General features: G+C 34.5%; 35 protein-coding genes. 25 read left to right on the top strand and 10 right to left on the bottom strand.

Annotation, left to right across the window (positions count from 1 at the left end; translation table 11 throughout):
* Positions 1-103: 103 nt before the first annotated feature.
* From DCO46_RS12130 to DCO46_RS12100, 7 genes are all read right to left on the bottom strand, one after another.
* Positions 104-1027 (bottom strand): helix-turn-helix domain-containing protein, encoded by a 924-nt coding sequence (locus DCO46_RS12130; RefSeq protein WP_116752796.1) that lies wholly within the window; start codon positions 1025-1027, stop codon positions 104-106.
* Positions 1028-1467: 440 nt separating this feature from the next.
* Positions 1468-2031 (bottom strand): 2'-5' RNA ligase family protein, encoded by a 564-nt coding sequence (locus tag DCO46_RS12125; protein WP_116752795.1) that lies wholly within the window; start codon positions 2029-2031, stop codon positions 1468-1470.
* Positions 2032-2158: 127 nt separating this feature from the next.
* The gene (locus DCO46_RS12120; protein WP_116752794.1) at positions 2159-3529 is read right to left on the bottom strand and encodes an alginate export family protein; all 1371 of its coding nucleotides are present in this window, start codon (positions 3527-3529) and stop codon (positions 2159-2161) included.
* A 6-nt stretch (positions 3530-3535) separates the two neighbouring features.
* Positions 3536-5323, bottom strand: coding sequence for an amidohydrolase (locus DCO46_RS12115; protein ID WP_116752793.1), 1788 nt, complete (start codon positions 5321-5323; stop codon positions 3536-3538).
* Between the two features lie 212 nt (positions 5324-5535).
* Positions 5536-6225 carry a hydrolase gene (locus DCO46_RS12110; protein WP_116752792.1) on the bottom strand — a complete coding sequence of 230 codons (690 nt, stop codon included), beginning with the start codon at positions 6223-6225 and terminating at the stop codon, positions 5536-5538.
* Positions 6226-6455: 230 nt separating this feature from the next.
* Positions 6456-6770, bottom strand: a complete 315-nt coding sequence (locus DCO46_RS12105; RefSeq protein WP_116752791.1) for a hypothetical protein — start codon at positions 6768-6770, stop codon at positions 6456-6458.
* A gap of 334 nt (positions 6771-7104) precedes the next feature.
* Positions 7105-8136 (bottom strand): helix-turn-helix domain-containing protein, encoded by a 1032-nt coding sequence (locus DCO46_RS12100; RefSeq protein ID WP_116752790.1) that lies wholly within the window; start codon positions 8134-8136, stop codon positions 7105-7107.
* Between the two features lie 107 nt (positions 8137-8243).
* Between DCO46_RS12100 and DCO46_RS12095 the strand changes: the two genes are divergently transcribed.
* The 3 genes from DCO46_RS12095 (at position 8244) to DCO46_RS12085 (ending at position 13371) form a co-directional block, all read left to right on the top strand.
* Positions 8244-10634, top strand: a complete 2391-nt coding sequence (locus tag DCO46_RS12095) for a TonB-dependent receptor (protein ID WP_116752789.1) — start codon at positions 8244-8246, stop codon at positions 10632-10634.
* 24 nt (positions 10635-10658) lie between these two features.
* Complete coding sequence (locus DCO46_RS12090; RefSeq protein WP_116752788.1) at positions 10659-11891, top strand: DUF4374 domain-containing protein; 1233 nt, start codon at positions 10659-10661, stop codon at positions 11889-11891.
* 70 nt (positions 11892-11961) lie between these two features.
* Positions 11962-13371: a PepSY-associated TM helix domain-containing protein gene (locus tag DCO46_RS12085; protein ID WP_116752787.1), complete on the top strand. Its 1410-nt coding sequence runs from the start codon at positions 11962-11964 to the stop codon at positions 13369-13371.
* Positions 13372-13458: 87 nt separating this feature from the next.
* On the opposite strand, the gene DCO46_RS12080 is transcribed toward DCO46_RS12085, so the two are convergent.
* The gene (locus DCO46_RS12080; protein ID WP_116752786.1) at positions 13459-14403 is read right to left on the bottom strand and encodes an alpha/beta hydrolase; all 945 of its coding nucleotides are present in this window, start codon (positions 14401-14403) and stop codon (positions 13459-13461) included.
* A gap of 419 nt (positions 14404-14822) precedes the next feature.
* Between DCO46_RS12080 and DCO46_RS12075 the strand changes: the two genes are divergently transcribed.
* The 8 genes from DCO46_RS12075 to DCO46_RS12040 all read left to right on the top strand — a co-directional run bounded on the left by DCO46_RS12075 (position 14823) and on the right by DCO46_RS12040 (position 24579).
* Positions 14823-16292 carry an MFS transporter gene (locus DCO46_RS12075; protein WP_116752785.1) on the top strand — a complete coding sequence of 490 codons (1470 nt, stop codon included), beginning with the start codon at positions 14823-14825 and terminating at the stop codon, positions 16290-16292.
* Between the two features lie 110 nt (positions 16293-16402).
* Positions 16403-17242, top strand: coding sequence for a 5-dehydro-4-deoxy-D-glucuronate isomerase (kduI, locus tag DCO46_RS12070; protein WP_116752784.1), 840 nt, complete (start codon positions 16403-16405; stop codon positions 17240-17242).
* Between the two features lie 5 nt (positions 17243-17247).
* On the top strand, positions 17248-18039 hold the full coding sequence (locus DCO46_RS12065) for a gluconate 5-dehydrogenase (RefSeq protein WP_116752783.1): 792 nt from the start codon (positions 17248-17250) through the stop codon (positions 18037-18039).
* A 23-nt stretch (positions 18040-18062) separates the two neighbouring features.
* Positions 18063-19469: a glucuronate isomerase gene (gene uxaC / locus DCO46_RS12060; RefSeq protein ID WP_116752782.1), complete on the top strand. Its 1407-nt coding sequence runs from the start codon at positions 18063-18065 to the stop codon at positions 19467-19469.
* 108 nt (positions 19470-19577) lie between these two features.
* A complete protein-coding gene (locus DCO46_RS12055) occupies positions 19578-20597 on the top strand; it encodes a sugar kinase (protein WP_116752798.1) in 1020 nt (339 codons plus the stop codon).
* 10 nt (positions 20598-20607) lie between these two features.
* Entirely contained in the window at positions 20608-21279 is a 672-nt protein-coding gene (locus tag DCO46_RS12050) for a bifunctional 4-hydroxy-2-oxoglutarate aldolase/2-dehydro-3-deoxy-phosphogluconate aldolase (protein ID WP_116752781.1), read from the top strand.
* Between the two features lie 209 nt (positions 21280-21488).
* Positions 21489-22931 (top strand): tagaturonate reductase, encoded by a 1443-nt coding sequence (locus DCO46_RS12045; RefSeq protein ID WP_116752780.1) that lies wholly within the window; start codon positions 21489-21491, stop codon positions 22929-22931.
* A 25-nt stretch (positions 22932-22956) separates the two neighbouring features.
* The gene (locus tag DCO46_RS12040; RefSeq protein ID WP_116752797.1) at positions 22957-24579 is read left to right on the top strand and encodes a UxaA family hydrolase; all 1623 of its coding nucleotides are present in this window, start codon (positions 22957-22959) and stop codon (positions 24577-24579) included.
* Between the two features lie 165 nt (positions 24580-24744).
* Here DCO46_RS12040 and DCO46_RS12035 read toward each other — a convergent pair whose 3' ends face one another.
* Positions 24745-25773: a LacI family DNA-binding transcriptional regulator gene (locus DCO46_RS12035; protein WP_116752779.1), complete on the bottom strand. Its 1029-nt coding sequence runs from the start codon at positions 25771-25773 to the stop codon at positions 24745-24747.
* A gap of 285 nt (positions 25774-26058) precedes the next feature.
* On the opposite strand from DCO46_RS12035, the gene DCO46_RS12030 reads away from it, so the two are divergent.
* The 13 genes from DCO46_RS12030 (at position 26059) to DCO46_RS11970 (ending at position 43043) form a co-directional block, all read left to right on the top strand.
* The gene (locus tag DCO46_RS12030) at positions 26059-27498 is read left to right on the top strand and encodes a glycoside hydrolase family 28 protein (RefSeq protein ID WP_116752778.1); all 1440 of its coding nucleotides are present in this window, start codon (positions 26059-26061) and stop codon (positions 27496-27498) included.
* Positions 27499-27534: 36 nt separating this feature from the next.
* The gene (locus tag DCO46_RS12025) at positions 27535-30708 is read left to right on the top strand and encodes a SusC/RagA family TonB-linked outer membrane protein (RefSeq protein WP_116752777.1); all 3174 of its coding nucleotides are present in this window, start codon (positions 27535-27537) and stop codon (positions 30706-30708) included.
* Between the two features lie 10 nt (positions 30709-30718).
* Positions 30719-32404, top strand: a complete 1686-nt coding sequence (locus DCO46_RS12020; protein WP_116752776.1) for a RagB/SusD family nutrient uptake outer membrane protein — start codon at positions 30719-30721, stop codon at positions 32402-32404.
* 175 nt (positions 32405-32579) lie between these two features.
* Positions 32580-33542 (top strand): DUF4861 family protein, encoded by a 963-nt coding sequence (locus DCO46_RS12015; protein WP_116752775.1) that lies wholly within the window; start codon positions 32580-32582, stop codon positions 33540-33542.
* Positions 33543-33562: 20 nt separating this feature from the next.
* On the top strand, positions 33563-34771 hold the full coding sequence (locus tag DCO46_RS12010) for a glycoside hydrolase family 105 protein (RefSeq protein WP_116752774.1): 1209 nt from the start codon (positions 33563-33565) through the stop codon (positions 34769-34771).
* A 23-nt stretch (positions 34772-34794) separates the two neighbouring features.
* Positions 34795-36015 (top strand): glycoside hydrolase family 105 protein, encoded by a 1221-nt coding sequence (locus tag DCO46_RS12005; protein WP_243416300.1) that lies wholly within the window; start codon positions 34795-34797, stop codon positions 36013-36015.
* A gap of 25 nt (positions 36016-36040) precedes the next feature.
* Entirely contained in the window at positions 36041-37639 is a 1599-nt protein-coding gene (locus DCO46_RS12000) for a glycoside hydrolase 43 family protein (RefSeq protein WP_116752772.1), read from the top strand.
* A gap of 15 nt (positions 37640-37654) precedes the next feature.
* Positions 37655-38701 carry a pectinesterase family protein gene (locus tag DCO46_RS11995; protein WP_243416299.1) on the top strand — a complete coding sequence of 349 codons (1047 nt, stop codon included), beginning with the start codon at positions 37655-37657 and terminating at the stop codon, positions 38699-38701.
* 219 nt (positions 38702-38920) lie between these two features.
* Positions 38921-40270: a glycoside hydrolase family 28 protein gene (locus DCO46_RS11990; protein ID WP_116752770.1), complete on the top strand. Its 1350-nt coding sequence runs from the start codon at positions 38921-38923 to the stop codon at positions 40268-40270.
* Between the two features lie 112 nt (positions 40271-40382).
* The gene (locus tag DCO46_RS11985; RefSeq protein WP_116752769.1) at positions 40383-41126 is read left to right on the top strand and encodes a rhamnogalacturonan acetylesterase; all 744 of its coding nucleotides are present in this window, start codon (positions 40383-40385) and stop codon (positions 41124-41126) included.
* A gap of 477 nt (positions 41127-41603) precedes the next feature.
* Complete coding sequence (locus DCO46_RS11980) at positions 41604-41867, top strand: hypothetical protein (RefSeq protein WP_116752768.1); 264 nt, start codon at positions 41604-41606, stop codon at positions 41865-41867.
* A gap of 54 nt (positions 41868-41921) precedes the next feature.
* Positions 41922-42371 carry a hypothetical protein gene (locus DCO46_RS11975; RefSeq protein ID WP_116752767.1) on the top strand — a complete coding sequence of 150 codons (450 nt, stop codon included), beginning with the start codon at positions 41922-41924 and terminating at the stop codon, positions 42369-42371.
* A 495-nt stretch (positions 42372-42866) separates the two neighbouring features.
* The gene (locus tag DCO46_RS11970; protein ID WP_116752766.1) at positions 42867-43043 is read left to right on the top strand and encodes a histone H1; all 177 of its coding nucleotides are present in this window, start codon (positions 42867-42869) and stop codon (positions 43041-43043) included.
* Between the two features lie 81 nt (positions 43044-43124).
* On the opposite strand, the gene DCO46_RS11965 is transcribed toward DCO46_RS11970, so the two are convergent.
* Complete coding sequence (locus DCO46_RS11965) at positions 43125-44165, bottom strand: GntR family transcriptional regulator (RefSeq protein ID WP_116752765.1); 1041 nt, start codon at positions 44163-44165, stop codon at positions 43125-43127.
* A 377-nt stretch (positions 44166-44542) separates the two neighbouring features.
* Between DCO46_RS11965 and rhaT the strand changes: the two genes are divergently transcribed.
* Complete coding sequence (gene rhaT / locus DCO46_RS11960) at positions 44543-45592, top strand: L-rhamnose/proton symporter RhaT (RefSeq protein ID WP_116752764.1); 1050 nt, start codon at positions 44543-44545, stop codon at positions 45590-45592.
* Positions 45593-45727: the final 135 nt, after the last annotated feature.

Below are 45727 nucleotides of genomic sequence, written 5' to 3'. Positions count from 1 at the left end.
CTGAAACCTGAAACCTGAAACCTGAAACCTGAAACCTGAAACCTGAAACCTGAAACCTGAAACCTGAAACCTGAAACCTGAAACCTGAAACCTGAAACCAAAACTAACTCCTAAATGCCAAAGGCGTAAGAGAAGTTTGTTTTTTAAAAAAGTTAGAAAAATGGGCTAACTCTTCAAAACCTAGTGAATAGGCAATTTCAGAGATATTCCAGTCGGTTTGTTTTAAGAGAATTTTCGCTTCGTTTGTTAATCGGCTGCTGATTAATTCTGTTGTGGTTTTTCCGGTGTTTTCCTTTAAAACCTTATTGAGATGATTGACATGAACGGCTAATCGGTCGGCGAAATCTTTTGCGGTCCTAAGCGCCAGTCGCTGATGCGGGGATTCAATAGGAAATTGTCGTTCTAATAATTCCGCAAATAAGGAAGAAACTCTTGCTGCCGAATTATGTTTGGAATAAAGTGCGGTTATAGGCTGTAGTTTTTGTCCAAAGTGAATTAACTCTGCGACATAATTCCGAATCAGGTCATATTTATAAATATAATCGGAGTTGATTTCTTTTTGTATTTTGTTGAAAATCAATTCAACTTCAGGCACTTCTTCTTCGGAAAGCTGAAAAACAGGATATCCGTCTGAAGCAAAAATAGGAAGTTCATCCAAATCAATTCCGCTTTTGTTTTTAGAAAGAAATTCGCTGGTAAACACGCAAAACTGTCCGGCCTGATTCGTGTCTTGCGGTAAATAATTATAAGGAATCTTTGGTGTGGCAAACAGCAAAGCATATTTATCGATTTCTATGATTTTATCGGCGTATTCAGCTCTGTTTTTTCCTTTTATCAAACTTATTTTATAATATGCCCGCCTGTCATAAGGCATAATCGATTTCCCCTGAAGGCGTTCTAATAGTTCTTTAATATTAAAAACATTAAAATGTCCTATTTCTTTTTGAATGTCATTTGGTAATAACGAACTTGGTTGAACTGTTGAGCCTTCGGTAATATCCTGGTAAAATGAGTCTAGGGATTTCATATGAGATGAATTGTAAAATTCAAATATACGAAAAATTAATGATTTGTTTTTTTCGTTTCAGGTTTCAGGTTGTTTTGCTTTGTGTTTATTTAAACGCAAAGGCGCAATGTTTTTTCGCAAGGTTCGCAAGTTGTTGAATTGGTAGCAAAGACGCAGAATTGCAATTTTTTACATAGCCCAAGGTTTTAACCTTGGGGATTTGTATTGTGAATATATTGCGCTCCCAAGGTTGAAACCTTGGGCTATGTTTTCTTGTTTTGTTATCCTGATGAAGGAAGGATCACACAAGAACTCCACAATCTGAATCATCAATAAGGGGATTTTATTATAGCCCAAGGTTTCAACCTTTGGATTTGTATTGTGAATATATTGCGCTCCCAAGGTTGAAACCTTGGGCTATGTTTCCTTCTTTCGGCAGGATGGCATTAATACCAAAATCATTAAAAAAGGCTTCCCTGAATAAATTCAGGCTGCGTATTTCCATTAAAAGAAAAAGTATCAATTACAAAAAACTGTTTTTTAACAGGATCAAGTTCTCTTAGAACGATTTCTTTGCAGGAGAAATCAATATCAATTGTGGTAAAAAGCTGCGATGCTATTTTAAGATTCTCAGGAGTTAGTTTTCTGCCGATAGACATATGCGGATCATCGCTCTTTTTGAGTTTTAGAGGTTTTAAAGTTTCCTGAACTTTTTTCAGGATTGGTTTTAAAAGGTTTTTCGAATCTTCATTTGGAGCAATAAAAAATGCCCCTGCATTATCATAGGCTCCAAAATGATCTAAATAAGCCTGAAAAGGAGTAAACGTGTCACAGATTTTAAAAAGCTTTTGCTTGTATTTTTCTATTTCAGATTCGTCAATGGTGAATTCACAAATCGTAATATGTGCTGTCGAATTACAACTGTTGTACCAGTCAATTTTGCTTTTTAAATAATCCTTCATTATTTTGACCGAATCAATAACTTCTGGCGAAGGATAAATGGCAACGGAATATTTTTTCTCCATTTTTTGAACTTTGGTTTACACAAATTTAAAATTTAAATTGTGCTGTCAAAGCTTTGGAAAATAATGTTTTTAATGGATGGATTAAAATCCGTCCCTACAATATGTATTGAACCTCCGGTTCTTTTTATTAAAATTTAAATTGTGCTGTCAAGGCAGCATAAAAATAATCTTTCCCAGTACCGACTTCTTTTAAAAATGAACCTGAATTAAACCAGCCGGTTTCTAATGTAAATGCCAAATAATCATTTGCGGTATAATCTAAATTCGAGATTAATTGTGAACCTATAAAACGTTTGGTTGTATTTTCTCCGGAATATAAAAGCTGCATGTTTGGTGCATATAAACCATCACTTACAGTTTGCCTCCAGAAAATATCATAATCAATCCCGAGACCCCATTTTTCGGATAAAGTTAAGCTGATTGAAGGATGAATGTCAATTAAATTTGACGGACCGATTAAAGCAACTAATCCAAAATAGGCACCTCTTGGATATAACGGATTAAAAGTCTGTAATTGATTATCACCGAAGGTTTTGTCACCGGAAATAATTTCTGTTTTAAGTCCAATCTCGGGGCTGTACTTTAAATTTTCGAAAGTATAGCAAGCAAAAGAAGAAATTGTCCAGGCAGAAATATTTTTCTCATTAATCGTTCCGAATTGGTAAACGCCTTCAAAATCATATTTCCAGTTTCCTTTATTTTTCCAGATTCGGGTTCCAACAGATTGTCTGTTTTCTTCTCCAATTGCATCATTAAAAACGGAACGGCTTTTCCATAATTCTAGATAATACAAATCTATATTCTGAATAAAAGGAACTTTATGAATTACCGTATAGCTTCCCCAAAATCGGGCATTTTCATTAAAGCTGTCATTAAAAGTTCCGGGTTTATTCGCAATGGGATGTGTGAAAAAGGCATCTGTCTGCCAGGTATTATTTTTATAAAATAGTTTTACAGCATCAAAAGCAAGTCGGCTGTTAGGGCCTTCACGTACCGCCACTAAGCGCTGCGAACCGTACATAAGTTCCTGTCTTCCGGAACGTAATGTTAATTGCTGTTTTTCGTTTCTAATAAAATCGATATCCAGAAATGCCTGATGAATGTCTAATAGGTTTTCGTCAACCGGACTTGGATCCGTTTTACTGTTGGCTAAACTGCTTTGCAATTGAAAAAACGTTCTGAAAATTCCTAAATGAACATCAGCATGAAGCAGGTAACGGGAAAGCAAATAACCATCGCCTTCATCAGATTCGTCACCCCATTTGTCATTTACCGTGTAGGTGTACTGCAGTCTCGCTTCACCGCCAACGGATGCGTAGTAATTTTCGTTTAGGCTTAATGGGATATATTTAATTTTTTCGTAAAAGTTCTTCGTCGAATCGGCTTTTAGATATTTGAAATCATCCTCATATCGCAGCTTTTGAAAAACTGGTTTTTGTTGTGCGTTTGCAGAAAAAAAGATTCCCAAAAGCAACAATAAGAAGAATGTATTTTTCATTTTGATTTAGTTTTTTTGATAACCTCCAAAGTAATTTACCGGGCTCCAGTCCGGAATTGCTTTTGGTTTTTCGTTTGCGAAAGTTCTAAAGTCATTATCGGCATAAATTACTTTTCCGTTTACAACTGTCAGTTTTGATTCGATGTTTAGGATTTTTTCTTCAGAAGTAGAAAAATAATCATCAGAAAGAATGGCAAAATCGGCTAGTTTATCTGCTGTCAGCATTCCACGATCTTTTTCAATATTGATTAATTGTGCACTTCCGTAAGTAAATAACTTTAAAGCCGTCGTTCTGTCAACGATATTTTCGTCATTCATATATTTTAAACCGCCCAATGTTTTTCCTGTTGTAAGCCAATACAAACCAACCCATGGATTGTAACTTGCTACACGGGTTCCGTCAGTTCCCATTCCGACTTTAATGCCTAATTCCAGTATTTTCTTTAAAGGAACGGTGTTTGCAGCAGCAGTTTTTCCATATCTTTTAATGAAACTTTCCCCCTGATAGGCCATTCTGTGCTGAATTGCCAATCCGCCATTCAGCGCTTTGATGCGTTTTAAATTTTCTACAGACACTGTCTCTCCGTGATCAAAGAACCATAAAAGTCCGTTTAAAGGTGTCTCTTTATTGATCTCTTCAATAACATTTAAAAATCGTGTAATGCTTTCGTTATAAGTGGCGTGAATTCTAAACGGCCATCTGTTTTTAACCAATAGAGACAAAACTTCTTTTAATTGTCCTTCCATCGCCGGGCTTAATTCGGGTCTTGGTTTATCGAAGTTTTCAAAATCTCCTGCACTCATTACTAGGTTTTCTCCTGCACCCTGAACGTGATATTCTACTTTATCCGAATGATGATCGTCGTCACAGCCTTCGCCAATTTCAACGGTCTGCATCCATTTGGTGTAATCGTTTAATTCTGTTCCTGCTTTTTGAGCAAATAAGTAATATGGCATTCTAATGGTTAAATCGCTGTCTTTGCATAAACCATTTGTTACACCGTAATCGTCTGGAAAATTTTGAAATCCGCCACCTGCATCCATAATGGCTGTTACGCCAAGACGGTTCATTTCGGTCATAAATTGTTTGGTTGAATTGAATTTTTCATCCTGAGTTAATTCCGGAAGTTTGGCAAGGGTAGAGTATAAAATAAAAGCGTTTGGTTCTGCCACTAATAATCCGGTTGGGTTTCCGTCAGGATCTTTTTCAATCAATCCCGCATTTGGATTTGGTGTATTGGCGTCGATTTTTAAAGTTTCTAAACCTGCTTTATTCAAATAAGCATGTCCGTATAAATGAAGAATAAAAGTAGGAACATTGCCGGTAGCTTCGTTGATTTCGGCTAAAGTCGGCAGTCTTTTTTCTTCAAACTGATAAGCGTTCCATCCGCCTACAACGCGAACCCATTGTCCTTTTGGAGTTCTTTCAGCCTGTTCTTTCAACATGGCCAATGCTCTTTTTAAAGAGCGAACGCCATCCCAGCGTAATTCTGTATTGTAGAATCTTCCTCCACGAATAATGTGCATGTGTGAGTCGAATATTCCGGGAATAATCACTTTTCCTTTGGCATCGATTACAGTTGTTTTTTTGTCTTTTAATTTTAAGATTTCACTGTTTTTTCCGGTTTTCAGAATTTTTCCATCAGACACCGCCATCGCTTCAACAATTGTATTTTTATCATCTAAAGTATGAATTACTGCATGATGAACGATAAGTGTGGCTTTTTTGCTTTGCCCAAAAATGGGAAGTGAAATGATTAAAAGAAAAGCCGCTATTTTAAAAGAGAGTTTCATGATTGTGGTATTTGTTTGGTTTTGGAGAAAAAAAGACTGTACGTTTTATACAGCCTTTTTGATGGACTAAATTAGACGCTGATTTTACGGATTCGCTTTGCGAAAACGCTGATTTACACAGATTTTTTTATATGCAATTGTTTAAAATAAAAACCCGTTTGTTATCCGCGTTTTAGCGATAGCGAATCCGTTTTATCTGCGTTCAGTTGGATTTAGTGTTTCAACATTTCGTGTGCATATTGAACACCTACTCCATAAGCACCACCGTATTTTTTAACTAAATCGGTTACAGGTACATAAGTTTCCTGACGAGCCCAGTCACGTTGTAATTCTAATAAATATTGTAAAGAAGTTATAGGGTGTGCGCCAGCCTGAACCATACGGGTTACGGCCATTTCGTGAGCTTCTTTAGAAACGTCACCGCTTGCATCTGTAATTACGTAAACATCATATCCTTCGTTAATTGCTGATAATGCTGGCCCAACGATACAAACGCTTGTCCATAAACCTCCAAATACCAGTTTCTTTTTACCTTTTGCTACTATAGCTTTGTAAGCTGCCGCATCTTCCCAGGTATTCATCGAAGTACGATCGATATAGTTTGAAGTTGCCTGTGGGTAAAATTCTTCGATTTCTTTAAAAACCGGTCCGCTGAATGATTTTTCGGCTACAGTGGTTACGATAGTTGGTACTTTGAATATTTTTGAAGCTCCGGCTACTAACGCTGTATTGTTGCGAAGCTGATCGATCGGAATGTTACTTACCGCAAATGCCATCTGGCTTTCATAATCAATAAGTACAAGAGTGTGGTTTGTCGGGTTTAATTGTGCCGGACTTGGTTTTTGAGCGAATCCGATAAATGTTACTACTAATAAAACTGCTGTTAAGATTAATTTTTTCATGATAATAAATTTTGAATTGTTATTAAATTGGGTTTTTGAAAAGTTTTTTTTATATTTTTTCAGTTTATCGCGTTCAAAATGAGTGCCTTATTTGTCAGGCGTTGATTTTAAAGGAAATGTTCTGAAAAGGCAATAGTTGTCTTAACGATATATCGTCGATTTGATGATCAATATTCGTTGATTAATTATTTTAAAGGCTTTTGATTATTTAAAAAGGAAAATTCTGGTACCTAAAGTTTTCCTTTTAGATGTAACCGGTGATAGATTTCAGATTGTAATAATCCGCTGCCTCCACCAAAATGTTCAATTACTTCTGTTTCCGGCTGATGTTTCAGACAAAAATGAGTAAACTCTTTTTCGACATGGTCTTCGATTCCGGAACTCAGTAAAACCATATCAATTTTGTTTTTTAGAAAATATTCCTGAGCTAAATTTTCGTCGTTAAAGGCAACAGCATTCCAATTTTCATTAGCATTTACAAGTCTAAGTAAAATGGGCAGAATTGCTTCGTTTTTTCCGAGTATTAAGAATTCAAGTATTTTCATAATCAGTAATTTATATTACAAATGTATTTCTTAAATCATAGTTTCAACTTAATCTAGAACAAGAAAGATAATTTTCTGTTTTTTCAATTTTAATTCCTGAATTAGATCATCAGCTTTTGTGAGAACCAGTAATTTATTTGACAAATGTATTTCTTAAATTATAGTTTCAACTTAATCTAGAACAAGAACGATAATTTTATGTTTTTGAATTTTATTTTCCGGAATCAGATCAACAGCTTTTGTGAGAACTTATAATTTATATGGCAAATTTATCTGTTTAAGAAAGAACAATAACTTAATCCAGGACAAGAATGAAAAATTTTTTTGGACTGTTTTAACCTAACAGAAAAATACCGGTAATCCATAACTGAATGATATCCCAGTTGATTTTAAATTTTTGAGGAGAAAACCCATAAAAAGATTTAAAAGCGGCAGAGAAATGAGAAACATCCTTATACCCGCATTTGTAAGCAACTTCACTTACTGTAATTGCCTTGTTTTGGAACAGTTCTTTTGCTCGTTCCATTCTGAGTTTGATGATATAGCTTTTTACCGTAGTACCAAAACAGGCTTTAAAACCTTTCTTAAGTTTAAATTCATTTAATGAAATAATACGCGAAAGTTCTGTCAGCGTTGGCGCATGCGCACAATCATTTTCCAGTATTTGTTTTGCCTCCTGTAGCTTGGCGTAATCATCCTGTATTATGTTTTCATTTTGTTGGGGACGATTGATAAGAGTTTCGAGCTGATGTATTAAAAGTTCCGTGATTTTGGTTTCGATATACATCTTTTTCAGGGCTCCCTGACGGGTACAGTTTTTTATTTCGGATATAATCCATTGAATGGAAGGGGTAAACGGAAGGTATTTGGAAGTTAAATAACTGGATTTTTTAAATAAGATGTTTTTTGAGAATTTCTCATGAAGTTTCCAGTCTTCATTTATAATCGTGGAATAGAATTCTTTGGATAAAATGATGGATAAATAATTAATCTGTTCGAAAGCCGGAATTTTGAAAGTCGCATTAAAATGAGAAGTGTAGAAAATATTGTGCGTATTTTCTTTGGAATATTTTTCACTTTCCAATTCATCAATATAGGTTTCAACATTATTAGAACTTATAAAATTCATAATCACAGATTCATCATCGATTTCAAATTCAATTGTCTGTGGAGTAGAAAAATACAGCTGAGTATCAAGCAGAACCATTCCGTCTGTAATTAAATGATGGCTTTTTATTTCTTCTGTTTCTTCATTTTTTATTTGAATATTTTCTTCTCTCAGAAGACTTTTTGAGTCGTATTGGTTTCCCGTTTCAATATCAATAATGAGTTCTTTGTGTGCTAAAAGTTTTGATGTGATTTTCAAAATTTAATCCGTTTTTACAAAATAATAATCCGTTTTTCCCTAACATTTTTGATGTAGTTGAGGGTACTTTTGCGCCAAAGTTATTTATAATTAGTCTAATTAAAGATATGTCAACTCATAAATTTTTATTTTTTATTTCATTTTTCTTTATTTCGTTCTTGTCATTTTCTCAGCAAAATCAAGGTTTCACAGTGTCCGGACAAGTTTCTGAAAAGTCAGGTCAAACAATTCCTTATGCTACAATTGTTGTAGAAAAAACTGACTTAAGTTTAATCTCTGATGAAAATGGGAAGTTCATTTTTAAAAATGTTCAGCCTGGAAAGTACACCTTAAAAATTACTGCGGTTGGTTTTTCTGATCATAAAAAAAATATTCAGGTTTCGGATAAGGATGTTGATTTTTCAATCCAGTTAGACAACGAATTAACCGAATTAGAAAGCGTTACCGTTCTGGGACGTACCGCAACAGAAAAAGTAAATAAACAGGCATATAGTGTTACTGCAATTGATGCCAAAAAATTACATAATACAACTTTAGACCTTTCTCATGCTTTAGACAGAGTTTCAGGAGTTCGGGTTCGTGAGCAGGGAGGTGTTGGATCTCAGTCAGAACTTTCCATTAATGGATTCTCAGGGAATCAGATCAAGGTCTTTATTGATGGAATTCCGATGGATAATTTTGGTTCTTCATTTCAGTTGAACAATATTCCGATTAATCTTGCCGATCGTGTTGAAGTTTACAAAGGTGTAGTGCCAATTTGGCTGGGAGGAGATGCTTTGGGAGGGGCGGTAAATATTGTAACAAATTCAAAACCAAGAACCTATTTTGATGCTTCTTATTCTTTTGGATCTTTTAATACACACAAGACTGCGATAAATGCCGGTTATACTTCTAAGAGCGGTTTTACAACTGAAATTAATGCTTTTCAAAATTATTCTGACAACAACTATTGGGTAAATATTGAAGCAGCAGATTTAAAAACAGGTGAATATTTTCCAAACGCAAGAGTTAGAAGATTTCATGATACATATCATAATGAAACGGTAATTATAAATATTGGTATTACAGGAAAAAAATATGCTGATAAATTATTGTTTGGTTTTACTGGGGGACAAAATAAGGCAGATATTCAGACTGGTGCAAGAATGAAAAGTGTTTTTGGAAGCCGTTATACTCAGGGAAATATTTTAATGCCCACAATTAAATATCAGGTAAAAGATTTGTTTACAAAAGGTCTTAATGTGAACGTCAACGGGAATTATAACTTTGGTGAGGAGCAGACTGTTGATACTGTTTTTAGAAAATACAATTGGTTTGGAGATTATATACAATATCCCGGACTTGGCGGAGAAAAAAACAGAACTTTAATGAAACTTCGTGACAATAATGGTATTGTGAATGCTAATGCTACTTATAATCTTGGAGAACGTCATTCCTTTATGCTGAATAACACTTTTACTACTTTTAATCGTAAGCAGGAAGACGAGTTAGTGCCTGAATCTATTTCTTATCAGCAGCCTAGAAAAACGCAAAAAAATATTTTAGGCCTTGGTTATAAATTCGATTATAATGAAAAATGGAGTACTTCTGTGTTTTTAAAAAACTATGATTTATATACCAAATACTCAAGAAGTTATAATCCGAGTGGGAACGCTGGTGACATTGCATATGAAAAGTTTGAAGATAAAACCTCTACAGTGGGATACGGAGCTGCAACCAGTTATTACCTGAGACAGAATTTACAAATCAAAGCTTCTTTTGAGAAAAGTTATCGTCTTCCCGGTTCTCGTGAACTTTTTGGAAATCCAAACGAAAATGTAGCAGCGAACATTGATTTAAAACCTGAATCTAGTTACAATTATAATTTGGGTGTAAGTTACCAGACAAGTTTTAATAAAGTAAATGCGCTTACATTCGATGTGAACTTTATGTATCGTGATGCTAGAGATTTTATCCGCAATACCTTATTTACCAATCAGGTTGACAGCTATTCGGTAAATCTTGGAAAAATGACAAATTATGGTGTTGACGGAGAGATTAGATATTCGTATCGAAAAAAATTCACAAGTGGTTTCAATATGACATATCAAAATCTTCGTAATATGACCAAATACGAGCCTGGAGAAAACTTTGTTTCCTGGTTTTACAAAGATAGAATTCCAAACATACCTTATCTTTTTGGTAATGTTGATGCCACAGTCTTTTTTAATGATTTGTTTAAAAAAGGAAATAATTTATCTGTTGGATATAATTTACTATATGTTCACACTTACTATCTGTCATGGCCTAGTATGGGAAGCAAGGATAGCAAATTAGAAATCCCGAAACAGTATAGTCATGATCTCAACGCCGTTTACACATTGGCTAACGGTAAATACAATATTGCATTAGAGTGTAAAAATTTCCTTGATAATAAGCTGTACGATAATTTTTCTTTACAAAAACCAAGTCGCGCCTTTTATATAAAATTCAGATATTTTTTCACCAAATCAAATTAATAATTTTTTTAAAACCATAATAATATGAAAAGAGGTAACAAATTAGCTTTATTCTCAGCTTTTATAGCTTTTACAGCATTCTCATGCAGTAGTGATGACAATTCCGGAAATGGAACAGGAGGAGGAATTGATACTGGTAAAACAAAATATATAATTACAGCAACTACAGGAGCTGTAGGAATTGCAGATTATTTATTAACTACAGACGATGTTTCAACAGGTACAATTAGTACAATCGGTAATGGTATCGAACAAGATGGAACTTACCGTTATTATATTACAGCCCAAAATAACTTTTTTAGTTTATTATACGGACAGGGAAATCCTGGAGCTGTGACGACTTACAACTTAACTGCTGAAGGTAAATTGCAAAAAAAATCTGATTTTCAGGCAGAAACCGTGCACGTTTTTGCAGCTGTAAATAAAGATATCTTAACTGTAAAAGTTCCAAGAAGTGGCGCTGCATCTATTGCAATGATGTACAAAATTGATGCTGAGAAATCACTAATTACAGGTGAAGCACAACAAGATACTAAAAAACTAGCCGGAAATGGAGAGAGAGCTTTCTTTACCTGGGCAACTCAGGTGGGGGATAAAGTGTTCATGCCATACATGAGTATCAAAGGTGACGGACTTGATAATTTCGGAACAGCAAATCCTGATAGTACATGGGTTGCGGTTTACAATTATCCGGAACTTAAATTAGAAAAAGTAATCAAAGATAACCGTACAAGTTATTTAGGAGCTTATTTTACAAACGGATTATTTCAGGATGAAAATGGAGATGCTTATGGTTTCTCCGGAGCAATTGCAACTAGTAATACTACTTTAGTTTCTACAAAACCATCTGCGATTGTAAAAATTAAAAAAGGAACTACAGAGTTTGATCAGTCTTATTTCTTTAATGTTGAGGAGAAATCAGGAGGATATAAAATTTCTTCAACAAGTTATATCTCAAAAGGGAAATTCTTATTGTTGATGTACGGAAATGCAGGTAAAAACAATGGAGCTGTAAAATTAGCTATTGCCGATGTTTACAACCAAACTTTTGCTTGGGTAACAAATGTTCCTGCAACATTGACTTCTGCAACGAGTCGTTACAACATTGTTACAGAAGACGGAAATTCAGCAGTACTTGGTATTAATACTCCGGAAGGAAGCTGGATTTATACTATCAATGGTACAACTGCTGTTGCTACAAGAGGTATGAAAGTAGAAGGTGGTCAGATTACGGCTATCGCTAAATTAAAATACTAAAAATTTGTTTTTTTTGAACCGTAGGCTCTTCGGGGTCTGCGGTTTTTTATTTATTTATACTCTTTAAAATATGTTTTCTTCTTCGTCAAAACCAAATAAGAAAAAAAGTAAAAAATCGCTTTTTAAGCGTGTAATGGCCTGGCTGCATTTGTGGCTCGGATTAGCTTCCGGTATTATAGTCGTCATTGTCAGTTTAACGGGTTGTATTTATGTTTTTGAAAATGAAATCAGGGATTTTACTGAAGACTGGCGTTTTGTAAAACCACAGGAACAGGCATTTTTACTGCCTTCGCAATTAGTGACCATTGCCGATAAGGAAATGAAAGGCAAGCATGCCAAAAGTGTCACTTTTGGAGCAAAAGACGAAGCTGCCATCGTAGGGTATTTTACTGAAAAAAAGGAAGGTAAAGGCAAGGGCAGAGAAGATAAAAAAGAGTTTAATAAAGATAAAAAACAAACTGAGGCCGCTAAAAATAGTGACGGAAAAAGAGAAGGAAGAGATAAAAAGAAAGGAAAGGAAGAAAAATCCAGAAAAAGAAGAGGCGGTATTTTTACCAGCGTTTATATGAATCCATACACGAGTGAAGTATTGAACGTCAAGTCTGTTTCAAGAACTGATTCTCCTGATTTTTTCAGATTTATTCTAAACGGACACCGTGCCTTATGGCTTCCTTATGATATTGGAAGACCAATTGTTGGGGTTGCAGTTCTGATTTTTGTCTTTTTACTGATTTCGGGAATCGTATTGTGGTGGCCAACAAAATGGATCAAGTCTATTCGTGATAAAAGCTTTAAAATCAAATGGTCAGCAACGTTTAAACGTCTGAATTATGATCTGCACAATGTACTGGGTTTTTACAGTATGATTTTTCTGTTGTTTATCTCTATTACGGGTCTGGTTTGGAGTTTTAACTGGTGGAGTAAATCTTTGTACTGGGTAACATCAGGAGGCAAACCATTAACAGAAAGCCGTGAATCACCAAAATCCGACACTACTCATATTGCAGCATTTAATGTAACAACAGTTGATAAACTGCTAAAAACCATTTCAAAAGAAAATCCACAGGCTTCAGGAATTATGGTAACCATACCGGAAAAACCTTCTGATGCTATAGGCGCTTTTGTATACAAACAAAAAAATACATTCTATAATATGGACCGTTATAGTTTTGACCAGCAGACACTCAAAGAAATTTCGATAAAAACTCCTTTTTCAGGAAAATATATAGAAGCCAATTTACCGGATAAAATCAGAAGAATGAATTATGATATTCATGTCGGAAGTGTACTTGGACTTACAGGAAAGTTCCTGGCTTTTTTTGCCAGTCTGATCTCGGCAAGTTTACCCATCACCGGATTTATAATTTGGTGGGGAAAACAAAAATTCGGTAAAAAATCAAATACAAAACCTAAGGTAACAGACAAAGCAAGTTCTGTTTCTAAATTAAAAGCTATAGCAGAAAAAGAAGTTGCTGTTTAAAATTTCAATTGTTCACTTCGTTTTTTTTTTTTTTGATAACGAAAAAGGCAAAACTTTATGAGTTTTGCCTTTTTTAATTTTTATGATTTAATTCTTAAATCCGTTATTTTTTAGCCATTCTTCACATTGCTTTGTCCAGAATTTGCTGGTGTCGTTTACACCTAATCCAAAACCATGTCCTCCTTTTTCATATATATGTAATTCTGCTGTAACTTTATTTTTTTTAAGCGCTAAATAATAATTAATACTATTTTCGGGAATAACCACTTCATCGTCAGTAGCATGAATCAAAAATGTTGACGGAGTTTGAGCAGTAACCTTTTTTTCATTCGAAAAAGAATCAATTAATTCCTGCGAAGGGTTGTCTCCCAATAAGTTGGTTTGTGAGCCTTTATGCGTTATTTCATTCTGCATAGAAACTACAGGATAAATTAAAAGTGAAAAATCAGGACGGGCACTTGCCTTAGAGGCAGTTTCATAAACTTTATCATCATAATGTGTAGATAGAGTAGAGGCCAGATGTCCTCCTGCAGAAAATCCCATTACACCAATTTTATTCGGATCAATATTCCATTTTGAAGCATTTTGTCTCACAATTCGAATTGATTCCTGTGCGTCCTGCAAAGGGCCAATCGTTTTGTCAATCATGATTTTATCATTTGGCAGTCTGTATTTTAAAACAAAAGCTGCAATTCCGATGCTATTAAACCATTCGGCAATTTTAGTACCTTCCTTATCAATGGCTAAATGCATGTAACCCCCGCCTGGAAAAATAATAACAGCCGTTTGATTTGGTTTCATTTCTTTTGGCAAAAACACGCTTAAAGTTGGTGTTGTAACCAAACTTGTACTTTGTACTTTTCCATCTTTTATTTCTTCTTTTTCCTTGTAATCAGCAGCTTTTAATTCTCCCGGAATTTTATTCCAAAGCGGAATCACCTGATTCTGCGCCTGAAGCTGGCTTAGGGTTCCTAAACATAAAATCAGATTTAAGAAGACTCTTTTTAAAATGGAGGTTTTTGATTTTTTCAATTTTAATAAAATTAGTTAGCAATTATTTTTGAGATACAATCAAATGTAGAAATTTCTTTCCTAATCAGATCTACCAAACAATAAAAATTGCTTCATTCTCAATGAATTTGAAATATCATTTAAAATTCAGCAAAAACTACTTATTTCAGGACAATTTTATTACCTAAAACGGATGATTTTCACATATTGGCTTTTAACAGATATATTGTTTAATATGTAATTTAGTAATGTATTTTTTGTATGATATATTTATTTATATTGATAAAATAATTTTTTATTTAATTTTTTTGGATTATACAGATTAAAAACTATATTTGTGCAATCGATTACATTATTTAATTTTTTACTTATTTTGATTTTAAATAGTACTGTCATAAGAATTAAATAGCTGCTAACTATAAATTATAATAACCACTACCATGAACCAGACAAATTCAGTCACAATGAATGACACAAGCACTAAAGTTGGAAAATATCGTTGGAGTATATGTGCCTTGTTGTTTTTTGCCACAACAATTAATTACTTAGACAGGCAGGTCCTTTCTTTAACATGGAGTGATTTTATTGCTCCTGAATTTCACTGGACCAATAACGACTATGGAAATATTACAGCTTTGTTTTCTATTTTTTACGCCGTATCATTACTGTTTGCAGGAAGATTTGTAGATTGGTTAGATACTAAAAAAGGGTTTTTATGGGCTATCGGTATTTGGTCTGTTGGTGCTTGTCTGCATGCTTTTTGCGGTATAGCCACTTCAGGAATTATCACCGGAGAATGGTTTGTAGGATTTCATGGTTCAAAAGAAATAATCAGTACAGTAAGCGATACGGCATTGGTAATCAATGTAAGTGTTGCGCTGTTTATTTTTGCACGTTTCGTTTTGGCAGTTGGAGAAGCAGGAAACTTTCCTGCAGCAATAAAAACTACAGCAGAATATTTTCCAAAAAAAGACAGGGCATTTGCAACCAGTATTTTTAATGCAGGAGCAACAGTTGGTGCTTTAGCGGCACCCATTACAATTCCGTTTATTGCAAAATCTTTTGGCTGGGAAATGTCTTTTATAATCATTGGTGCATTGGGATTTGTGTGGATGGGCTTCTGGATGTTTATGTATGATAAACCTGAAAAGCACGTAAAAGTAACAGCAGAAGAATTGGCTTATATTCAGCAAGATGATATTGCTGATAGTAAATTGGCAGGTTTCGTTCCTGAAACTACTACAAAAGTTTCACTTGCAGCTTGTTTCAAGTATAAACAAACCTGGGCTTTTGCTTTCGGGAAATTTATGACAGACGGCGTTTGGTGGTTCTTTTTATTCTGGACACCAGCATATTTAAGTTCTGTTTACGGAATGGACTCAACACAGGCAGCATTGCCGTTGTTTGTACTTTATATGATTACGTTATTGTCGATTATTGGAGGATGGTTACCAACTTATTTCGTAGAAAAAAAGGGAATGAATCCATACGAGGGAAGAATGAGAGCCATGTTGATTTTTGCGTTTTTTCCTTTATTGGCGCTAATCGCACAGCCATTGGGATATATAAGTTACTGGGTTCCGGTAATTATTATCGGAATTGCCGGTGCAGCTCACCAGTCATGGTCTGCCAATATTTTTACAACAGTTGGAGATATGTTTCCTAAAAAAGCAATCGCAACCATTACAGGAATCGGTGGTCTGGCAGGCGGAATTGGATCAACGCTGATTAATAAAGGGTCAGGGGTTTTGTTTGATCATGCCAAAGAAACAAATATGTCATTTATGGGTTTTCATGGAATTGAAGCGGGATATTTTATCATTTTTTCTATTTGTGCCATTTGTTACCTTACAGGATGGATTGTAATGAAATCATTAGTACCAAAATACAGCCCGATTACAGATCTTTAATCAGATCATACTAATTCAAACTTAAAATTGAAATAAATTATAGCTTGAATTATGGTTTTTTAAATATAAAGATATAATTTTGTGCAATCGATTACATTAAATTAAAAATTATGACAAAATATAGTTCAAGATACGCGTCAAGCCCTGAAGCAGTTAAAAAATATGATACACAGGAATTAAGAAAAGAATTCCTGATTGATGATTTGATGCAGGAGGATGAAATCGTATTGGTATATTCTCATTATGACAGATATATTGCCGGTTCTGCGGTTCCTGTAAAAGGTAATTTGACCTTGGAAACTATTGATCCGCTCAAAGCGCCATATTTTTTAGAACGAAGAGAAATCGGAATTATAAATGTTGGGGGAAGCGGTTCTGTTTTGGTTGAAGGAAAATCGTATGAACTTGGATTTAAAGATGCTTTGTATATCGGAAGCGGTAATAAAGAAGTGATTTTTAAAAGTGATGACAGCAAAAATCCGGCTAAATTTTATATCAATTCGGCACCCGCACATACTACTTATCCAACGGTAAAAGTAAGTTTGGCTGAAGCAAATAAATTAGAACTGGGTACAATGGAAACGGCCAATCACCGTACGGTTAACCAAATGATTATCGGAAGTGTGGTAACTACTTGTCAATTGCAGATGGGAATGACAGAATTAAGACCGGGAAGTGTTTGGAATACTATGCCGGCTCACGTTCACGATCGTAGAATGGAAGTATATTTCTATTTGGATATTCCGGAAAATCAGGCAGTTTGCCATTTTATGGGACAACCACAGGAAACAAGACATATCTGGATGAACAATCATCAGGCTGTTATTTCTCCGCCATGGTCAATTCACTCTGGTTCAGGAACCAGTAATTATACTTTTATCTGGGGAATGGCTGGTGAGAATTTAGATTACGGAGATATGGATGTTTGTAAAATCACAGACTTAAGATAATAATCATGACAAATTTATTTGATATAAAAGGAAAAGTTGCCCTTATCACAGGAAGTACACACGGACTGGGAATGGCAATGGCAAAAGGATTAGGTCAGGCCGGAGCTACAATTGTGGTTAACGGAAATTCATCACAACAAAAAATTGATGATGCTGTGGCATTACTTAAAAGTGAAGGAATCAATGCGGTTGGTTACAGATTTAATGTAACAGAAGAGAAAGAAGTAATTGAAGCTGTTCAGAAAATTGAAAATGAAGTCGGACCAATCGATATCTTAATCAACAATGCCGGAATTATCAAAAGAATTCCGCTGCTTGAAATGGAAGTTGCTGATTTCAGAGAAGTAATTGATATTGATCTTGTAAGCCCTTTTATCGTTTCTAAGCATGTTGCCAAAGGAATGATTGAAAGAAGGCAGGGAAAAATAATAAACATTTGTTCGATGATGAGCGAATTGGGCAGAAATACTGTTTCTGCTTATGCTGCAGCAAAAGGAGGATTGAAAATGCTGACCAAAAATATGGCGACTGAATGGGCGAAATATAATGTACAGATCAATGGAATTGGGCCAGGTTATTTTGCTACAGAACAGACAAAACCGATCAGAGTGGACGGACATCCGTTTAATGATTTTATCATCAGCAGAACGCCGGCAGCCAAATGGGGAGACCCGGGCGATTTAGCGGGAGCAGCAATATTTTTATCATCAAAAGCCAGTGATTTTGTAAACGGTCACATTTTGTATGTTGATGGCGGAATCCTTGCTACAATCGGAAAACCTTCTAACGAAGAATAATTTTCAAATTATATTTAAGAGACATGAGTTCAAATACCACTTTCATACACGATAATTTTTTATTAGAAAATAAATATGCTGAAGAGTTATATCACAATTACTCTAAAAATCAGCCGATTATTGATTATCATAATCACCTAAATCCGCAGTTTATTGCAGAAGATAAAATCTTCGATAATATTACACAGGTTTGGATTAACGGAGATCACTACAAATGGCGTGCAATGCGTACATTGGGTATCAACGAGCAGTTTGTTACAGGAAACGGATCGGATAAAGATAAATTCCTAAACTGGGCAAAAACAGTTCCGTATACGATGCGTAACCCTTTATATCACTGGACGCATTTAGAATTGGCCCGTTATTTTGATATTTATGATTTACTGAATGAAAAATCAGCTGAGAAAATTTATATTGAAACTTCAGAAAAAATAAACTCGCAGGCGTACAGCACGCAGAACCTCCTTAAGAAAGTAAACGCTGAATTGGTTTGTACTACAGAAGATCCAGTTGATAGTTTAGAATTTCACCAGAAATTCGCAAACAATTCTGCCGGAATAAAGATGAGTACCGCTTTCAGACCTGACAAAGCTATCTTAATTGCTAACGATGGCTATAATGCATATCTGGACACATTAGGGGATGTGTCCGGAATTGCAATTAATACTTATGCTGATTTACTTTCGGCATTAAGAAAAAGAATTGAATTCTTTAATGTAAATGGCTGTAAATTAAGTGATCATGGTTTAGATCAGATTTATTTCGAAAACTTTACAGAAAACGAAATCAATACCATTTTCAAAAAGAAAAGAGAAAACGGAACCTTGTCTTCAGAAGAAGCTTTAAAATTCCAAAGTGCTGTTTTAATATTTTTATGCGAAACGTATCACGAATTTGGATGGGTACAGCAGTTTCACTTAGGAGCTTTACGTAACAATAATGCACGTATGCACAGAATCTTAGGCCCTGATACAGGTTGGGATTCTATTGGGGATTATCCGCAGGCACAAAAATTATCAGGCTTTTTAAATGCTTTAGACAGCAAAGATAAACTGACTAAAACGATCATTTACAACCTAAATCCTGCTGATAATGAAGTTATGGCAACGATGATTGGAAATTTTAATGACGGAAGTGTTAGAGGAAAAGTTCAGTTCGGATCAGGATGGTGGTTTTTAGATCAGAAAGACGGAATGACGAAGCAGCTAAATGCCCTTTCAAATATGGGATTAATCAGCTGTTTTGTTGGAATGCTTACCGATTCAAGAAGCTTCTTGTCTTTTCCAAGACACGAATATTTCAGACGTATTTTATGTAATCTTTTAGGAGACGAAATCAAAAGAGGAGAACTTCCAAATGATATGGAATGGATAGGAAAACTGGTTTCTGATATTTCATATAACAATGCTAAAGAATATTTCAATTTTTAAATAGAGTTTTTCACTATTAAGACATTAAGTTTATTTAGTTCAAAACTTTATTTTCTTAATCTCTTAATGGTAAAAAAAGAAAAAAATTACTGGCAAAAAAAATACAATATGAGTAGAGTAGTTGCATTTGGAGAAATCATGCTTCGTTTATCGACAGAAAGACATTTACGTTTTTCGCAATCTACAGCATTTGGTGCTACGTACGGAGGCGGAGAGTTTAATGTATGTGTTTCTTTAGCAAATTATGGCGTAAATGCTGAATTTGTAACAAGATTACCTGAAAATGAAATTGGCAGTTCGGCATTAAAAGAAATCAGAAAAATGAATGTTGAATCCAAAAACATTCTTTACGGAGGAGAGCGTTTAGGAATTTATTTTCTGGAAACCGGAGCAGGAACCCGCGGAAGTAATGTGGTTTATGACCGTGCACACAGTGCAATGTCAACTATTCAAAAAGGTCAGGTAGACTGGGAGAAAGTTTTAGAAGGTGCAGAGTGGTTTCACTGGAGCGGAATTACTCCGGCGATTTCCCAAAGTGCAGCAGAAGCCTGTTTAGAAGCTATTAAAGTGGCACATAAAAAAGGAATAAAAATCTCCTGCGACTTAAATTACAGATCAAAATTATGGCAGTATGGCAAAACGCCAAGCGAAGTAATGCCTGAAATGCTGCAATACAGTAATGTGATTTTGGGAGATATTGATACAGCATATTTTATGTTGGGTGTTCCGAAAGTAAGTCCAAATTATCAGGAAGAGAAATCGCTTCCGGCTTTATATGATAAATTGTTTGAACTGATTCCGAATTTAAAAGTGGCTGCTACAACACTTCGTTATTCGGTAAGTGCTTCACACCAAAGAATTGGCGGTGTATTATATGATGGAAAAACAATTTATAATGCAGCTGTAAAAGAAGTAACTCCGGTTGTTGACCGTGTAGGAAGCGGAGACGCTTTTATGGGCGGATTAATTTACGGTCTGTTAGAATATAATAATCACCAAAGGGCATTAGATTTTGCAGTAGCGGCTTGTTGCTTAAAACATACTATTGCGGGTGATTATAATCTGGTAACATTGAAAGAAGTTGAGAATATGATTGATGGTGATGGTTCTGCATTAGTATCAAGATAAAAAAATAAAAATGGCAAAATATTCAAGAATTGAAGTGGCTTCACAAATGAAAGAAAACGGAATGGTTCCGCTGTTTTTTCATTCGGATATTGAATTAAGCAAAAAAGTACTAAAGGCCTGTTATGACGGTGGTGCCAGACTGATGGAGTTTACAAGCAGAGGTGATTTTGCTCATGAAGTTTTCGGAGCTTTAAACAAATATGCTTTGGCAGAATTGCCGGGAATGATTTTGGGTGTTGGTTCTGTTACAGATGCTGCTGCAGCTTCTTTGTACATGAGTTTAGGTGCTAATTTTATTGTAACACCTGTTTTTAGGGAAGATATTGCAATTGCCTGCAACCGCCGTAAAGTTCTATGGTCGCCGGGCTGCGGAACGCTTACAGAAATAGCCAGGGCAGAAGAATTAGGATGCGAAATCGTAAAATTATTTCCTGCTGATACCTACGGTCCGGAATTTATAAAAGCGATAAAAGGGCCATGTCCGTGGACAAACATAATGCCTACAGGAGGTGTTTATCCGACAGTCGAAAGTTTAAGTTCATGGCTGAATGCCGGTGCATTTTGTGTTGGTTTAGGATCACAATTAATTTCAAAAGATATACTTGATAACAATGATTTTGAAGGTTTAAAAACCAAAGTAAGTCACGTTCTTGAGATCATAAAAAATATTAAAAATAAATAAGGAATAATCATACCGATTTCTTATTTGACTTGCAGTTTTTTTTAAGTTTTAGAGATTGTAATTGAGCATTACGCTTGCAAAACAAATTTTGTCACTCCTCACAGCAAAATTTATTTACTCACTCAGGTGTAATGTTTCTTTTACAATTTAAAAAATACAAGTCAGGAGATGATTTAATGGTTGTTTTGTAATGCTTTAAAGGATTTATAATGGAAAAAATAAACAGATCAAATTCGGAGTTTTCAAATAAACTTCCAATAAAAATTGTACAATTTGGAGAAGGGAACTTTCTAAGAGCTTTCGTAGAGTATGCTTTTCAAAAATTAAATCAGGAAGCTGATTTTAATGCCGGGATTGCAGTTGTCCAGCCAATAGACAAAGGTTTGGTGAATATGATTAATGCTCAGGACGGTTTGTACACTTTGTTCATGAAAGGTGTAAAAAAAGGAAAAGAAATTCAGGAAAATGAATTGATTACCAATATTGTAAAAGCTGTTGATCCGTATGCTTCCTTTCAGGAATATCTGTCTTTGGCAAAAGAAGAAGAGCTGGCTTTTATTATTTCAAATACAACAGAAGCCGGTATTGAATATATCGCTTCAGATTTGCCTACAATGCAGCCTCCGGTATCTTTTCCTGCAAAATTAACCGTACTTTTGCATGAAAGATTTAAGCATTTCAAAGGTGCTCCTGCAAAAGGGCTAACGATTATTCCTTGTGAATTAATTAATTACAACTCAGATACTTTAAAAGAAATTATTTTAAAATATGCTACGGACTGGAAACTGGAACAAGAATTTATTTTCTGGCTTTTAAACAGTTGTTCTTTTCATAATACACTGGTTGACAGAATTGTTCCCGGTTATCCAAAAGACCAGATCGAAGAATACAACAGTCAGTTATCTTATAAAGACGATTTGATTGTAAGTGCCGAAAGTTTCTTTTTATGGGTTATTGAAGGTGATGATACATTAAAAGAAAAACTTCCGTTTGAGAAAACAGATTTAGATGTAAAAATTGTAGAAGACATGCAGCCTTATCGTACTCGTAAGGTTAGAATCCTGAATGGTGCGCATACCGCTATGGTGCCAATTTCGTTGCTTTACGGAAACGAAACGGTTAAGGAAACAGTTGATAATTCATTTACAGGAGAGTTCGTAAACAAAGCTGTTTTTGAGGAGATCAACGAAACACTGAATATGGATAAAGCAGAACTGGCAAGTTTTTCTGAAGAAATTCTGGATCGTTTTAGAAATCCATTTATCAAACATTTATTATCTTCAATTGCTTTAAATTCGATTTCTAAATTCAAAGTACGTGTTTTACCAAGTTTGACAGAATATGTTGCCATTCATAAAAAATTACCTGTACATTTAACTTTCGCATTTGCGTGTTTAATTCGCTTTTATAAAGGAACATGGAAAGGGGAAAGTTTACCGATAAATGATAGTGAAGATATTGTTGCTTTTTTTGATGAAGTTTGGAAATCAAATGATTATAATAAAGTGGCTGAATTGACTTTGCAAAATAAAAGTTTCTGGGACGAAGATTTGACTTTAGTTCCTTCATTAAAAGAATCTATTGCACTGGCATTAAAAGAAATTGATGAAAATGGTGTAGAACAAGGTTTTGCCAATTTTAAAAATAAATAATTCAAGAACCCCCGCATACGAAGTTATGGAAACGCAAAAAAAATTAATAAAAGTTAATCCTACTGATAATGTAGCAGTAGCGTTAGTAAATCTGTCAGCCGGAGAAGTGATTAACTTTGAAGGAGAAGATATTACAATTGAGTCTGATGTAAAAATGAAGCACAAAATTGCCCTGGTTCCTTTTAATGTAGGAGACAGGATTATTATGTACGGCGTTTTAGTCGGAAAATCAAGCGCCAGAATTGAAAAAGGTGGTTTGCTTTCTACTCAAAATGTAAAACATGAAAGTGATAAAGTAACCGGAAAGACGGAAACAATTGGTTGGATTCAGCCAAATGTTGACAAATGGAAAGACAGAACTTTTCAGGGCTATCACAGAGAAGACGGTCAGGTTGGTACTGAAAATGTATGGTTGTTTTTTCCATTGGTTTTTTGTGAAAACAGAAACATCGAAATCCTAAAAGATATTTTCGAGAAGGAATTAATGAAGCCTAAAGAAAATGACTATCAATTATTGTTGCGTTCTTTAGTAAAGACAGAAACAGGAGGAGCTGGTAATGAAGCAGCTTCTAATGATGCTAATTTATTCAATAATATAGAAGTAAAATTTATAACGCACCAGGGAGGCTGCGGTGGAATTCGTCAGGATTCTCACAGCTTAGCCAAATTGTTGGCTGGTTATGTAAATAATCCAAACGTTGCCGGAGCTACTGTTTTGAGTTTGGGATGTCAAAATCTTCAGATTCAGATTTTTAAAGATGCACTGGATGCTATTAATCCGAACAGTAAAAAACCTGTTTTGATTTATGATCAACAGTCTATCGGAACTATTGAAACCATGCTGAGCAGTGTTGTAAAAGATACCTTTGAAGCAATAAAAAAAGCAAACGATATAAAAAGAGAACCAGCACCATTATCTAAACTAAGAATTGGTCTGGAATGTGGTGGTTCTGATGGATTCTCCGGAATTTCTGCAAACCCAACGCTGGGCGTAACTTCAGATTTACTGGCTGCTCTGGGAGGAACAACTATTCTTTCTGAGTTTCCGGAATTATGTGGAGTAGAACAGGAATTAGTAAATCGTTGTGTTGAGGATGAAAGCGGAAAACGTTTCTTAGACTTAATGCAATGGTATGAAAAAACGGTTGTTGATGCTGGTTCAGGATTTGATATGAATCCTTCTCCGGGAAATATCAAAGACGGTTTGATTACCGATGCAATGAAATCTGCCGGAGCTGCTAAAAAAGGAGGAACGTCACCAATAACTGGTGTTTTTGATTACGGTGAATATATAACTACACCAGGATTAACTTTGCTTTGTACGCCGGGAAATGATGTTGAGTGTACAACTGCAATGGTAGGCTCGGGTGCTAATATGGTATTGTTTACAACAGGTTTGGGTACTCCTACAGGAAATCCAATTGCACCGGTTGTGAAGATTTCATCGAATACTGAACTGGCTAAAAAGATGTCTGATATTATCGACATTGACACTGGCGGAATTATTACAGGTGAAAAATCTATTGACGAAATGGCTGATGAAATGTTGGAATTCATCATTGATGTTGCCAGCGGTACAATAAAAACAAAAGCGGCAATATTAAATCAAAATGATTTTATTCCATGGAAAAGAGGAGTTTCTTTATAAAATCTTAACCATATAAGTTATGTAAGTTCATTATTAGATTGAATTTATAAATTACAAAAAAATAACCCTATAGATCAAAAGAATGATTTATAGGGTTTTATAATTTATACAATCAAGTATGAGTCTAATTTAAATGAACTTACATAACTTATATGGTTAAAAAAATTATTGGGAGATTCGTGTTGACGATTTACGAATGTGTAATTCCGGAGCAAGAACCACCTTTTTTTCAATTTTGATAGTATCGGTTTTGTCAACCTGTTCTAAGAAAACACGTGCCGACATTTTTCCCATTTCAAGTGGTGACTGATCAACAGAAGTGATCGATAATTCCATGAACTTTGTAAATGGTTCGTTACTGAAACCCGCCACACAAAACTCTTGGGGGATACTGATGTTTTTGTCTTTTAATTCCTGAATAGCTCCTAAGGCAGCAAAATCACTCGAAGAGAAGATAGCATCAGGAGGAGTTTCCAGTTGAAGTAATCGATTGACTGCTTCTTTTCCGGCCTCAACACTACTTTTAGTACGAATAACATATTCTTCTTTAAATGTTATTCCGTTATCTAACAAAGCTTGTTTGTAACCCAAAAACCTATTTTTGAAAATTTCAAGAGACTGATCTCCTGAGAAATGAGCAATGGCCCTGCAACCTTCATTTATCAAATGTTTTGTGGTGATGTAGCCTCCTTTAAAATCATTAATTGTAACCGAACTCACACCATCGATATGTTTGCTTCTGTCAAAAAATATAAGGGGTACATTTTTTTCCAAAACATAATGAAAAGCACTGGTATTTTCGTTTGTTACATCTGTAACAGACATCAAAATGCCATCAACCTGAGCATCAATTAAGGTATAAAGGTTTTCGTTTTCCCGTTTAGGATCTTCATGGGTCTGGCAGATAATAACCTGGTAACCATGAGGGTGTAATTCTTCTTCAATGCCTCTGATGACTGAAGCAAAAAAGTTGCTGTCAATTCTCGGAACAATAACTCCTATATTATTACTACGACCACTTTTTAATGCCAGCGCAAGTTTATTCTGCTTGTAATTCATGGAAGCCGCTGTCTTGATAACTAACTCACGGGTGCTCTCTTTTATTTTTGGATTGTTGTTTAACGCTCTTGAAACTGTAGCAGCAGTGATATTCAATTTCTTGGCAATATCATAAATGGTTATTTTTTCGCTCATTCAAAAAGTATTGAAATTAATTACTGGACAAAAGTACATCTTTTTTATATAATTCATATAAATTGTTATCGATTACCACAATTGAAATATAAAACGTTTTCGATATTACAATGATAATAATTTATATGTTTTTTTACATTAAGTGTAAATATAATTCATAATAAAAATTAAATATATAAATTATTTCTAAATAAATTTGGCTCAGTCAAAGTATTTTTTTACTTTCGTGTAATCGATTACATGAAAGCTTACATTTATTGCGTTAAACTGAAAAATACTTTATAAATGATTACAAATAAGTCAATAGCGGTATCATTATTTTCCATTTTTGGTTTAATAGCGCTATTGTTTTGGTCGTGCGGAAGACAGGTTTCCGACATTTCTGAATCGAATCCATGGAAAAACATGGAATTAATTGTAAAAAACATTCCTCAGACGCATTTCTCAGACAAGACTTATAATATAAAAGATTTTGGTGCTGTTGCTGATGGTAAAACCTCTAATACACCGGCTTTTGAAAAAGCAATAAAAGAATGTGCTAAAAATGGCGGGGGCAAAGTAGTTGTTCCAAACGGAAAATACCTAACCGGACCTATTCATTTGGAAAGCAATGTGAATCTTCATTTAGAAGACGATGCAGAAATTCTTTTTAGCACAGACTCCAAAGAATATCCTTTGGTGCATACTTCCTGGGAAGGGACAGAATTAATGAATTATTCTCCTCTTATTTATGCAAAAAATAAAACAAATGTTGCTATTACAGGAAAAGGAACCCTAAATGGCCAGGCTGATAATGGTAACTGGTGGGTTTGGTCAGGAGGCAAAAATTACGGATGGAAAAAAGGAATTCCGTCACAGAACGATCCTGAGAACCGTGAAGTATTAATAGATATGGCCGAGAAAGGTATTCCGGTTGCACAAAGAGTTTTTGGCGAAGGCCGCTATTTGCGCCCAGGTTTTGTTGAATTTTTTGAATGTAATACGGTTTTAATAAAAGACATTAAAATTATAAATGCTCCTTTTTGGATTTTACATCCAATAAAATCAAACAATATGATTATTGACGGAGTAACAATCAATAGCCACGGACCAAACAATGATGGATGTGATCCCGAATACTCTCAGAATATCATTATCAGGAACTGCACTTTTAATACAGGGGATGATTGTATTGCAATCAAATCAGGAAGAGATGCAGACGGAAGAAGAGTAGGGATTCCGAGTAAAAATATCATTGTTCAGAATTGCAAAATGATAGACGGTCATGGAGGAGTTGTGATTGGAAGTGAGATTTCTGCAGGCGTAAATAATGTATTTGTAGAAAATTGCGTGATGGACAGTCCAAACCTTGATCGTGCCATCCGTATCAAAACCAACTCCAAAAGAGGCGGTGTTATTGAAGATGTCTATGTAAGAAATCTTGAAGTGGGCACTGTAAAAGAATGTGTTTTAAAATTAAATATGTTCTACAATGTTTACGGTTCGCAAACGGGAAATTTTATACCCACAATCAGAAATATAAACTTAGAAAATGTAACTGTCAAAAACGGTGGAAAATACAGCGTTTGGGCAGAGGGATATAAGGAATCGCCAGTTGAAAACATTACACTTAAAAATGTGAAGATTCAAAAAGTAGATTCTCTCTATTTATTGAAAAACGTAAAAAATATAAACTTTATAAATACCTATATCAATGAGAAAAAAGTAGAATCAGTTAAAAATTAAAGAAACTATCATTAACCAAACCACATTAAACAAACTATGAACATTAAAAAATTATCGAAGAAAAAAATAAAATACAATCTTGTATTTTTATTTTTCCTGAATTTCCTGTTGATTAATACAATGAACGCTCAGTCGAGTGTAATTGAAGGGAAAATTACAGATGCTGCGGGATTGTCACTTCCGGGAGTAAACATCCAGGAAAAAGGAACAAAAAACGGAACTTCAACAGATTTTGAAGGAAGTTTTAAAATAAACGTTACTAATAGCAAGGCAATCCTTGTAATTAGCTATTTAGGTTTTCAGACACAAGAAGTTAGTGTTGCCGGAAAATCTAAAGTAAATGTAAGTCTGTCAGAACAATCTAATACACTAACAGAAGTTGTTGTCGTTGGGTATGGAACTGCTAAAAAGACAGATCTTACAGGAGCAATCAACACTCTGTCTGCTGCCAAAATCACAGAAAGAAATGTTACCAATCCGATGGAAGCTATTCAGGGAGGAATTGCCGGGGTTCAGGTAACTTCTAATTCCGGCCGAATAGGTGATGGATTTAATGTCGTTATCAGGGGAGCAAATTCTATTAACAAAGATGGTTCAAAACCATTGTTTGTTGTAGATGGTGTACCTACAGATAATATAGACTTTCTGAATCCACAGGATATCGCCCGAATGGACGTATTAAAAGACGCATCTTCTGCAGCAATCTACGGTTCAAGAGGAGGAAGCGGGGTTATCATCGTTACTACTAAAAGTGGTACGAATGCTAAATCAGGTATAACGGTAACTTTTGACAGTTCTTATGGAAACAAACAAGCGGTAAGATTACCGAAATTGATGAGTCCTGAGAAATGGTGGTATTACCATCAGTCGGCATTTTTAGCCACTACAATTTCGGCTGCAAATCCAACATACAATGATATTAATGAAAATGAATTGGAAGCTGCTGTTGGTCAGGCAGGAAGTAATCCTGTTTTATTTCAAAGAGTAGCCAACAATCAAAGTTATAACTGGCAAGATCATATACTCAAAGGGGGAATGATGCAAAACAATTATCTAAACGTTTCCGGACGCTCTGAAAACGGATTGTCTTATAACATTGGTTTAGGTAAGCAAAAAGAGACTGGGGTAATTGACAATGAAGGTATTGAGAAATACAACTTTAAAGCGGGCCTTAATCATAAAATAAATAATAAAATTTCATTTGGAGTAAATCTTACTATATCTAAAACAGAAGAACAATTAGGAAGTCCAAATGCAATGCAGGAAGCCTTTAGACAAAATCCATTTACTTCTCCATGGGCAATTGATGCCGACGGAAACGAAATCGTAGGTACCTATGCGCAACAACCGGGTACTTTAAAATATCCAAACGGAACTTCGGCCATAAATAAAACAGGTTCTTATAATCCGTTTTTGGAAATTGCCAATACACAAGATGATATTAGCAGATGGACTACCATTGGTAACATATTTGCAGAATATAAAGTTAATAGCTGGTTATCATTTAAATCTACTTTCTCTGCCGGAAAAATGGATGCAAGAGAAGGAAGATCATCTGGTGCTCAGACAGATTTTGGACTTAAAAACAAAGGGTTGCCATCCGGAGACGTAACAAATGTTCAAAACTTTAATTACACCTGGGACAATCAGTTCAACATCAATTATACATTAAAAGATGCTCACGTATTTAGCTTTTTAGGACTTCAGAGTTTCTATTCAAATACTAATGAAACGTATTTTGCATCATCTAGAGAAAATCCTTTTGAAACAGGTTATTATAATCTTGGATCAGGAGTACAATCGACTTATTCATTAACTCCAACAGGAAATATTGCTTTAATTCCTTCAGGTGTATATACTCCGTATTATAAAAATACACTGGAATCATATGCAGCCCGTTTTAATTATGCCTACAAAGGACGTTATTTATTAACGGCTTCCGTAAGATATGACGGATCTTCAGTTTTGGCTGAAGGTAATAAATGGACGGGTTTCCCTTCTGTTGCTTTGGGTTGGAACCTGCATGAAGAATCATTCATGAAAAATCTTTCTTTTATTACTAATTTTAAATTAAGAGGAAGTGTTGGTTATACAGGAAATGACAATGTATCTCCGTATTCAAGTTTAAGCCTTTTAAAAGTGCCGACTTATTATGACTTTAATGGTACAGTTGCTAATGGTTTTACAACATCTAGTCTAGGAAATACAGAATTGGGCTGGGAGAAAACAAGAGAGGTAAACTTAGGTTTAGATTTCGGATTTGCAGGAAACAGAATTTCGGGTAGTGTGGACGTTTACGACAGATTATCTAAAGATTTATTGTTTCAGCAGGCATTGCCATTCGAAATGGGGGTTCCTACCATTACTTCAAACGTAGGTTCTGTAAGTAATAAAGGGATTGAGATTGCTTTGGTAACCAAAAACATTCAGACCAGAAATGTGACATGGGAAACCAGTTTTACATTTACCAAAAATGTTAATAAATTAGAATCTATTTATGGTCAGGATAAAGTAGATGATGTTGGTAATAATTTATTTATAGGAGAAAATATCCATTCTTATTACAATTTTGTTTTTGATGGCGTATGGCAGCCGGAAGATGCTGCTCTGGCAGCTTCCTATGGACAAAAACCGGGAGAAGCAAGAGTAAAGGATTTAAATGATGACGGAAAAATTGATGCTAATAATGACAGGGCTATTTTAGGAAACTATGATCCTAAATGGTCAGGAAGTTTTTCTACTACATTAAAAGTAAAACAATTTGACTTATCAATGTCTTTGATCACCAATCAGGGAATGACAGTATTCAGTAGTTTCCACGATAATTTTGCTGATGTAACAGACAGGGGACGTCAGAAATTTGACCTGGGAGACTGGTATGTTCCTGCCAACGGAGCTGGTATTCCGGCTCAATACTCAAATACAAATCCATTGCCTCGTGGTGCAGGAGTTTACTACGATACAAATAATGTGGCTTTCTATAAAGATGCATCATTTGTAAAAGTTCAAAACATAGCATTAGGCTATAGTCTTAACGATGATTTATTAAATAAATTGAAACTTAAAAGCATGCGTTTTTATGTTAATGTGTTAAATCCGTTTGTGTTTACTGATTATGAAGGGTACGATCCGGAGTGGGCAACTGCTGGTTTGGGAACAAACCGTGTGTCTACAATGACCGTTCAGATGGGAGTAAGTTTAAAATTTTAATTTAAAGAAAATGAAAAAGATAGCAATATTTATAGCAATACTGGCAGCGACACTAAGTTCTTGTTCAGACTTTATCGAAGAAGATAACCGTGCCTTTGGTTCAGCAGAACAATATTTCCTTACCGGGGCAGGTTTTGAATCATTAGTAAATACAAATTACGCGGCACTAAAAGATATATATGGAGGAGATCCGTGGTTGTTTGAAGCAGGTACAGATATGTATTCTGAAGGTAGAAACCAGGAACCGGAAGGATTAAGTAAATACCTGACCCTGTCCTCATCTTCTCAGGGAGTTGATCAATTGTACAGAACATGTTATACTGCGATTCAACAGGCAAATAAAGGGATCTATTATTCCGGAATAACCGAGAAAACAAGTACATTAGATACAAGAGTAGGAGAATTAAAATTTTTAAGAGCAAATGCCTATTTCCTTTTGGTTCAGACCTATGGCGGCGTTCCGGTTGTATTAGAAAATTATAATACGGCAGTTACTTCCTTCAGCAGAAATACAGCAGAAGAAGTTTACACGCAAATTCTGAAAGATCTGAACGAAGCACTTCCGGCAGTAAGTACTGCAGCTTACACAGGAAGAGTTAACAAAAGAGCCGTACAAAATTTACTCGCAAAAGTATATTTGACAAAAGGATACGAAACTTTCGGAACCTCTGCAGATTTTACAACGGCAGCTGCTTTGGCAGATGAGGTAATTAATGGTCAGGCACTAAATGTATCATTTGATAATGTGGTAAAACCAGGAAATGAAATGAATGCAGAAACTATATTTTCAGTTCAGTTCTCAGGACCTTCTAATGCAGCAGGTACAACTGCTTTGGGAAATTCACAAAACTATTGGTTTGGCCCTTATTTAGGACCATCTGCAGCCGGAAATCCTTACCCGAACAGAAGTTATACATTATGTCCTACTGTTTATGCTTTATCTTTATATGAAAAAGGAGATAAACGTTGGGAAGGGACTTTTATGACTCAAATCTATAGTAGATATTATGATTACTTTACCGTAGCCGATAAAACTGCGTTGAAAATCACCCATTTTTATGAGCCAAAATGGTTTACGCCGACAGATAGAGCTAACTGGGAAATAGATAATGCTTCAAGAAAAGCAGCAGGTTTTGTATACCACGCCTGGGGAACTTATTCTTCATCTGCGCCTTCGGGAGGTGATTATAACCTGATTCCTGTTCGTAAATTTGATGATCCTACGGCTCCGTACAGCGGTGCAACAAGCGCAAATTACAATACAACACCTGTTACAGCTGCAACCAACAGAAGCAGCACACGCGATTTTATAATTTCAAGATTAGGTGAAACATACCTCGTTGCTGCCGAAGCTTATTTTAAAGCCGGTGTACCGTCAACAGCATTAGCACGTCTTAACGAAGTAAGAAGAAGAGCAGGAGGAGGAGTTGCAGGAGTAATCCCTGTACTGACTACAATTGATATCAATACAATATTAGACGAAAGAGGCAGAGAACTATTAGGAGAATACCACCGTTGGTTCGACTTAAAGCGTACAGGAACACTGGTTGAAAGAACCGTTTTATATAACCCTAAAATTACAAATGCAAATGTTTTTAACGGACAAAACGGAAACCTTAAAATTTTAAGACCAATTCCTCAATCGGCACTGGATTTAAACAGAAATGATGATTTCCCACAAAATCCGGCCTATTAAAAAGCGTTTTTTAGTTAGTAAATAATTTTTGAAGCAGTTAAAAAGGAGTTCGGCCTGTTACCGGACTCCTTTCTTAACTAAAAGCATAAGGTGAAAAATGCAGAAAGTACTGTTGATTTTAATGGTAATTCCATACAATTTTTAAGACACAATTTTTTAAATAATATATAATACAATGAAAACAAAAATCACCACGGCAATTCTACTTTTGGCAGGAATAACAATGAATGCTCAGAATTATGATATAAAAAAGAATAAAACCTATGCCGAAATATCCGCAAAAACAGATGGAAAATGGGAAGGCAGGAAATATATTGGCGGAACTGTTTTTAAAAATGTTGACAGATTAAAACTCGCGCCCGAACATACAGATCATTCGTTTGATATACGTTATGAAGGACCGGGCTGGGAAAATAACAGGATTGGATATCGTTTGTATCTTGACTGGAGAAATGCAATTGACATTTACGGAAAAAAAACTACAGAGAATATTTTGCCTAAAGTGGGACAGGATAATTTTGACTCTTATCACGAAATGAGCGATTGGGGAGCAGATATCTTAAAAGCCGGAAAAGGAATCGGAATTGGTTCTATTGACCGCTATTTAAACAATGAAAAATTACACTTTCGCGAAGTAGATTCAACCATCGCATATGTTTATAATAAAACCAATGAGTCGGTTGTAAAAATTGATTATTACGGATGGAAAACAGCTTCTGATAAAATTAATTTCCAGTCGGAACTGACTATAAAACCGGATCAGCTTTATACGCAGCATACTTTTAAAGCTTCAAAAGCAATTCAGGGAATTTGTACCGGAATCGTAAAACAGAAAAATACAGAATTACTTAAAAAAGAAAGCAAAAATAAAAAATGGGCATATTTGGCCACTTACGGCCAGCAATCGCTTGTTCCGGACAAATTAGGAATGGCTATTTTTTATGAAGTTAAGACCATAGAAAACATTGCTGATACAGATCTGGATTATTTATTGATATTTAAACCGACAGCAAAGCCAACTTCATTTTATCTTTTAGGAGCGTGGGAACAAGAAGTGAACGGAATTAAAACACAGGAAGAATTTGTAAAATACTTGGACCAGCAATTAGAAGTATTAAACAAAAAGGGTAAATTGTAATACATGAAAAAGTGAAAAGTATGCAAAAACCATTTTTTATAAATTTTATTATCGTCTTACTATTCTTTTTTGTTAGTAAAACAAAGGCACAAAATCAGGAAGATTCGCAAAAAGATATTATTTCTTATGATCTAAAATGGTCAGAAAGAACAGCACTTTCTATTTTAAATAAATATCCAAAAGCATGGCAGCTTGATGGAAATGAAAAGCCAAAATGGGATTATAAAATGGGTTTTGTATTATCTGGTTTTGAAAAATTATACCAGAAAACAAACGATAAAAAATATCTTAATTATATCAAAGAATATGTTGACGGAATGATCGACAGCACCGGAAACATCAAAAAGTATGATATCAAAGAATACAATATAGATTACCTGAATCCGGGGAAACTGCTTTTTAATTTGTATGATGAAACCAAAGATGAACGCTATCTAAGACTTATTGGCCAGCTAAGAAATCAGCTCGAAAGCCAGCCAAGAACACCAGGCGGCGGGTTTTGGCACAAACAGATTTATCCGAATCAAATGTGGATTGATGGTTTGTATATGGCAGAACCTTTTTATACACAATTTACAGTGAAATATGAAAAAGGAAAAAGTTTAGATGATATTGCAAAACAATTTGAACTCGTTCAAAATCATCTTCTGGATAAAACAACAGGTTTAGTTTATCAGGCCTGGGATGAAAATAAGGAAATTGCCTGGGCAAATAAACAAACCGGGACTTCACCAACAATCTGGGGCCGTGGAATTGGTTGGTATATGGTAGCCTTAGTAGAAACGTTGGATTATTTTCCAAAATCACACCCGAAATATAAAGTTCTGACAGGATATCTGAACCAGATTTCTAAAAATGTAAATCAGTACAAAAGCCCGGAAGGGTTATGGTATCAGGTTGCAGATAAGCCCGATATGGTTGCCAACTATGTAGAACCATCGGCTTCGGGAATGATTATTTATGCCTTTGCAAAAGGTGCCAATAAAGGATATCTGGATTCCGGCTACAAAAGAATAGCCCAAAAATCATTTGACAGTTTTGTAAAGCAATTTATAAAAGTGGATAAAAAAGGCGAAATCAATATTCTGAACGTTTCATCCAATATTGGTTTGGGAGGAAAACCGTTTCGCGACGGAACCAATGATTATTATCTTACCGCAAAAACAAAAGATAACGGAGCAATAGGTTTTGGCGCATTTTTATTAAGCGCAATTGAATTAAAAGAATAACAGAATTTATAAAATATTTTAAAATGAAAAAAAGTAGAAACAAGAGCCTGATGTCGGTTTTATTGGTTTGTGTGATGGCCCTTACAAGCTGTAAAGTAACCTCTCAGGAACAGACAACTAAGGATATAGTCATTTCGAAAAATTCAAAATGGTCTGATAAAATGGCTCTGACTTTGATGAAACGCCATCCGGAAAGTTATATGCTTGACGATTCTAAAAAACCGAAATGGGATTATGTTCATGCCTTGGTACTGCATTCAATTGAAGAATTATATAAAAAAAATCCCGACCCGAGATATAAAGCTTATGTAAGAAGTTATGTAGATGAATTAGTTCAGGCAGACGGAACGATCAAAACCTATGAATTTGATAAATTCAATATTGATCTGGTTGTACCGGGAAGACTTCTTTTTGATATCTATGAAACATCAAAAGAAGATAAATATTTAAAAGCATTGCAGCAGATTCGTAAGCAACTTGCAGAACAGCCAAGAACAGCCAGCGGTGGATTCTGGCACAAACAAATCTACCCAAATCAGATGTGGTTAGATGGTTTGTATATGGGAGAACCCTTTTATGCACAATACACGGTTACATTTGAAAACGGAAAAAGCCTTGATGACATTGCAAAGCAATTTGAGTTGATTCAGCTTCACGCAACAGATCCTAAAACAGGATTATTATATCATGGATGGGATGAAAGCAAAGAAATGCCTTGGGCCAATAAAGAAACAGGAAATTCTCCAAATTTCTGGTCAAGAGCATTAGGCTGGTATGTAATGGCTTTGGTTGATGTACTGGATTATTTTCCAAAAGAACACCCAAAACACAAAGAACTGGTTAGCTATTTAAATAATGCTTCTGCAGCTTTGGCAAAATATCAGGATAAATCCGGTTTATGGTATCAGGTTACAGACAAAGGCGGCCAAAAAGGAAATTATCTTGAAGCATCAGGATCATCAATGTTTGCTTATGCTTTTGCAAAAGGAGCCAATAAAGGATATTTACCTTCTAAATATAAAAAAATAGCCAATAAAGCTTTTGACGGACTGACTAAAGTTTTAATCAAAAAAGTAGATGAAGATGGCGGAATTACCTTAACAAACTGTTGTCAGGTTGCCGGTTTGGGAGGAAATCCATATCGCGATGGTTCGTATGAATACTATGTAAACGAAAGAAAAAAAGACAACGATCCTAAAGCAACCGGTCCTTTTATTTTGGCTGCCATAGAGTTGAACAGATAAAATAAGGCTCGATATAAGTTTTAAAATGAAAAATATAAAAATCATTCTTTTTTTATTATCCGTTTTTTCAGTCCAAAACAATTATGCCCAGGCCTGGATTTCAGATAATGGAGACGGAACATACACCAATCCCATCATCCATGCTGATTATTCAGATCCGGATGTTGTGCGTGTGGGAGATGATTTTTATATGACAGCCTCGTCTTTTAACTGCATTCCCGGCTTGCCGATTTTGCATTCTAAAGATTTGGTAAACTGGAAAATTGTGGGGCATGCACTTGCCAAACAGCCTCCATTCGAAACGTATAACAACGTACAACACGGAAACGGAGTCTGGGCACCCGGCATTACTTTTCACAACAATGAATTTTATATTTATTATCCCGATCCCGATTTTGGCATTTATATGATAAAAGCCAAAAAACCAGAAGGCCCCTGGTCTGAGCCTGTTTTGGTAAAAGCAGGTCTGGGACTTATAGATCCAGGCCCTTTGTGGGATGACGATGGAAAAGTATATCTCGTTCACGCTTTTGCAGGAAGCCGCGCCCAAATAAAAAGCTTATTAGTTATCTGCACAATGAATGCCGAAGGAACAATAGCCAATAACGATGAGGTCATGATTATTGACGGACATGAAAGCGAGGGAACTATTGAAGGACCGAAGTTTTATAAACGAAACAATTACTATTACATTTTTGCCCCTGCCGGAGGAGTTTCTACCGGATGGCAAACAGTGTTACGATCAAAAAACGTTTGGGGACCGTATGAAAAGAAAAAAGTTTTAGAACAGGGATCAACAACCATAAACGGTCCGCATCAGGGAGCCTGGGTTCAGACGCAGACAGGAGAGGATTGGTTTATACATTTTCAGGACAAAGGGGCTTACGGGAGGATTTTGCATCTTCAGCCAATGAAATGGGAAAATGACTGGCCGGTAATGGGGCAGGATTTTGATAAAAACGGAATTGGCGAGCCTGTTACCACTTTCAGAAAACCAAATGTCGGAAAGAAATATCCAATAGAAGTTCCGGCAGAATCAGATGAATTTAACGAACCTAGATTAGGATTGCAATGGCAATGGCAGGCAAACTCACAGATCAACTGGGGTTTTCCGACAAGTTCAGGATATTTTAATTTATTTTGTATTAATAGTATAAAGGATAGTAAGAGAATTTTTGAAGCACCAAATTTGTTGCTGCAAAAATTTCCTGCCGAAGAATTTACGGCAACTGCAAAACTGACATTTAATTCCCGTTTGAATGGTGAATCGACCGGACTTTTAGTAATGGGATTAGATTACAGCTATTTGTGTTTTAAGAATGATAACGGCAAATTATATTTAAACCAGAAAACAGGAACTTTTGCCAAAACAATTTCAGAAACAGAAACAAAACCTGTTTTAGTAGAAAGCAACACCATATATCTCAGGATAAAAGTAAAAAAAGGAGCAGTATGCAGTTTTTTTTACAGTCTGGATGATAAAAAATATCAGGCAGTTGGAACTGATTTTACAGCCAGGGAAGGAAAATGGATTGGTGCTAAACTTGGTCTTTTTGCATTAAGTGAAAAAATTACAAATGACTCCGGAAATGTTGCAGTGGATTGGTTTAGAATAACTAAATAAATTAAAATGATTCAGTTGAAAAAAATTACAATATTATTTTTATTAATTGGAAGTGTTGGAATAAACGCTCAGTTCCAATTGGAGAAAATAAAAAGGACTAATGAGCCAAAAGAAGCTGTTAAAAACGAAGTCAAAGTTTCCCAAATTGAAACTCCAGTTAAAAAAAAAGATAACATTTTTACGGTAGCACAGGATGGCTCCGGCGATTTTACCAAGATTCAGGATGCCATAAATGCCAGCCCTTCTTTTCCATATGAAAAAGTTACGATTTTTATCAAAAACGGAACCTATGCAGAAAAAGTAAGAATCCCGGAATGGAACACACATTTGGCATTTGTTGGAGAAAGCAGGGAAAATACGATTATTGCTTTTGATGATAATTTTTCGAAAATAAATTTAGGGAGAAATAGTACTTTTTATACCTATACAGTTTTGGTAGAAGGAGATGATTTTTCGATGTCTAATTTAACCATAAAAAATACCTCAGGTGATAAAGGGCAGGCAATTGCCTTATCAATTGTCGCCAACCGTGTACAGGTTTCAAATTGTATTATTTCAGGAAATCAGGACACTTTGTATTTATCAGGAAAAGAAGTCAAGCAGTATTTTAAAGATTGCTATATTGAAGGCACAACCGATTTTATTTTTGGCGGGGCAACAGCATTATTTGAAAATTGCATTATTCACAGTCTCAAAAACTCCTATATAACAGCTGCTTCCACTCCAAAGGAAACAGCCTTTGGTTTTGTTTTTAAAAATTGCAAACTGACAGCAGAAACTTCTGCAACAGCAGTTTATTTGGGAAGACCATGGAGGATTTATGCCAAAACAGTATACATAAATTGCGATATGGGAAAACATATAAAACCGGAGGGCTGGGAAAACTGGTCTAAACCGGAAGCAGAGAAAAATGCTTTTTATGCCGAATATAATTGCAAAGGAGAAGGATTTCAGCCGGCAAAAAGAGTTTCATGGTCACATCAGCTTTCAAAAAAAGAAGCAGAAAAATACACCATTCAAAATATTCTGAAAGATTCAATATCAAATTGGTATTCGAAATAATATTATGATTATTTATTAAAATGAGAAAATCAATAATTTTATTTTATTGAAAATCACTTAAATAAATTGCTTTATAAATCATTTTATTAAAAAATAATATTAGGTCAGTAATTAAAGTAAAATAACGTCTTAAATATGCTTAAATTAAGTTTTAAGGTTTTTTGGCTGCTAAAAATGCTAAATGAGTCTGATTTGTAACAACACCCATAATTTATAATTATGAATTTTAGATATCTTATTTTTTTATTTATTTCTTTTATTTCATTTGGTCAGAATTCTGATTTTCCAAAAGCAAAAGCAGATTCAGTTGTCAGCCGGATTAAGCTTCCCGTTATTCCTTCCTATCAGGTAAATATTGCCAGGTTGGGTGCAAAAGGAGATTCTCTGTTTAATAACAAATCTGTTTTTGATAAAGCGATGGCACTCTGCAAAAAGAACAATGGCGGAACTATTATTGTCCCAAAAGGAATTTATAAAGTAAACGGCCCCATTCATTTTGTAAGTAATGTCAACCTTAAAATAGAAAAAGACGCAAAAATTAAATTTAGCGACAATCCAAAAGATTATTTGCCAATGGTCCTGACAAGCTGGGAAGGAACAATGCTTTATAATTATAGTCCGCTAATTTACGCAAATGACTGTTCGAATATTGCCATAACAGGAGAAGGAACAATTGATGGCGAAGGAGGTAAAACATGGAAAACCTTTAAAGCAAAAGAAAATGAAGGCAAAAACCGCAGCCGGGAAATGAATCATAATAATGTTCCTCTGGGGGAAAGAAAATTTGGAGAAGGTTATTTTTTGCGTCCCCAGATGATTCAGTTTTTAAATTGTAAAAATATATTAGTAGAAAATGTCCGTATTGAGAATTCCCCGTTCTGGTGTTTACATTTGCTAAAATCACAAAGTATTACGATACGCGGAATAAGTTATAAATCATTAAATTACAATAACGACGGCATTGATCCTGAATATGCAAAAGATGTTTTGATTGAAAATATCAATTTTAATAACGGAGACGATAATGTAGCCATAAAAGCAGGCAGAGATCATGAAGGAAGAGCAAATGCAGCAACTCCCAGTGAAAATATTGTGATTCGGAAGTGTAATTTTAAGGGACTTCACGGAGTTGTTTTAGGAAGCGAAATGTCGGCCGGAATTCAGAATGTGTATGTTGAAAACTGCAGGACAGCCGGATATTTAAAAAGAGGAATTTACATCAAAACCAATGCAGACCGCGGAGGTTTCATCAAAAATATTTTTGTCAATAATATACAATTAGATGAGGTAGAAGACTGTTTGTATATTACAGCCAATTATCACGGAGAAGGAAGTGGTTTTCAATCGGATATATCAAATATACATTTTTCGAATATTTCCTGTAATAAAGCAACAGAATCCGGAATTGTCATTCAGGGATTTCCCGATAAAAAAATCAGGAATATATCTTTAAATAACATAGAAATAAAATCGGCCAAAAATGCCATATCAAACGAAAATGCCGAAAATGTCCTCATGAATGAAGTTTTTATAGGAAAGAAAGCAACAGTTCCGTCAGCGGCAAAATGATTTTTTAAAGCTGTTAAGATTCAAAGTTGAATTTTAAAACTTATGGACTCTGCAGGCAAAAACAGACATTAAAAACGAAATCTTAGTAAAACTTATTTACTTTAAAATCAAAATGAAAAAAATCCTACTGTTCATCTGCTTCATCTCCCTGAATTGTACTGCTCAAAAAACGACAGTATATTGTATAGGTGACTCAACAATGGCCAATAAAAAAGATCCGGACAAAAATCCGGAGCATGGCTGGGCACAGGTTTTACAGCCATTTTTTAAAGATAATATAGTTATTGAAAATAAAGCTGTAAATGGCAGAAGCACAAAAAGTTTTATCAATGAAAACCGTTGGGATTCCATCTGTAAAAAACTAAAAAAAGGAGATTACGTTTTAATCGAATTTGGGCACAATGACGAAAAAATTGAAGACCCGGACCGCTACACAAACCCGCATACCAGTTACAGGTATAACCTCATTCGTTTTATAAAAGACACGCGTGATAAAGGTGCTTTTCCAATAGTGCTCACTTCTATTGCAAGAAGAAATTTTAATGAAAAAGGCGTTTTAGTGCCTACACATGGAGATTATCCTTTAGAGGCAAGATTAGTTGCAAAGGAATATAAAGTACCTTTTATTGATTTAGAATATCATACAGAATTACTCGAACAGTCTTATGGACCGGAAAATTCAAAACAGCTTCATTTGCATTTTAAAGCAGGAGAAAATTCATATTATAAAGAAGATAAAAAAGATGATACCCATCTTTCTTTAAAAGGCGCAACAGAAATTGCCCAAATTGTAATCAATCAGATTAAACTTTTAGAAGATCCTTCACTTCATCAGCTTCAGAAGGGAATTAAATAATTCGTATTTAAATAGCTATTCAATAAAGAAAGATAATATGTTTTGTTAATTAATTGATATTCAGTAAATTTGTTCTTTGAATTTATTCATTATAAAATATTTTTGGATTATATACCGGTTTACACAATAAGCTATTTTTCCTAAAAATATAGCAACTCGATATTTTTTATCAGCACTCACTTTAAGTAATTAAAATTCAGAAAAAATCTTATGGTACACAGTTTTAATCTGTTGCTGTTTTGTCTTTTATTTATTTGCCGTTACTACTATTCTAATCACTATTTTGAATTACTATAATTGAATTACAGAACTTTTGATCAGGTTATTATTATTTCAATTGCTTTTGCAAATCTTGTTATAAAAATACCGGCTCAAATCTGTAATATTTTATAAATACGTTCCCTTAACAGAAATCTCTGTTTCCTTATTCTGCCCCAAAAATTAGTGTTTTACTATTCAAAATATAAAGCATTAACGATGAAAAGAATTTTACTGTTTTTATTTTTCATGTGTTATCTCCGATGCCTTAGTCAACAGGAATCACAATACACACAGGGCGCCTTTGCGCATAAATGGAGTCAGATAGAAAAAGCAATCTTAACAAAAGACTTTTTCTTTTTATATGTTAAAGATGCAGATCAGCACATCATTTCGATTTCGAATAAAAATACCAACGGAAGAAATATGGGAGAATTGCTAACTTTTGTTGAAAGTAATGTAACTGAAATCACGAAAATTTAAGGGCTAAGATTTCAATCTTAATCCTGATTTTGAAGTTAATAACTGAATGTAATTATGGGAAAGAAAAATATTTTAATCTGCGATAATAAAAGAGTATTTGTAAAAATGTTCAAAAAAAAGTTTAGTCAGGAATTTGAATTTACGGATGCTTTTTTAAAAGAGGAGGAGAGTAGGACCAAATGCTTTGATCGTTTGATATTTGTTGTATATGATAAATTTGAACTGATTGAATTTTTAAAACTATATAAAAAAGGAACAAATATATTAGTTTGCGTTTTTAATAAGCAGCTGTATAATGGATTGTCTTTTTTAGAAGAGTTTAATGATTTGTTTTTACTGGATGGCTCAAAAACGAGAAAAGAAATTATAAAAGATTTGCGGGCCAATTTTAAAAATCCTTTAAACTTTAAACAACAGTTTACCGAATTACTGTTTGCTTCTCATTCATTAGAAAATCAATCTTATATTTCTTTAAAAAGTAAAATTATGTCCTCAATAGCATAATCAGACCTGTGTTGTTTTTAGATAAAAGCCAGAATATAAATAGTATATTCTGGCTTTTTTGTATCTATGGTAATGGCTAAAAATCAAGATAAAAACTTTAAAAATTCTATCATTCAGCAATTATATCATTAATAGAGTTCACCAGCTGCATGCTATAATTGAGGCTGGCATCAAAATCATTAAAAATTTAGTAGTCCATAATTTTGAGTGGTAAAAAAACAAAAGGAATTATAAAACGATAAACAAAAATGAAAGATTAATAGGGCTTTTATTCGTCCAGATAGCCCGTGTAACTATTTTAAATGAAAATAAAATAAAAAAATAAAATAAATTTTAACCTTATCTTTTTTGTAATGTTTTGATTATAAGGTAAAAAGAAGACTGATTAAATTATTATTAACTGAATACGCAAAAACAGTTACAATTTTAACATTAAAGATGCGTTATCTATCAAGCAAACTTTTATTTTTGCGCCTTAATTTAACAAGTATAAGCATGAAAGATCTATTAGTAAAAATCAACGCCGAAATCGAAACATTCAAAACAGAAGCTGAATCTCTAACAGAGAAAGGTATTAAAGCTGCTGGAGCAAGAGCACGTAAATCAACGTTAGAACTTGAAAAACTTTTAAAAGAGTTTAGAAAAGTTTCTATTGAAGAATCTAAAAAATAGTATTTTTTACCTAAGAAAGTACAACCTCGTTTAGAATTATAAACGAGGTTTTTTTATGCAAAAAAAAATGGAGAGCTTTCCCTAAATCGAGTTTCGGTCAATAAAATTGAAAGGAACTTTTACCTGTCCTTTTTCTTTATTAAGAATCATTCGGGCAGCGGTTTCTCCCATAACATTAAAATCGGTAGACATAACCGTAATACCCAAAAGCTCTTTAAGAGGTGTATCATTATAAGAGATTACGCCAATATCTTTTCCCAGTACAAATTCTTTATCGCGAATTTGTTTTACAAGATTAACAAGATCAGATTCCTCAATTGTAATAAACAAATCTCCTTTTTTAAGAATCATGTCATCATAAATCTCACTCAGGATTTCAAAATTGATTTCATGCTCCACACAAAATTTTCTGAACCCGTGCAGAATTCTTCTCGGATATGGGTAAACCGCTTTATCAGGATAGATTAAAATGAGTTTGTTGTATTTGGTTATTTTAGCCAGACCTTCTTTCAATGCATTGTAAATGTCATTTTCAAAGTCCTGATAAATTTTAATGACTTCACTTCCCATTCCAAGCTTAATATTATCCAGAATAACCAATTTATCCTGAGGAATTTTACGAATTGCATTTACAACTTCATCCGTAAAACTCAAATGCTTTAATTCATCAGTTTTAAAATGCGTGGTAATAACATAATAATCATATGCCCCCTCAAATTTGTCCAGTAAATTTAAAAACAGCGTTTCATCACAATGATAAATATGCAGGTCTGTATGAGCATTTGCGCCAAGTGTATTGATAAATGAACTGTAGGTTTTCATTTTATAGGCACTCAGCTTGTTCGTAAGAAACAAAATGTTAACCTTAGATTCCAGTTTTGTACGGGTGATATAATATCCCTTTCCTCTGATCGAAGAAATTATTTTTCGCTCTTTTAGAATATTATAAGCTTTTTCAACAGTATCCCTTGACATATAAAACTCTTCGCTAAAACTATTTATTGAAGGTATTTTTTGATTTATCTTAAGATTTCCGTTGGCGATATTCTGCAGGATTGAGTCTACAATTTGTTTGTATTTTGGAACCCTTGAATCTTCATCTATTTTAATAAGTTTAATCATTGTGTAGGTCTTGTAAATTATGTTTCCTTATTAATAAAGACATAATTTGAAATTATTTTTTAATCTTATCCGGTAGAACATTTGCAATTGTTAATTTTCTTACAATAAAGACAGAAGAAAATAAGGCTTGCTTTATGTTTTTTGGAAATCTCTTAATTTTCACAGAATTGAGGATATGACAATTACGAAATCGATTGCTAAAATAGAAATTTTAAATTTATTTCTCTACAATATTTCGACTCTTCTTTGTAATTATCTTTGGATTTTAACAATAAAAGCATAATCTTAAAGGATAGTACAGGATAGTTATGTTTTTTGCATTATCTTATTTTACAAAACCAGATTAACTATCAAATAACCACAAACCAAATTTATACATGGAATCATTACTCGGAATTATTTTTCACTCCATTGGAGGTTTTTCTTCAGGGAGTTTTTATATGCCTTTTAAAAAAGTAAAAAACTGGGCCTGGGAAAGCTATTGGCTTATCGGCGGTTTTTTCTCCTGGCTTATAGTTCCGCCAATTGCAGCTTATTTAACGATTCCGCATTTTGCTGACATTATCGCAGCAGCTTCTCCTTCTATAAAAGCATTTACTTTTTCAATGGGATTAGTCTGGGGGATTGGTGGTTTAACTTACGGATTAGGAGTTCGTTATCTGGGAATGTCTTTAGGGAACTCTATTATACTTGGTTTCTGTTCAGCTTTTGGAGCTTTAGTTCCTTCTGTTTATTATGATTTATATCCTACAGCAGGTAAGGTTTCGTTTAGCCATATGCTTTCTAATACCGGCGGTCAGGTGGTTTTATTTGGAGTTTTAATCTGTCTGATTGGAATTGCGGTTTCCGGAAAAGCCGGAATTATGAAAGAAAAGGATTTTGCGGTAGGTCATGAAGATAAAGACAAAGATTTCAGTTTAGTAAAAGGACTTATAATCGCTGTTATTTCCGGTATTTTAAGTTCATTTTTTAATTACGGAATTGAAGCCGGAAAACCAATGGCAGAACAAGCCGTTATCAATGGCTGTAATCCTTTGTTTCAGAATAATGTAACATACATCGTGTTGCTTTGGGGGGGATTGACAACCAACTTTATCTGGTGTATGTATCTTAATTTTAAAAATAAAACTTTTGGTGACTATACAAGTTCAAAAGCGCCAATTGCAAAAAATACGTTTTTCTCTGCGCTTGCCGGAACTTTATGGTTTTTACAGTTTTTCTTTTATGGAATGGGTGAAAGTAAATTAGGGAATGGAGCAAGTTCATGGATTCTGCACATGGCAACAATTATCCTGACAGCTAATTTCTGGGGATTCTATTTAAAAGAATGGTCGGGTGTTTCTAAGAAAACGTTCAACACATTTCTTTTTGGAATAGGGCTCATCATGCTTTCCATTGTTTTGGTAGGAATCGGAAATTCATTATAAATACAGCAACTAACCAACATATAACCAATGTCTAAAATAACCAATATGAATTTTAAGCACGTAAGCTATTTATGGGATGAGTCCAGGGCCGCTGCCTTGGCAGGAGATGAAGTAGCGCTTTTTATTTATCGTTCC

This window comes from Flavobacterium sp. HTF (genome assembly GCF_003105115.1).
GTDB lineage: Bacteria > Bacteroidota > Bacteroidia > Flavobacteriales > Flavobacteriaceae > Flavobacterium.
Note: the sequence above shows the minus strand (reverse complement) of the source record. Positions and strands in the feature narration are given on the sequence as shown.

Bases quoted from the DNA above. Each gene is read 5' to 3' on its own strand.
- DCO46_RS12130 (WP_116752796.1), bottom strand. From the start codon at position 1,027: ATGAAATCCCTAGACTCATTTTACCAGGATATTACCGAAGGCTCAACA.
- DCO46_RS12125 (WP_116752795.1), bottom strand. From the start codon at position 2,031: ATGGAGAAAAAATATTCCGTTGCCATTTATCCTTCGCCAGAAGTTATT.
- DCO46_RS12120 (WP_116752794.1), bottom strand. From the start codon at position 3,529: ATGAAAAATACATTCTTCTTATTGTTGCTTTTGGGAATCTTTTTTTCT.
- DCO46_RS12115 (WP_116752793.1), bottom strand. From the start codon at position 5,323: ATGAAACTCTCTTTTAAAATAGCGGCTTTTCTTTTAATCATTTCACTT.
- DCO46_RS12110 (WP_116752792.1), bottom strand. From the start codon at position 6,225: ATGAAAAAATTAATCTTAACAGCAGTTTTATTAGTAGTAACATTTATC.
- DCO46_RS12105 (WP_116752791.1), bottom strand. From the start codon at position 6,770: ATGAAAATACTTGAATTCTTAATACTCGGAAAAAACGAAGCAATTCTG.
- DCO46_RS12095 (WP_116752789.1), top strand. From the start codon at position 8,244: ATGTCAACTCATAAATTTTTATTTTTTATTTCATTTTTCTTTATTTCG.
- DCO46_RS12090 (WP_116752788.1), top strand. From the start codon at position 10,659: ATGAAAAGAGGTAACAAATTAGCTTTATTCTCAGCTTTTATAGCTTTT.
- DCO46_RS12085 (WP_116752787.1), top strand. From the start codon at position 11,962: ATGTTTTCTTCTTCGTCAAAACCAAATAAGAAAAAAAGTAAAAAATCG.
- DCO46_RS12075 (WP_116752785.1), top strand. From the start codon at position 14,823: ATGAACCAGACAAATTCAGTCACAATGAATGACACAAGCACTAAAGTT.
- kduI (WP_116752784.1), top strand. From the start codon at position 16,403: ATGACAAAATATAGTTCAAGATACGCGTCAAGCCCTGAAGCAGTTAAA.
- DCO46_RS12065 (WP_116752783.1), top strand. From the start codon at position 17,248: ATGACAAATTTATTTGATATAAAAGGAAAAGTTGCCCTTATCACAGGA.
- uxaC (WP_116752782.1), top strand. From the start codon at position 18,063: ATGAGTTCAAATACCACTTTCATACACGATAATTTTTTATTAGAAAAT.
- DCO46_RS12055 (WP_116752798.1), top strand. From the start codon at position 19,578: ATGAGTAGAGTAGTTGCATTTGGAGAAATCATGCTTCGTTTATCGACA.
- DCO46_RS12050 (WP_116752781.1), top strand. From the start codon at position 20,608: ATGGCAAAATATTCAAGAATTGAAGTGGCTTCACAAATGAAAGAAAAC.
- DCO46_RS12045 (WP_116752780.1), top strand. From the start codon at position 21,489: ATGGAAAAAATAAACAGATCAAATTCGGAGTTTTCAAATAAACTTCCA.
- DCO46_RS12040 (WP_116752797.1), top strand. From the start codon at position 22,957: ATGGAAACGCAAAAAAAATTAATAAAAGTTAATCCTACTGATAATGTA.
- DCO46_RS12035 (WP_116752779.1), bottom strand. From the start codon at position 25,773: ATGAGCGAAAAAATAACCATTTATGATATTGCCAAGAAATTGAATATC.
- DCO46_RS12030 (WP_116752778.1), top strand. From the start codon at position 26,059: ATGATTACAAATAAGTCAATAGCGGTATCATTATTTTCCATTTTTGGT.
- DCO46_RS12025 (WP_116752777.1), top strand. From the start codon at position 27,535: ATGAACATTAAAAAATTATCGAAGAAAAAAATAAAATACAATCTTGTA.
- DCO46_RS12020 (WP_116752776.1), top strand. From the start codon at position 30,719: ATGAAAAAGATAGCAATATTTATAGCAATACTGGCAGCGACACTAAGT.
- DCO46_RS12015 (WP_116752775.1), top strand. From the start codon at position 32,580: ATGAAAACAAAAATCACCACGGCAATTCTACTTTTGGCAGGAATAACA.
- DCO46_RS12010 (WP_116752774.1), top strand. From the start codon at position 33,563: ATGCAAAAACCATTTTTTATAAATTTTATTATCGTCTTACTATTCTTT.
- DCO46_RS12005 (WP_243416300.1), top strand. From the start codon at position 34,795: ATGAAAAAAAGTAGAAACAAGAGCCTGATGTCGGTTTTATTGGTTTGT.
- DCO46_RS12000 (WP_116752772.1), top strand. From the start codon at position 36,041: ATGAAAAATATAAAAATCATTCTTTTTTTATTATCCGTTTTTTCAGTC.
- DCO46_RS11990 (WP_116752770.1), top strand. From the start codon at position 38,921: ATGAATTTTAGATATCTTATTTTTTTATTTATTTCTTTTATTTCATTT.
- DCO46_RS11985 (WP_116752769.1), top strand. From the start codon at position 40,383: ATGAAAAAAATCCTACTGTTCATCTGCTTCATCTCCCTGAATTGTACT.
- DCO46_RS11980 (WP_116752768.1), top strand. From the start codon at position 41,604: ATGAAAAGAATTTTACTGTTTTTATTTTTCATGTGTTATCTCCGATGC.
- DCO46_RS11975 (WP_116752767.1), top strand. From the start codon at position 41,922: ATGGGAAAGAAAAATATTTTAATCTGCGATAATAAAAGAGTATTTGTA.
- DCO46_RS11970 (WP_116752766.1), top strand. From the start codon at position 42,867: ATGAAAGATCTATTAGTAAAAATCAACGCCGAAATCGAAACATTCAAA.
- DCO46_RS11965 (WP_116752765.1), bottom strand. From the start codon at position 44,165: ATGATTAAACTTATTAAAATAGATGAAGATTCAAGGGTTCCAAAATAC.
- rhaT (WP_116752764.1), top strand. From the start codon at position 44,543: ATGGAATCATTACTCGGAATTATTTTTCACTCCATTGGAGGTTTTTCT.